This window comes from Thioclava sp. GXIMD4215, assembly GCF_045291555.1.
Classification (GTDB): domain Bacteria; phylum Pseudomonadota; class Alphaproteobacteria; order Rhodobacterales; family Rhodobacteraceae; genus Thioclava; species Thioclava litoralis.
Genome location: NZ_CP149515.1, coordinates 2,646,870 through 2,702,948 on the forward strand (window position 1 = coordinate 2,646,870; position 56,079 = coordinate 2,702,948).

A 56,079-nucleotide genomic window follows, 5' to 3' on the forward strand; every position below is an offset into this window, starting at 1 on the left:
CCATCCAGTCGCAGCCGCAGACCTATGGTTATGCTGCCGCCAAAGGGGGCGTTGTGGCGCTGACCCATGCGCTGGCGGTCGGCATGGGGCCGGATGTGCGGGTCAATGCCATCGCACCGGGCTGGATCGATACGGTGGGCGAGCCGCTGTCCGCGCGCGATCATCTGCAGCATCCGGCGGGCCGTGTGGGCACGCCCGACGATATCGCCGAGGCGGTGCTCTATCTGGCGGGGGCGGGGTTTGTGACAGGGCAGGTTCTGCCGGTCGATGGTGGTATGACGCGTCGGATGATCTATGAAGAATAACCCGCGTCTGGTTCTGGTGCTGGGGGACCAGTTGACGCTTGAGGGCGCGGCCTTGCGTGCCGCCGACAAGGCGCGCGATGTTGTCGTGATGGCCGAGGTCCGCGCCGAGACCGATTATGTCGGCCATCACAAGCAGAAGATCGCGCTGGTCTTTTCTGCTATGCGCCATTTTGCCGAAACCCTGCGGGCGGAGGGCTGGCAGGTCGCCTATACGGCGCTGGAGGATGCGGGCAATTCTGGCTCGATCACGGGCGAGCTTCTGCGCCGCGCCGAGGAGTTTGGCGCGAAATCGGCGGTGACGATTGCGCCCGGAGAATGGCGTTTGCGGCAGGCGCTGGAGGATGGCCCGATCCCTGTGGTGCAGCTGCCCGATGACCGCTTCCTCTGTTCCGAATCCGAATTCGCCGATTGGGCCAAGGGTCGCAAGTCCCTGCGGATGGAGTATTTCTACCGCGAGATGCGCCGCAAGACGGGCCTCTTGATGGAAGGCGATGCCCCCGAGGGCGGCAAGTGGAATTACGACGCCGAGAATCGCAAGCCCGCGCAGGCCGATCTGTTCCGGGTGAAGGCGCCGCAGTTTGCCTCCGATAAGACCACGCAGGAGGTGCTTGATCTGGTGGCGCGGGAGTTTGCGGATAACTTCGGCCGGCTGGAAGGCTTCAACTGGGCGGTGGATCGGGCAGGGGCGCTTGAGGCGCTGGATCATTTCATCGCGCATAATCTGGCGGATTTCGGCACCTATCAGGATGCGATGCTGGAAGATGACCCGCTGCTGTATCACTCGCTTCTGTCGCCCTATCTGAACCTCGGGCTGTTGGGGCCGCTGGAGGTCTGTCAGGCGGCGGCGCGCGCCTATGCGGGCGGCAAAGTGCCTCTCAATTCGGCGGAAGGCTTCATCCGGCAGATCATCGGCTGGCGCGAATATGTGCGGGGCATCTATTTCCACGAGGGTCCCGACTATACGTCGCGCAACCATCTGGACCAACACCGCAAGCTGCCTTGGGCCTATTGGGGCGGCGCAACCAAGATGAACTGCCTGTCCCATGCCGTGGCCCAGACCCGCGATCTGGCCTATGCCCATCATATCCAGCGGCTGATGGTCACCGGAAATTTCGCGCTTCTGGCAGGGGTGGACCCCGCGCAGGTGCAGGAATGGTATCTGGCGGTCTATATCGATGCGTTCGAATGGGTCGAGGCGCCCAATACCGCAGGCATGAGCCAGTTTGCCGATGGCGGCGTGATTGCCTCCAAACCCTATGTGTCCTCGGGCGCCTATGTCGACCGGATGTCGGATTATTGCGGGTCTTGCGCCTATTCGGTGAAGGCAAAAACGGGCGAGGGGGCTTGCCCGTTCAATCTGCTCTATTGGCACTTTCTCGACAGAAACCGAGAGAAATTTGCCAATAACCCCCGTATGGCTGTCATTTATCGATCATGGGACAAACGAAAGCCCGAAGATCGTGAAACGATCCTCGGGCAGGCGGAAGTCATGCTGAACAAGATCGCGCAGGACGCGTTTTAATCCAGACCTGCGATGATCGCGCGCAGGGTCTCGATGCCCACGCCTTTGTCAGACGATGTCAGGATGATCTCGGGGTGAGCCGCCGGATGTTTGGCCAAAGCGCCCGACACCTGTTGGAACAGGGCCTCATGATCTTTGGCGTTGATCTTATCGGCCTTGGTCAGCACCACTTGGAAGGTGACGGCGGATCTATCCAGAAGCGTCAGGATCTCTTCATCCACCGCTTTCACCCCATGACGCGAATCGATCAGCACGAAGACGCGGCGCAGGGTGGGGCGGCCCGCCAGATAGGCGCGCAGCAGCTCTTGCCATTTCTTCACGACCGGCACCGGCGCTTGCGCGAACCCATAGCCGGGAAGGTCGACCAGATAGGGGCCGTCCTGCGTGGTGAAGAAGTTGATTTCTTGCGTCCGGCCCGGCGTGTTCGAGGCGCGCGCAAGGTTCTTACGACCCGTTAGCGCGTTGATCAAAGACGATTTCCCGACGTTGGAACGCCCTGCAAAACAGACCTCGATCCGGTCGGCAGGTGGCATGCCCGACATTGCCACAACGCCCTTGAGAAACTCGACGGGGGCGGCAAACATCAACCGGCCACGCTCGGCCGCGAATTGCTCGGGGGCGGGGGCTTCCTTGAATTGGATTTGCATCAGATCACCTCGATTGTGCTGCCGGTCGCGATTTCACCGGATTTCGTGACACGCACGAAAACCCCTAGATTGGTATGCCCATACTGGTCTTTGAGCAGTTTGAGAAGATCCTGGTCGCGTTCTCCGGTTGCAGGATTGCCGTCGGGGGCACGGCAGCGGCCCACAGGCTCGACCACTTCCAGCTCTGCTTCGCCCATGCGCAGCCGTTGGCCGATCAGGGTTTGCTCATACATCGGGGCCCAGTCCGACACCCAGAGATTGGCGCGGAAACGACGCATATCCAGATCGCAGCCACAGGCCTCCGAGACCTCCCTGAGCGACGCGGTCCCGATCAGCGAGAGCACGGGCGTGCTCTGGTCGGTCAGCGGCTGGTCTTTGGCCTTGGCCAGAACGGTCGGGCGGGGACGGTGCTCGGGCCAGAGATCGGAGATCCACGCCAGAAACGCGGCCTGTCCTTCGGGTGTTTCCGGATTGAAACATATCTCTGGCTTTGCCGGATGGCGCAGGCAGAACTGGTTTTCAAGGGTCTCATGTGTGACGGCCATCAGATCGGGAGCGGAAACCCCGACGAGAAAGTTCATCTTCCGCGCCCAATCCGTCCGGCCCGCATGGGCCTCGATCTTTGAGCCTTCATGCAGCACGCCCCAGACCCTGTCCAAAGGCAGAGCGCGCCCCTCGGTGAGGGACGCGCTGCTGATGGCTTCCGCCCCGATCGATTTGATCGGATGGCGGAATATGTTGCTTAGAGTGCCGATCATTTGGCCTTTCCGCCGGACTTCTTCGCGAAGCTCGACTTGATATTGCCGAAGATATCGGGGCGTTTCCCGTGCATCGACATGATCGTGTACTGCTGGATGAAGGTGATCGTGTTGTTCGCGATCCAGTAGAGCACGAGGCCCGAGGCAAAGCTGCCCAGCATGAACATGAAGATCCACGGCATCCACGCGAAGATCATCGCTTGGCTCTTGTCGGCGGGGGCGGGGTTCAGCTTTTGCTGGAACCACATCGACACGCCCAAGAGGATCGGCAGGATGCCGAGGCTGAGGATGAAGAGGAAGTTACCCGGCTCTGGCGTGCCCCACGGCAGAAGGCCGAAGAGGTTCAGGATCGAGGTCGGATCGGGGGCCGAGAGGTCATGGATCCAGCCGATCCACGGCGCGTGATACAGCTCGATCGTGACATAGATCACCTTATAGAGCGAGAAGAAGATCGGGATCTGCAGCAGGATCGGCAGACAGCCCGCAGCGGGATTGACCTTGTTCTTCTTGTAAAGCTCCATCATGCCCTGCTGCAGCTTCTGGCGGTCTTCGCCTGCGCGCTCTTTCAGCGCTTCCATCTCGGGTTGCAGTTCCTTCATCTTCGCCATCGAGATGTAGGATTTGCGCGCCAGCGGGAAGACGATCAGCTTGATGATACAGGTCAGTGCGATAATCGCCCAGCCCATATTGCCGATCGCGGCATGCAGCCAGTGCAGCAGCCAGAAGATCGGTTTGGTCAGGAAGTAGAACCAGCCCCAGTCGATGGAGTCGATGAACTTCACGATCCCCAGATCGTCCTGATAATGCTTGATGACCTCATATTCCTTTGCGCCCGCAAAGAGATAGGTATCTGCCGACTGGGTGGCCCCGGCGGCAACCGTCATAACCGGCAAGCGGGTTTCGGTCTGGTAGATGTCCGACTGCTCGCCGGAATATTTCACGACCGAGGTGAAAGGACCGGTTTTCGGCGCAAGCGTCGTCATCCAGTATTTGTCGGTAAAGCCGGTCCAGCCGTTATCGGCGACCGAGATCAGCTCTGCCTGACCTTCACCGGCGCTCTGTTCGAGATCCTTGAACTTCTTGTATTTGATCTCTTCCAGCTTGCCATCGCTCATCCGCACGGCACCTTCATGCAGCACATAGGTCGATTTCGACGGCGGCAGACCGTGGCGGGCGATGATGCCATAGGGCGCCAGACGCACCTCCTGATCGGTGGTATTCTCGACCGATTGCTGGATGGTGAACAGGTAATCCTTGTCGACCGAGATCGTGCGGTGGAAGACAAGACCGGCTCCGTTATCCCATGTCAGGGTCACAGGCGTTTCGGGGGTCAGCTTGGCTCCGTCCGGAGCGGACCATACCGTGCGCGGGCCGGGCACCTTATCTGCGGAATAGCCGCCAGCGGGAAGCCAGCCATAGACCACGTAATAGGGTTTGGCAGCATTGGTGTCGTCGCCGCCAACCGGTGCAAGAAGACGCACATCGGGCGAATTCTTGTCGAGTGTTTCTTTATACTTTTCAAGCGAGAGATCGTCGAAGCGACCACCCAGCAGCGAGATCGAGCCCTTCAGGTCGGGGGTCTCGATGGCGATCCGCGGGATCTGGGCCAACTGGTCGCTGGTGGCGGTGGCCACGGCATTGGCATCCTGCGTCGCTTGCGCCAGTGCCTCCGGCGTGGGGGCGATGCTCGGTGCGGTGGCCGAGGCGGCCTGATCCGAGACGGTTTCACCACCCTCCGGATTTGTCGTCTGCTCCGGTGGGAAGAAGACTGTCCAGCCGATCAGCACGAGCGCAGAAAGCACGGCTGCGATGATGAGGTTCTTGTTCTGGTTTTCCATGGGCGATGGGATCCGTCTGCCTTTCGGGAAGTCGCTCCGGTTCAACAGAAGGGGGGGCAAAAGGTCAAGCCCTTTCCCCCCGTTCCGTGACTTCCAGACGGAATTCGTGATGACGACACCGGTTTTTAGCTGCCGCGTCGGGTATTCAGGCGCGGCGTCTGTTCCAGCTTGGCCATGTGACGACTGATCCAGTCATGGGTGTCTTCCAGCGGCATGGGGGTGGCAATGCCGCGGCCCTGCACATGGTTGCAGCCCAGTTGCGAGAGCATCGCATGTTCGCCGATCGAACTGACACCCTCGGCAATCGTCTGGATGCCCAGCCCCTCGGCCAGCGAAATGATGGCGGCGACAAGGCGTTGCTGTTCGGCGTCGTGATCCACATGGGCGACGAAGCTGCGATGGATGCGGATCCGGCCCGCGCAGGCATTGCGTACCGAATTGATCGAGGCGGGGCCATTGCCAAATCCGGCCAGTTCGATCTTGCACCCCATTTTGCGACAGGCGCTGAGTGTATGCGAGATCATGTCGTCATTGAGCTTCGAGACGATGTCCTGTTCTAGCACCAGACGGATCTGGTCGGCGGGCAGTTCGAAACGGTCGAATTCCCATTGCAGGCGTTCGGGCATTTTCGGATTGGTCAGTAGCTCTTCATTGATCGGCAGGGAGATGATGCCCACCAGTTCCTCGCGGGCATTCCATTCTTTCAGGGCATGGAACACCTGAAACATCATCACTTCGTAAAAGCGCGTGCGCAGATTGGCGGCGATGACGGCGGGCATGATATCGGTCTCACCCAGCACGCCTCGTTCGCGGTGCAGCCAGCGCGGCATGGCCTGCATGCCGGAGATCAGGCCGGTATCCGTGCAGATCTGCGGCTGGAAATAGGCAACGATCTCACCGTTCTCGAGCGCATCCCCGACCTCTGCCGACAAAGCCGTGCGGATTTCTGCCGTGCGACGGATCTCGTTCGAATAGGCACGGATTGCCGAAGGCCCGTTGCGCGAGGCTTCCTCTGCAGCGGTTTCGGCCGCTTCCAGGATCGACTCGGCATCGGATCCGGGACTACGGTTCATCTGGCAAAAGCCCAGATGGAATGTCGGTGACAGGCTGCGACCGGCAATCGACAGAGGTTCTTCGAGCGTGCTTTGCAGGCGCACCGAAAGCTGGATCATGCTTTCCAGATCCGGATTGGGCGTGGGTTTCAGCATCACCATGAAACGCGCGCCGCCAAGGCGGGCGATGTAATCCGAATCCCGCAAGACCGAGCGCAAACGCTCTGCTGAACGGCGCATCACATCGTCGAATTCACGGGTGCTGGTATTGGCAACCAGATTTTGCGATTCGTCCACGCAGATCACGAAGCAGGTCGACAGCCGGTTGCTCTGCCGCGCTTCAATCATGATCTTGTCCATCATCGGCAGGGCCAGTTCGCGGAGCGGCAGGCCGGTGGCCGGATCGAGCGTGTTCATCTCGATCTCCTCGCCGGGCGTGATGGGGCGGGTCATCCAGCCCACAGCCAGAGCGGTGACGCCAAGCAGGACCATCGCTTCAAGCCCGATCCAGTAGCCTGCGAGAAGGATAGCCGGAGCAAAGGCTATCATTTCCCGTCGCATGAGAATCGGGCCACCTTTGGGGGCGGACTTGCGATTCTGTTCCTTCGACATCACCATACCTCGTCAAACGGCGCATAAATTAATGGCCATAGTCTTAGGTCGGTTTTGTCAGTGTTCGGTTAATCGTGGTGGCGTAAATCGGGGATGTTATCGTTCAAATTTGAACCATCCTGCGGTTTGAGGGCCAATCCGGCAAAGTCGAAAAGCCCCGTGTCCAGCAGGTGGGAAGGGCGCGCATTCATCAACGACCGGAACATCACCTGACGCCGTCCGGGCCTGTTTTTCTCCCAGCTATCAAGGAGTTGCTTGACCTGCTGGCGTTGCAGCCCGTCCTGACTTCCGCAGAGGTCGCACGGGATGATCGGGTAATTCATATCGCGGGCGAATTTCTCGCAATCCTCTTCGGCGACAAAGGCCAGAGGGCGGTAGACGAAAAGATCGCCTTCCTCATTGACCAGTTTCGGCGGCATGGTCGCCAAGCGTCCACCATGAAATAGGTTCATGAAGAAGGTTTCCAGAATATCGTCGCGGTGGTGGCCCAGCACAACGGCCGAACAGCCTTCCTCGCGCGCGATGCGGTACAGGTTCCCGCGACGCAGGCGCGAGCACAGGGCGCAATAGGTCTTGCCCTGCGGCACCTTGTCCATCACCACGGAATAGGTGTCCTGATATTCGATCCGGTGCGGAACCCCCATTTTTTCAAGGAATTCCGGCAGAACAGTCGCGGGAAAGCCCGGCTGTCCCTGATCGAGGTTGCAGGCAAGGATCTCGACCGGCAGAAGCCCGCGCCATTGCAGCTCGTGCAGCACGGCCAGCAGGGTGTAACTGTCCTTGCCGCCCGACAGGCAGACCAGCCAGCGCGCGCCGCGTTCGATCATCCCGTACTGCTCGATCGCCTCGCGGGTCTGGCGCACGATACGCTTGCGCAGCTTCTTGAAGGCCGTCGTCGAGGGGGCGTCGGCAAAGAGCGGATGGATCGGGGCGTCGTCATCGTCCAGCATGGTCATGCTCCTTTGCACAATGGCATTTTGCGTCATGGTCGGGGTCAGCGCCCGGCACGGGGTCATAGCCGAAGCCGCCCCACGGATGGCAGCGCAGGATACGCCTGATGCCCAGATAGCTGCCCTTGAACGCGCCATGCAGGGCGAGGGCGTCCAGCATATAGGCGGAACAGGTCGGCTGATATCGGCAGCCATTACCGACCCACGGGCTGGCCACCAGCCGATAGGCCCGTACCGGCAGCGCCACGAGATGGGCCAGAGGGCTCATCCGTCCGAACCGGTCGTCGACGGGCCGGAGGCGGATCTGCCTTTGCCGCGGCGCGGGCCGCGCGGGATATCGGGCTTCGGGCCACGCGGCTTGGGCGGGCGGTAATCTTCGGCATGGACCCGTGCGAGGGCGCGGATCAGGTCGTCCTGCATCGCTTGGAAATCATGGGTTGCCGTGGCGTCTGCGCGCCCGATCAGCACATAATCCCAGCCGGGCTTGCCATGCACCGGCAGCACCAGTCGGGCAATCTCGCGCAGCCTGCGCTTGGCGCGGTTGCGTGCAACCGAATTGCCGACCTTTTTGGAGCAGGTAAATCCGACGCGCGCCAACAGGGGGGAGACGGGCTCCTCCGTACGCTCGCGCGCCTGAAGCAGGCCTGCGGCCATGCCCTGCCGCCGTGCGGACGCCGCACGCAGGAAATCCGCCCGTTTGCGCAGGATCGCCACAGGGGTAAGCGCATCGGCTGCGCATGAAGAAACCGCCGGAGCTGTGCCCGCGCGCTGACCTGAGGGGTCTGTCACGGAAGCGTCCGACGGTGTCATAGGATTAGCCTGTTACCAGTCGCTGCGGCTTATGCCGACAGCGACTTCCGGCCTTTTGCACGGCGTGCATTCAGGACCTTGCGGCCACCTTTGGTTGCCATGCGGGCACGGAACCCGTGGCGACGGGCGCGAACGAGGTTCGAGGGCTGAAAAGTGCGTTTCATCGCTTAACTCCGGGTTCTGATACGGTAGGGCAACACGACGCCAAACGGATTCGGCTGCCGCTCATATTCGAGGCCCGGTCTTTAGTCAGGATAGGACCACAAGTCAATTCACCCGGGGCAGTTTTTTGCCGATAGCAGCGAAGTTGATGACGAAATCACGAGATTTCGGGGCTTGGTCTCTTTTGTCTTTGGCAATCACGCCCTATTTATCGCAAGAAAGCAACAATATTTGCAGACGTTTCCTGGTGTAATCGTCGCGGAGTCACCCGAGACAGGTATGAAGATCAACTCGCTTTCTGGCCGATTTCTTATCCTGACGACGATCTTCGTTGTCCTGGCAGAGTTGTTGATTCTCTTGCCGGGGATTGCCACCTATCGAGAAAACTATCTTTTGACACGGCTGGAGCGCGCCCAGATCGCGTCCCTGTCGCTGCTGGCGACCGACCAGTCGACCATCGATCCGGATCTGGAAAACGAACTTCTGGCGAATGCGGGCGTCTATAACGTCGTTTTGCGCCGCGATGCGGTGCGGCAGCTGGTGCTGTCCTCGCCGCTGCCCGAGGCCATCTCGGGCACCTACGACATTCGTGATGCGTCGCATTGGACGCGGATCAGGGATGCGCTGAAGATTCTGATCGACCCCGAGAACCATATCATCCGCGTGGTGGGCGAGCCGGTGCAGCAGGGGGGGCAGGTGATCGAGATCACGCTCGATACGCGTCCGATCCGGATCGGAATGATCGAATATGGTCTGCGTCTTTTGACGTTGTCTGCTGTGATTTCGGGCATCACGGCGGTGCTTCTGTTCGCTTTGGTGCAGCGTTTGATGGTCGCCCCGATCAAGCGGCTGGTGGCGCATATGGCGTCTTACTCCGAGGCTCCCGAAGACAATCGCCGTATCATTGCCCCCAATGCCCGCATCCAAGAGCTTCGCGTGGCCGAGGATGCCTTGGCGGATATGCAGACCCAGCTGACCGCCGCCCTGCGCCAGAAAGAGCGGCTGGCCCAGCTTGGGCAGGCCGTGGCCAAGATCAGCCATGATTTGCGCAATATCCTGACGACGGCGCAGCTCTTTGCCGACCGTATGGAATTTTCCGAGGATCCGGTGGTAAAGCGCGCCGCGCCGAAGCTGATCAATTCCATCGGGCGGGCGGTCAATCTTTGCGAGACGACGCTGGCGTTCGGGAAGGCCGAAGAGCCGCCGCCTTCGCTGTCGCGCTTCATGCTGGCGCCGCTGGTGGCCGAGGTGGTGGAAAGCGAGCAGTCGCTGGAAGGGGCGGGGCTTGTCGATTTTATCGTGGATATCGCGCCGAATCTGACGATCCGGGCCGATCGCGAACAGCTCTACCGTGTGATCTCCAATCTTGTGCGCAATGCGCGGCAGGCGCTGGAGGCCACGGGCGAACATGGCACGATCGAGGTGGGAGCAGGGGAGACCCGTGACGAGTGGTGGATCCGCGTGCAGGATACCGGTCCGGGCCTGCCTGCGAAAACCCGCGAGCATCTGTTCCAGCCCTTTACGGGCGGCTCGCGAAAAGGCGGCACCGGTCTGGGGCTGGCGATTTCTGCCGAGCTGATTCGTGGTCATGGCGGGCGGCTGGAGCTGATGCGCAGCGACGAAACCGGAACACAATTCCTGCTGCATTTGCCGCAGGAGCTTTCCATGTAAGGCATTTGGGGCGTTCGTCGCGTAGGGAATCGCGGGCGGAATGAAAAACTTTCATTTTCCCTCTTGCGCCCCCCCGACATACCCAATAGATAGCCCCCCACGACGGACCCGTAGCTCAGCTGGATAGAGCACTTGACTACGAATCAAGGGGCCGGGCGTTCGAATCGCTCCGGGTCCGCCACTACTTCTGGCTCTGCCAGATACGACATAGCCTGATCATTCAGGTGCAGATATTGCGGACCCGTAGCTCAGCTGGATAGAGCACTTGACTACGAATCAAGGGGCCGGGCGTTCGAATCGCTCCGGGTCCGCCATTTCTGAAGTTGTCGAATGTCAGACGAAACTGGCTTTTCTTTCACATAGATGTCCACGAATGTGTTTGGGGCCTATGCTTGGTATGTTGGTCGATTGGTCGGGTTGGCCTAGGGTTGGGGCGATTGCAATGCCTACTTCCGAAAGACTCGCGTGGCAAAAAGTCGACCTGTAGATCCCGATGCCCATTTCGCGCCGCTGCCGCTGACCGTGCAGCACGAACGCTTTGAGCCGGCCTCGTCTCTGCTAACGCGGTTGGCCGCGCGAAATGGTGCACCCTCTGTCTACCAGTTCTGCGCCGACCTGGCCTTTCCTGTCGATCCTCTGTTCCGCGGCGAGCCTCTGGCAATCGCCCAGCTTGCGCAGCTTGCAGGCTGTGACGCGGCTGCGCTGGCGCGGGTCTCCATCCGTCATCTCGGCCATAGCCGCTTCCGCCTGCGCGATGAGATCGCGACGACGCATAGCTTGCAGCGCACGCGCATACGCATCTGCCCCGAATGCCTGCGCCAAGAGGTACCTTCGGCGGAGGAAGCGTGGCGGATGCCCCGCAGGCTGCCGTGGAAGTTTACCTCGGTACGAAGCTGTGCCGATCATGGCTGTCTGCTGGTGACATTGCCGCCCGAGAAATTCACGAAAGATGGGCGGGATTTTACGGCGCAGATCCGGAAACACTTCAACTGGGTTTTGTCGCAAGACATTGTTCCCGCAGCGACGGGCTCATTCGAGCGCTATCTTTTGCGACGTATTCTCAACGGGCGGGGCGATGCGTGGCTTGATGAGTTCGAGCTCAATATCGCAGCGCGCCTCTGTGAGGTTCTTGGTCTGCTGTTAGAGAAGGGGCCAGAGGCGACGCTCAGCGGCCATTGTGAGCACGAATGGGCACAGTATGGAGACGTAGGCTATCGGGTGCTCAAAGGGGGTGAGCTGGCCTTCTCAAGCTGCTTGCAAGAGCTGGCTGGGCAACATGCCGAGAAGCGCTTCTTCGGGCGTATTTACGGGCCGCTGGTGACATGGCTTCAGGGCAGGGGACTAGGAAATGAAGTCGAGCCGCTACGTGCTTTGATGCGGCGAGAAATCTTTGCTCGTTTCTCGATCCGCAAAGGCGTTCAGGTCTTTGGTGTGCCCTCTGAGGGTATAGCTGCGCGCAATGAGGCGCTTGTTCCGTCAATCCAGGGCTTCTCCCTTAAAGAGCAAGAACTGCTTGTCTGCAGGGCGCTGGCCTATAGGCAAGAAGATGGAACGGTCGTCGCTAAAAGCTTTGTCACCGAGACTATGCTTTCTGCCTTCGGGCGGGAACTAGGGGAGCATACCAAAGCAACTGAAGACCCGAGTGAAGCGGATGAGCTGGGCGCTGAGGCCCATCCGGTCGCTGGCGCGGCTGGATATTTGCGGATCACTGATAAGACCGTCCGCTATTTGGCGCATGCTGGATTACTAAGCCTCGCCTCTTCCAACAATGAGGCTCGCAGTGGCGCGCAGCAGATATCTCTCAAAAGCCTTGAGGCCTTCCGTCTAAGGTTCATGTCCCTCGGCGAACTCGCTGATCACACACGGAGCCCTGTAGGGGCGCTGTCCACTCGTTTGAGAAACGCAGGTGTAACCACGCTTCCTATGCCACCTGATCTAAGCCGCATCTATTGGCGCGCCGACTTGGTCATGTCTGGTTTGTTGGCCGAGCGCGAAGCGAAGATTAGTCGTTTTACTCTTTAGGCAATAGCGAAATACGTGGGCTTGTAGCTCTCGGCCCCCTGCGGTCATTCGCTAGGTTCTGTTCTGCTGCAGCGCAGCTTCTCCGAAGCCGCCATTCGTGACATTACGCCGAAAGTTTAGATAATGAAGGCCCGCAGTAGGCGACATAACACCCGTTTCGCGGTCATAGTTTGAGATGGTGATGTACATGCCGATCCGCATTTAGGGTGCATGATTGTAGTTTTGGATTAGAGGATGGCCTTGTAGTCGACGTTTAGCCTCATCTGTCCATGGTAACTCATTCATCGTGAGCAAAAAGCATAACGCTTCTAAAGATAGCAGCGCTCGATAAAAGTCGTTGAATGCTTCAGGTGTCTTCGCATCCACATGGCTGTGAGCGGCAGCCCCTCTCAAGGACTGAGATTTTTTAAGATCTTCTACGAATGTTGCAGAAGGTTTTTTAGTAAGACCGCTTCTTGGCAACTCAGATATTAAGCGTGAGAATCTTTGCTCATGAGTTTCTTTTTTTAAGGACGATAAGCATCCTGTCAGTCGTTTTAGAGGTATGTCGAGATGCAGCTCTTCAGATTTTTCTCTGGCATAGCTTGCGATGTTTTCGAGATTGCTATCATTGATCACTTTCTCAAATTTTGCGGTCGGTATGTTTTCAAGCCATCGACAAGCAGAAATTAAGCGTTCCGCGGATACTTCAGATCTTTGACGTAAACAATTCTGCATATGTAAATAGGCATTACGCCAGTCATCCGCTCTTTCGATCCAAGCCTTTAAGCAGCGTGCTGTGTTAGATAATTCCGTGTCGGAAACACCCCACGCTGGCGAACCGTGAAAATTGCCTTCGAAATCTGTGATGTCTTTGGGATTCTTAAGCCGCAATTCTCTATAAATACGGGCAGTCTTGCGTTGTTTCAGACGAGCGTCTAACTCAGCGCTAGAGTCAGGACTAATACATTGCTCATCCTCTATAATTAAGACGCCTAGGCATCCTGAAAAGAAGCAGTTAATATCATTTTGATAGGTAAGGTGATCTCCCATTTTCACGGGATTATCTAACTCAATATCAAATATGCATCCAGTACTAGTCCAGCCGCCGCCATAAGCATTACCCTTTGCCGTGTATCCAATTTTGACATTGAGGTTGCGCGTTTTGACGTCCAAAAGATTGAAGTGTTTTTCTTCGATGTCGCCACTGGCCAATGCAGAGAGTTTTTCAGAGTGTCTAAATAGAATGTCAGATTTAGGTAACCTGAATAGAATCCTTTTTATTTTCTGATCACTAGGCCATATTTCATCTCCAATTACTGCACAGTTCGACAGTATATTTTGACAATAATAAATCTGGTCATCCAGCCCAAAGACCCGCGGCGTTCCTAGATCAACATTATTGAAAAGGGATATTTTTTTCATCTTCTCAGATAGAAGAAATATCACTTCCTCAGCATTTAATTCGGGTTTTTCAGCAAAAGAATGAACGCGAACACGTATGTCTTTGTCCTCGTAACGAAAAGTGCATGCGTGTCCTTTTTCTGTATTTAAATCAATGCATTGGTAATGTTCATCTGGGTTGATTTCAAATTTATTGCTCAAGAAATCCCTCGTACGTTCATGCATCTACAAAATAAAAACATTGATTAAGTCATTTGACCATAGCACACCTGCCGCCGGTTGACCTGTGAGGCGCCCACAGGCGCAACCTTACCGCTACTCCGGCCTTGTCTATCTCTGATTCCATAACATCCATTCCGCTAAGAATTGCAATCTCGAAGAGAAATGCGGTTCGCTGTCGAAACCGCTTCAGCGTTCATGGGGCGATCGCCAGCAGAACCTCTTAGTTCTCATGTAAGGCTTTACATAGGTATGTCGTCGTTCTGGTCCACAGCCGACATCCTTTGATACTGAAGGTTCTTGATTTTGGTCCACTACGAATGGCGGCTCCCCGCCCATTGTGTTGAAAAACTCGGGCGGCTCCAACACAGCACGGAACTCCGGAACGCCTGTTCTAACTTGGAGCTAAGAAGCCGCGCCAGAGAGAAAAATCTGACCTCTACCAGAACGAAATTCTCGTCGGAGCCCTGTGATTGCTCGGTGAGGGAGTTTTTCAACACAATCCGCCCATATTCCCCGATGAAGGGTGTCGGGGGAGAAGCTCGCAGCCAGTATTTTCGCTGAGTTGTCGCCGTTTAATCAGCGGTACCGCGAGAGGGTTAGAGGCACAAGTAAATTAGCCTCATAGCGCCACATCTCACTTGAAGCATTTAGGATGCCTGAGAGCGCCCCAGCAAATGACGAGCGATCTTGATAAGGGGGAGTTCGCTAACAATTGCCAAAGCTGCAGTTGTGATTATCAGATACGACGCCAAGAATGCCCAATCAACTCCATGTATCTCAAGGCCAAACGGAAGATCAAATATCAGGGCGAGATGCTTCACCCCGACATAGGCTGTAGCGCTGGCGAATGCGTTGTCGCGCACTTTCAACAGCTTCTGCCCAGTTTTGCTATATCGCTCTCTTCGATTTCGTTGAAGCTCTTCTCTCTGCTTGGCCCAGAAATCCAATTCTGGCTCGGGTGATGGAGTAGGGAGGACCGTGGGGACAGGTTCGCGTGCTGGTGCAAACGTTACGCCCATGTGGCGGGCCAGTTCTTCTGCGGGCAACAGATCATGCTGAAACTTATAAAGCATCGCACACCGCACCGAGGCTGGCACGGGACGTTCGCCCTTTTCGTAGCGGTAGTAGTCTCGTGTCGATATGCCGAGCTCCGTACTGAGATGCTTTTTGGTCCAACCTCTCTCCAGTCGAAAGTTCAGCAGCTCGGTCGCTCCAACGTGCTTGATCGTCGAATCGTATGGGCTGTCTCCCTCTGCCATTTTGATTACCTCCGCTGCTGGTTTCTCTAGCCTACTCAGAAACCTTAGTGTGGGAACCGAAATTTATCTTGGAAATACAACGGTCGGACTTTTCGGTCCGATCGGACCAAAGAGTCCGCGTCTCTTTTTCCTTTGAAGTCAATTGATTGAGCGGTTGACCCAGAAAGATGGAGTTCCTTAGCTTGGAAGGGGGCTTGCCCAGATTTCATTCATGCAGAACCCGGAGGCGGCTCTATGCGCACCCCGACGAAGGAAGAATTAGACGCCCATGAACTGCTGAAAGCACAGCTGCGTATCCGGGGAACATCCCTTGCGCAGCTGGCCCGTGAGATTGGCGTGAATGACTCAGCGCTGACTTTGGTTGGAAAACGTATGTGCCGGTCTGCGCGCATCGAGAAAGCGCTTGCCGAAGCCGTGGGGCGGCCCGTCGAGGACCTGTTCCCCTGTCACAACAGGAGGGCCGATGATGATCTGTAACAATACGCGGTAAATGAAGAAGGGCCGTCGGAGTTGCAGCTCCGAGGGCCCTCTATGGAGATGTATCAAGTAGCAACCCGATACATCTCTTTCATGACCCATTTTCTGGATCCGGTCAAGCGCGCAGAGCTTTCTGCGCGGCGGGTCCTTGTGTCTCAATGAAAGAGGAGCTCGGCGTGGGCAGAGATTGATCTGTCGCGCGGGTAAGAATTCCGATGGATGGATTTGATTGCGGGGGGCCGTATGTGCCTCCGGAGCGCACGCGGGCGACGCGTATGTTTGCGGCGCGCTCAAAGTCGAGCGCGCGTGGTTTTTTACTGGCCAAACTGCATCGGAGTGCTGCATGGCGTCAGTTTATCTTCGAGAGCAATGAGGAGCGTAAATGCCTGCTCGTTAGCTTCTCGCAAAAGGAAGTGGTCGACATCTGGGACCAGCCGCCCCGCGTTCCCTTCCGTGATGCTGCGGGGAAGCTTCGGTATCACGTCTTTGATTACCTTCTTCTGTTTGAGACAGGCTTCAAGCTTGCTCTGGCCGTAAAGCCGAGCGCCTTGGTCGAACGTAACGGCTTCGATAAGGAGCTCGAGCTTATCAAAGCTCAGCTGCCGAAGCGGTTTGCGGATGATGCTCTGCTCGTGACCGAGAACAGCTACTCCGAGGCAGAGGTGCGGAATGCCGAGCTCCTTCATATGTTTCGTGGGATTGAGGACGCGGAAGCGGATGCTGTTGTCGCCGAGGCCTTGCGCGGGCTGAACGGATCGACATCGGTGCAGCAGGTCGTGGAGGCGACCGGGCTGAAGGGGCGGGCCTATCGCGCGGTCTTTCGGGCAATCTTTGACGGGGCAGTTGAGGCAGATCTGTCCCACCATGTCACCGAGCGCAGCATATTGACGCTGCCGGAGGTGCGATAATGGCGGTCCGATTACGCATATCCAAGGCCGAGGCGGTGATCCTCGGCAAGACCCTTCACATGGTCGATAATGTGAGCGAGACGCTTGTGGAGTTGCGCGCGTTAAATGCCAATTCCGAGCCTCTTTGCCTGAGCCATCAGGATCTTAAAACGATGCTGGACGATGATAAGGCACGGCTGGAATATGGCTATTTTTCCAACTCAAGAGCTGCGCGGCGGGCCTTGGCGGGAAGCATGCTTGTCAGCCGAATGCCTGCTGCCGAGCAGGCCCGCGTTTTTCGCAAACAGCTTTTCGTGGAAGAATTTGAGGCGGGGGAGGCCGCCAAGGAAGTCAGCCGCTCGCAAGCTTCCGTGTGTGCCTACATGCCCAAACTGGTCGAACGTGTCGAAGCGAGGCTGACGGAGCAGATCCGCCAAGGGCGCAACGCTGACGAACTGGCAAAGCTCTTCGCGCTGCGCGCGCCTTGTCGGACATCACTGATGAAATGGCTGAGGGATTGGCAGGAAACGCGCGATCCGATGTGCTTTGTCAAAAGGTCGCGTTTCAATAGCCAGAATGCCAAGCGGGTCTCTGCGCGGGCCGAGGCCATCATGCAGGAGACATTCAAGCTTTACCTGCATCCGAACCGGGTCAATGTGCCTTACGTGACCATGCAAGTGAACAGGGCCATTCGCGAGCTAAACAGGTCACTCGCCTTGAATGAAGACCTGCCGGAGCCAGAGGTTTCTGAAAGCACGGTCAGACGACGGATCTCCGAGTTGAACAAGTTCGAAGTCTGCGCTGCGAGAGAAGGGCTCACGGTCGCCAAGAATAAGTTTGGTCCTTACACCAAAGGTCTATTGGTCGAGGCGCCCCTGCAAGGCGTCGAGATGGACGAATGGCAGATAGATCTTCTGGCCTTTCTGGAAGGGGGTGGCATCGATGTCAGTCATCCGAGTTATGACAAGCTGAGAACCGGACGCTTCTGGATCTGCGTGGCCTTGGATCGTGCGACACGCGTCGTACTGGCCGTCAAAATGGCATTTAAACCTAATTCGGATATCGCCCTCGCGACCCTTTGGCTGGCGATGCGCAATAAGGCCGCGATCTCCAAGCAGCTTGGATGTCAGAAAGAGTGGAGCCAAGGCGGGCATATCTTTTCGGTTTTCGTCGATAACGGCAGCGCATTCGTCGATTCGAAATTCTCGGTAGCCTTGGCCGATCTTGGTGTGGGCTATGCGGTTTTACCCGCTGGGGTTCCAAAATTGCGCGCGCGTATCGAGCGGCTTTTTCGAACCTTTGGAACGCGGTTGATGCAGCGGCTGACAGGGAGAACATTCGGCAATCCGCAAGAGCGCGGTGATTATCCTGCTGATCAGAATATCGTCCATACAGCCGAGAGCATTGTCGAACTGCTCGTCAGTTTCGTTGTCGACGAATACCACCATACGCCGCATCGCGGCTTGGAATATGCGACGCCGGCGGACACTTGGCACCGCCTGATCGATCAATATGGCCATAGCCCCATTAAGTCCCCGCATGATCTGCGCCATATTCTGGGTATTCCCCTGCAACGCCAGCTGGGGCGGCATGGGGCTCTGGTCTGTGGCGTTAATTACCATAGCCAGGAACTTGCTGAGTATTTCATGCGCTATGGCGCGCAGAAAATGGACCTGCGGCTTGATCCCGAGGATATGGGGTTTCTGTCCATTTGGTATGACGATGCCTGGCACACCATCCCCGCCGGACTGAGCAAGCTGCAAGGCGTGTCTCTGGCGGTCTGGGACGCGACGATCCGCGATCTCCGGCGGACCAATAAGGCTGCCGCGCGCCTTCATATCGATGTGGTGGATGCAGCCCTCGAACGCTCAAACAAGAACGACGATGCCCAGCGGGCATGGCGGCAGATTGGCCCACTGACAGTATCGGCGCGCGACATCCGGCGTGCCGAGCAGGAGTGCTTTTTCGGATTGAGCTTTGGTGGTGAGGCCGAGGCGGAACAAATCACCCCTCACTCTGATCTGCCAAGCCTCAGCAATGCAATCTCGCAGGCGGCCTCGAAGACACCGGCGGCTTCCGCGCAACCCGCGCCGCCAGATCTAGCGCCGAGTACCGACAGCGGCCCGCGAAAACCCAAATTCAATTGGAGGTTCAGTGATGACAATGAATGACCCGAACGTGCGGCAGATTATTCAGGATATCCGGTCTGCCTATATCCCGACTGCGGCCTTCCGTCGCCTTGAGGAGTATTTCGATCAGCTGCTTGAACAACGCCGTGCCGATCTTGCGGACGGGATTGTGGCGGATTTGCGCGGCATCGCGCTGGTGGGCCGGTCTGGCGCTGGCAAAACGACGGCTATCAAGGAACTGAGGCGGCGATACCAGAGCCGGCTTCTTTTTGAGGGCCCGGAGGGCGAAAGTGAGCTGGTAAGTCTCAAGGTGCCGTCTCCGGCAACGATGAAGGTGGTCGGGACCGATATCTTGCATGCCTTGGGATATAAGCTGCAGCAGGATCGATCCTCGGCGGTTATCTGGAACCTCGTGAAGCGGCACTGCAAGCTGCGGAAAACGCTCTTCCTGCATCTCGATGAGGCGCAGGATTTGGCACAGCACCAGACGATCAAAGAGCGACAGGCGATTGTTAATACCCTGAAGTCTCTCATGGAGAACAGTCAATGGCCCGTAGGCTTGATGCTGACGGGCATGCCTGGCCTTAAAAGGATCATCAATCAGGACGCACAGTTGGCGCGGCGCATCTATCCCATCGAGATCGAGCGGTTGTCGCAATATTCGAGCCATGAGGAGGTGTTCAGTCTGGTCTCGGTCTACTGTGATCGGGCGCGGCTGCAGATGGGGGAGGATGTGATGTCGGATGAGTTCGCATCACGTCTTATGCATGCGGCAGATTATGAATTCGGCCTTCTGGCGCAGTTCATCGTTGAAGCTCAGACAAGGGTTCTTGGTCAGGACGGGATCAATGGCTGCCTGCGCAAGGAGCATTTCGCAGAAACTTACCGGATGCGTACTGACGCGCTTCCTGCGCTCAACCCATTTATCGCGGAAGATTTCCACCGCATCGACCCGCGTCAGAGCTTCAATGATGACGAGGAGGATGACGATGCTTGAGCGTCACCTTGCGCTGTCGGTCTCTCCGTTTGATGGCGAGACACCTGCCAGCATTGCGGCACGGCTTGCCTGTCGCAATGAGACCCCGCCGCGTGATCTTTGCTCGGATATGGGGTTGAGATGGCCCTATCTCTGCTCGGGCCATCCCGATCAGCTCTCGCTGCTGGCCGAAGTCTCGGGGGTAGACTTGGCCTATCTTCATCACTGGAATCCGGAACAGATCGGTATTGGACGCTATCGTATCGGACAGATGCGCAGCACAACGGGGGTGTTTCACCGCTGTCTTACGCGGGTCTGCCCGCTCTGTCTGGAGGAGGCTTTGGCACAGTTCGGCAGGTCAGGGGCGCATCAGCTTCTGGAATGGAATGTGCTCTGTCTGAAGGGATGTGAACGGCATGAGGTCGCCCTGCTCGAATTGCCTCGGGCGGCCACGTCGCATGAAACCTATGATGTGGTGACGCAACTGGGCCGTCATCAGGATGTTTTGCGATCCGCAGCCGATCACGCCGCTCCGCATTTTGCTACGGATTTCGAGACCTATGTACGGGGCCGGATCCGTGGGCAAGTGGAGGCCGATTGGATGAGCGGCTTGGAGCTTGGCCAATTGCATGGAGCTTGTCTCACCCTCGGTGCGGTGCTTGCAGGTGATCCCGCCGATAGTCTCTCAAAACTCGCGCCAGAAGCCGAAGACGACTATTGTCTTGAGGGTTTCAATGTCTTGTCTTCCGGCCCTATCGCGCTTGAGAATTGCCTTGAAGCGCTGCGGGGCAGGGGGGTGGGACGACGATCCTACCTGTCCTCCGATCTCGGACTTTTCTACAGCTGGTTGCAATCGGTCGATGATCAGCCGGAAATGCAGGACATCCTCGATTGCGTGCATCAATTCGCGACCCGCAGCTATACGATGACGCCCGGAAAAACTGTGCTCGGAAAAGCTGCCCCCGAGATCCAGCGGATTTCTTTCGAGACGGCGCGGCGGCAATCCGGGCTGGGGGTGGCGTTGATCCGGCGGCTCATTGCGCATGTCGATTTACTTTCCGAGGCGGAAATGGTCGCCCTTCGGGAAACGACACCGGCGCAATTGGCAAGGGCGGTCGCGTTCTGGCGGGGTTTGCACAACCTGACCACCACTGCACAGAGGCTCAATATCGCTCCAACGCAGGTGACGGTGATGATGGATCTGGGGCTGATCGGGCATATCAAATTCGGCACGGCGCTCCGCTACGCCTATGCTGCCGATGTCGACCAACTGCTTTCGCAGGTATCAGAACTGCCAGTGCTGCCGCATCTGCAGGGGTTTCAGTCTCTCCACCAGTTTGCGCGATCGCAGAGGATCAGCGTGGCGCATCTGGTTGCGCAATGGCGCTCGGGGTCGCTTGACGGTATTGCACGGGCGGCCGATGTCGCGGGACTGCGGGGGCTCTATGTGCCGGTCGGTCAACAAGTGCAGGAAGCGGTGCCAGCTTGTCGGGAAGGTAACCTGCCGCTTCTGGACGCGGCCAAGCGTCTTAAGATCAGCGCGGGCTCAGTTCGGTCGTTGAGAAACGCCGGTTATCTTCGGGGCGTGACAGAGCGAAACCCCGAGACCAATCATCTGCATCAGCTGATTAGCCGGACCAGTATCGCGGCCTTCGAACAAACCTATCTTACGCTTGGCCAACTGGCGGCAGATGTAAAAAAGGCACCCATTCATCTTGCGCGCCAACTGGATCGGGCAGGGGTGCCAACACTCGACTGTGGAGGGGGCCGCATCAGGGTCTATGACAGAGCGCTGGTAGGTGAGTTTTGACAGCTGAGCGCCTGTGGAATGCGGAATTCCTCGCTTTATTAGGGTTTCGGGGTTACCCTAGGCAGATATTTTCATGAGCGGCGCGACCATGACTGAAACAGAAGCGAAGAAGATCAGGGAAGATATTGCGCGGCTCAACTCCGTGACGGGGACGCTCATTGCCGAGACGATGCGGCTTCAGGCGCAAAACCGCTGGTATAGGGTTCCCGTTGGTGCGATCGCAGCGCTCGTTCTGATCGCGCTTGTAAAGTTCTTGATGTCGTAAATTCAGGGCGTACAGCCTAGCCATAGATTGGGTCTAATTCCCGCCCTGATTGCGTTCTGGACCGGAATGGATGTTATGGAACCGGAGAGAGACAGGCGCGAAATCAGGCTAAGGTTGCGCTCCGTAGCCGTCGAAAACCACAACACAGCTATAGGATTACCATGTTCAAATGGTCTCGGCACATCTCTGGCGGCAAATCCCAGAGCTCAAAAGTAACAGAAGAAATCGGAAAGCTCCTTTGGAAAGTCTTCCCGCCAGAGGCAAAGGCAATTGTTTTCTGGGCCCGTTTCGGCTCTGGGGGGCATGGATCGAGGTTGGATTGGCTCGACGACGCCGGAAACCGCATCGGGCCGATGGGTTCAAAAGCAACACCATTCGACGCCATGCGCGCAATCGAAACGCTTGCCCTGAACCTGCGGCGCACGCCACCTTTCGACCGCGATCCCTTCACGCATATGCGTGTCGAACTCACGGAAAAGGGCAAGATGAATATCAACTTCGCCCATATTCCGGAATGGGACAGCTGGATGGGCCTTTTCATGCGTGGAGTGAGCGAGCTCTCCGAAGAGGAAGCGCGTAACCCGGAGCTGAGCAACACTTGGGGGATCGACCTCGAGCATTGGCAAAAATGCCGTGCCCGGCGAGAACAGGAGCCTTACGAGAAGTGAGCGGCACGGCGATCATTGCAAACGTCAGCAATGCGGACCGAAGCCGCCTTTCGCCGCGTGACAGCAGTCTCTGGCCATCTGAAGCTCTGCGCAGCGGGGCGAAGTGGGCGTTCACAGCATTTGCAAATCGACGGGCACTTCATAGATTCCCCTCGCGGCGAGCACGGGCAGCGAACATGATATCGGGCGGAGGTTCGTGAGTTCCCATGCCAGCCAACCGTCTTCGTAGTAGCTGGCGCAAGCCGCTGCGATGTCTGTGCTGCGGAAGGGCCTCACAGAAGCAACCCTTACGACCGCAACCGCCTTCCCATCTTGATCCTCTTCGCCGTCAATGTGCAGAAAACGAGAATTTTCAACGATCAAGAGATCTTCGTCAGGCTGAAGATCTGGAACCCATCGCCTGACCTCTAGTGTTTTTTCGCCACACGCAATTCTGGCTCCGCCGGGGGCAACAATAGATAGGGCCTTCATACGTTTAGCCTTCAACTAATCTTTATCCCGGAGCTTTTACCTGCAATGTATTTGCCGAGCAATGACCGCAACGGGCTCGAAGCTGCCTCTGGCTTTCAAACGGGTATTATGTCGCCCAGTAGACTTGCGGCAGATACTGCGCCCGCTAGTTGATACGGCTATCTTGGGATTGGGTCAAAAATGCTTGAGGTTTGGGCCAGAACCGAATGACGCGTGCAGTTGAAAAGACTCACGAAAATTCCTCGATTGGGCTGCAAAGCGATGACATTCGACAGAAGTTGTCGAATGTCAGACGAAACTGGCTTTTCTTTCACATAAATGTCCACGAATGTGTTTTTGACCTATGCTTGGTGTATTGGTCGATTGAGCGGGCTGGCGTAGGATCAGGGCGAATCCAATGCCCAATCCCGAAAGACATGCGTGGCAAAAAGTCGATCTGTAGATCCTGAGGCGGACTTCGCGCCGCTGCCGCTGACCGTGCAGCACGAACGCTTTGAACCGGCCTCGTCTCTGCTAACGCGGTTGGCAGCACGCAATGGTGCACCCTCTGTCTACCAGTTCTGCGCCGACCTGGCCTTTCCTGTCGACCCTCTGTTCCGCGGAGAGCCTCTGGCAATCGCTCAGCTTGCGCAGCTTGCAGGCTGTGACGCTTCTACACTGGCACGGGTCTCCATCCGTCATCTCGGTCATAGCCGCTTTCGCCTGCGCGATGAGATCGCGACGACCCATAGCCTGCAGCGCACGCGCATACGCATCTGCCCCGTATGCCTGCGCCGAAGCTTCGGTATCACGTCTTTGATTACCTTCTTCTGTTTGAGACCGGCTTCAAGCTTGCTCTGGCCGTAAAGCCAAGCGCCTTGGTCGAACGTAACGGCTTCGATAAGGAGCTCGAGCTTATCAAAGCTCAACTGCCGAAGCGGTTTGCGGATGATGCTCTGCTCGTGACCGAGAACAGCTACTCCGAGGCAGAGGTGCGGAATGCCGAGCTCCTTCATATGTTTCGCGGGATTGAGGACGCGGAAGCGGATGCTGTTGTCGCCGAGGTCTTGCGCGGGCTGAACGGATCGACACCGGTGCAGCAGGTCGTGGAGGCGACCAGGCTGAAGGGGCGGGCTTATCGCGCGGTCTTTCGGGCGATCTTTGACGGGGCAGTTGAGGCAGATCTGTCGCAGCATATCACCGAGCGCAGCATATTGACGCTGTCGGAGGTGCGATAATGGCGGTCCGGTTACGCATCTTCAAGGCCGAGGCGGTGAGGCTCCCCTGCAAGGCGTCGAGATGGACGAATGGCAGATAGATCTTCTAGCCTTTCTTGAAGGGGGTGGCATCGATGTCAGTCATCCGAGTTTTGACAAGCTGAGAACCGGACGCTTCTGGATCTGCGTGGCCTTGGACCGTGCGACACGCGTCGTACTGGCCGTCAAAATGGCATTTAAACCTAATTCGGATATCGCCCTCGCAACATTTTGGCTGGCGATGCGCAATAAGGTCGCGATCTCTAAGCAGCTTGGATGTCAGAAAGAGTGGAGCCAAGCCGAAGATGACTACTGTCTTGAGGGTTTCAATGTTCTGTCTTCCGGCCCTATCGCGCTTGAGAATTGTCTTGAAGCGCTGCGGGGCAGGGGGGCGAGGCGACGCTCCTACCTGTCCTCCGATCTCGGACTTTTCTATAGCTGGCTGCAATCGGTCGATGATCAGCCGGAAATGCAGGACATCCTAGACTGCGTGCATCAATTCGCGACCCGCAGCTATACGATGATGCCCGGAAAAACTGTGCTCGGGAAAGCTGCCCCCGAGATCCAGCGGATCTCTTTCGAGACGGCGCGGCGGCAATCCGGACTGGGGGTGGCGCTGATCCGGCGGCTCATCGCGCATGTCGATTTACTATCCGAGGCGGAATTGGCCGCGCTTCGGGAAACGACACCAGCGCAACTGGCAAGGGCGATTACGTTCTGGCAGGGTTTGCACAACCTGACCACTACTGCACAAAGGCTCAATATCGCGCCAACGCAGGTGACGGCGATGATGGAGCTAGGTCTGATCGGGCATATCAAATTCGGAACGGCGCTCCGCTACGCCTATGCCGCAGATGTCGAGCAGCTCCTTGCAAGGGTGAGGTTTGGGCGAGAACCGAATGACACGTGCAGTTGAAAAGACTCACGAAATTTTCTCGATTGGGCTGCTATGTATCGACCCAGCGGAATCTGCTCAGGTTAAGCCGCTAATTTGAATGCCTCAGCAGGCGTGCGCATGGCAAGGGCCTGATGAGGGCGGCGGTTGTTGTAGAAAGCGATCCAGTCGGCGATGACACGCATTGCGTGTTGGATTGTCTCAAAACGGTGGCGCTGCACACATTGCTCCGTCAGCGTCCTGATGAAGCGTTCAACCATGCCGTTCTGTTGCGGGCAGTGCGGAGTTACGAACTCCTGCTTCAGCCCGTAACTACGGACAATTTTTGTGAAGTGGTGGCTGGTGAAGACCAAGCCGTAACACCTTCGGAACGCATCGGTCGGAGATGCTATGATCGCCTGCGCAGCCCCCAAATCGCGCAGCAGGTGATCATAGCCGACGCCAGGTCCCTACAGTGGTTTGTACGAACCACACCACGAGGGAGACCGACTATGACCACGATGAGTATTACACACACGAAGACTGTTTTGGCCGCAATCGACATCGCCAAGTCGCGCCGCAGAAGATTGACGGTTCTCAATCGGCTGGAAGATTTTGACCGTCTCATACAGGCTCTGACAGGATACGGTCTACCTGTCCGGGTCGCATTCGAGGCTACCGGATGCGTACTGACGCGCTTCCTGCGCTCAACCCGTTTGTCGCGGAAGATTCCCCCAATCTCCACCAGCAAAGAACTGCGTCTCATGTCACGATTGCATACCGTTGTATGGGTGCAAGATCTTTATGCTTGAGGCCGCTTTCATACGATGCCTTGTCTCTCGGTCTGGTTTGCGGGCGAGGCGTTCGCTTCCGTGCATTGGAAAAGCGGCGCCTCTTCTCGAGAGACTGCCGAAGTCACAGGGGCCACATGTTCAATTCGGGCTGGGTCCGGTGGCATCCACAGACCCTTGTACCGCCATTCCTCAATGCCGGGACGGGAGAGGGCTGTCCGGCGTGGCGGGCGGGTTATGTTTACGAGATGCGGTCCGCGTCGAGAAGGGTGCGGAATTCACTTAGATATTCTTTTCGGTTCTGTGCCAGCCACTGCACGATCTCGGGCGTGGCCAGCAGCTTGCGCAGATATCCGCGGACGAGGGTCAGATGCAGGGTGTCCATGCCGAAACTGTCTTCGAATGTCCGGATTTTCGTTTGCAGATTAAGCAGTTCGCGTTCCATATGGGCAAGCGCCGTTGCCGTGATGGCCTGCCCGTCGGAGCCCGCAGGCTTGCGGCGGCGCTGGGCCAGATGATGGTCAGGCGTCGCTGCAAGCAGGGCCTTGGCGAATCCCGAGCTGAAATTGTTTTGCCCCAGCATCAGTTCAGCCGCCTCGATCTGGCGAAGGGGCACCATCTTGCGCAGGATATCGAAACTTGCCATCGGACAGGACGCGGCACGTAGCAGCTCGGCCGCCTCTGTGCAGATCCCCTCAAGCAGGCGGGAACGGCGCAGGATCGACTTGATATCCAGCCCCAGTGCTGTGGCAATGGCCGCCTCGGGGACACCGCGCGCGATGGCCCGTTTGATCATCTTATGCTCCTGTATCGGGGGCAGACGATTGATGCGCTTGTTATAGGTATAGGTTTCGTCATCGGTGCTGATCAGGCATTCAACGCGGGTCTGTCCCAGATCTTTCAGGGCTTCGATACGCAGGGCACCGTCCAGCAGGAAAAAGCGGTTTCCATCCTTGGGGTGACGCGCCACAACGGGGGCCTCGACTAGCCCTACAGCCTTCACAGACCCCAGAATCTGTTTGTATTTGCTGCTCTCCTTGGTCTCGGGCCGCAGCGGCTTCAGGGTCAGTATCTGGTCCAGACGCAGCAGAAGGGTCTCCGGCTCGAAGCCGAGTTTGACGGTCGGAGGGGGTAGGGTGTCTGTCATGGTGCGGAGGCCGGTTGCAGCCGCTCGGCCAGCGCCTTGGGCAGGTCATGCAGGCCCTTCTGGCGCAAAAGCGCATGGAAGGCCGTTTCGGACAGGAGGTCGCGCAGGGCCTGCATCACGAAAAGCAGCCGCGCCTGTGTCATGTCGGATTTGCGCACCAGAACCCGCTGGCGGTCCGCCTCGCGCTGGTAGAGTTTCAGCAGGTCGCTCTGGGTAAGCCGCCTTTTGCGGCTTTTCGCGTCAGGGGCGGGGCCGGCCCCCGGCGATTTGGCGGCGTTTGTCTGGGCGCTGCGTTGGGCAAGGAGACGACGGATCTGCGCAAGTTTCTTCCCCTTGAGATGCCCCTCGGCATAGGCATCCATCAGGAGGTTCTGCACATTGTCCCCTTCGGCCTGCGCGATTTCGGCGGCCAGCGTGACCGGAATGAGCCCGGTCTCGACTGCGGCCACAAGACGGTCTTCGCCTTTCGCCAGCATGGCGCAGACCAGATGTACCCAGCTCGGGGCGCAGCCGATTTTGGCCGCGATCACCGCCTCGGACATGCCCCGCTGCCGCAGCGCGCCGATTTCGTTCATCAGCTCGATGGGGCGGTGCTGGCGGCGCGCGATATTCTCGACGAGGCTCATGATCATGCATTCGGCGTCACCGGCTTCGATAATGACCGCAGGGATCGTTGTCTGGCCCAGCATCCGGAACGCCTCCAGACGACCCTCGCCGCAGACCAGCTCGAAGCGGTCGCTTTGCGTCGCGGCACGCCGTAGCGTGATGGGACGCTTCAACCCGATCATATCGATATTCTCGACGATCTCCTGATGGATCTGGCGGTTTCTGGCCCGCGGGTTCATGACCTCGATCTGTGCGATCGGGATGATCTGCACGCGCTGTGCGGGGGCGGTGTCCATCAGGCGATCTCCTCTAGGGGCTGTCTTCGGGCAAGCTGGAAGAGCGGGGCGGGCGTGTCGCTGCGAAAAGCCTCCAGAGCGAGGCCGTTTTCTTCCTCAAGCCGGAGCTGGGCAGTACCGATCTCGATCAGGGGAAGCAGGAAGTAATCCAGAGCGCGGCGGTTGCGTGGATCCATCCGGATCACAAGGGTCAGATCGGGTATCCGGCTGGTGTCAAACCGTATCCGCCAACGCAACCGGCCACTGGGCAGGGCATGGCAGCGCGCGATCACCAGTGACAGCGTCAGTTCATGGTTCAGGCGCAGCTCTCCGGCGGCGGTTTCATGGATCTGCCCACCGGCGTCGCGGATGCCCTGGACGATCGCGTCGACGAGCGCGGGATACATCGCGCGCAGGCGTTTGTTGATCTCGATATAGCGATAATCCCTGCGCGGGTGATAGCCGACAAGGCGATAGGCCCTGAGCAGGCTGCCGAACCGGCTGGCATAGGCATGGCTGGAGGGCAGCCCTTCGGCCTCGTCAATGATCAGGCCGGACAGCGCGCCTTGTGCCGTAAGCAACCGCTCCAGCGCCTGTAGCATGTCCTGATCGGACAGACGCGCGCTGCGCGCGGCGATCCGGTGCGCGGCAGCCGCAAACTGGGAGGGCTCAACAAGCGCGGGAAAACTGTTCGGGGCACGGACCCACTGCTGTGGATCGTTACGGATGCGGGTTTTCTTCAGCTTGAACGACACGCGGTTCCAGACATTCGTGCCGATATATTTCTCGTTGATCAACAGTTGGTGGATGGTCCCGCGTGTCCATGCCCGCCCCAGATCCGTCTTGAGGCCCTGACGGTTGAGGGCGGTGGCGATATCGGTCTCGCTCAGGCCGTTTTCAACGAAATCGCGATAGATGCGGCGCACCGTTTCGACCTCTTCCGCAGGGCCGGGCACAAGGATGACACGGTCGGTCTGGAGGCACTTATGCTCGCCGCGCGCCAAAGGGCCCTTGGGCAGGCCGTGCTGGTCGATCAGCAGACGGCGCAGGCCGAATCCGGCTGGGCCACCTTGCCGGAACCCCTTTTCGATCAGGCGGCATTGTCCGGTGAAGACCTTGTTGGACAATTCGCGGCTATATTCGCCCGCCATCGCGCGTTTAACGCTTTTGACAATGGTGGCGATGGGTCCGCCGTCATTCTCGAAGGGCTCGGCGCAGTAGTGGATGGACACGCCGGACCGACGGCAGATATATTCGTAATAGGCGCTTTCATCCGCATCCTGAAAGCGTCCCCAGCGGCTGACATCATAAACCAGCAGGGCCGTGAAATCCGCCTGACCGGTGGTGATGGTCTCGATCAGGGCTTTCAGCGCGTCCCGTCCTTCAAGGCGCAGGCCGCTTTTGCCCGCATCCGTATAGCTGCGCACGATGTCCATCCCGCGCCGCGCTGCATAGGCCTGAAGCGCCTCGCTCTGGTTTTCTGTCGAATACCGCTGATGGTCCGTGGACATGCGGACATATTGCGCCGCGCGGATCAGAGGGGCAGCGGATGCTGGGCTGTCGCACGGCTGGGGCATGCCTTGTCTCCTTGCGCATTGCCAAGACCGTCTTGGGGATGCGCCGATGATAGTGCGAAACCCTTTTGCTTTTGTGACAGGCGGTCGGGCCGGCAGGGGCGGCCGGTTATTCGTGGCTGGCACTGGGCTGGGACTGGGCTGGCGCTGGGGCTGGAGTAGGGCTGGGACGGATGGCAGGCACGGGCGTGCCGTCACGCGGCGGGTGGGGCGATGTCTTCCGTCTTGCGGCGCAGGCCACCTGCCGCTTGCAGGATCCGCAGCAGGCGGCGTCTGTCTCCGGCAATCAATGCGGTGACAAGGCCTGCAAGGCATCCCCGTGCCTTGAGATGGGGCACAAGGGAGGCATGGCTTTGGGTGGGAAACAGCAGGTGGTCGCAAGAGCTGTGTAGACCGAAGCCACGCGCCTGCACAAGGTCGTCTTCCAGACCATGCGCCAGCACCGTGTGACATGTCGCAGGGGGCTGCGGAGCGACCGGCCAGCGCGGCTCTTTCAGTGGCGCAATCCAGTCCAGCCAGTGGGCGCAGCCGGTTGCGGCCTGTTGGAGCGAGCTTTGCGGGCCGAAGGCCAGCACGGCCTGCACCGGCAGGATCTGCGTCGCGATCAGCGCGCAATAGGCCCCCATCGACAGCCCCATCGCCGTGACATGCCGCACCGGTCCCTGTGTCTGCGCATAGGCAAAGGCATCGCGCAGGCTGGTGGAGAATTCGGGCGCGTTGCCCCATCTGCGATGGTGGTCCATGACAAACAGCGCAGGGCGGGGGGTGCCTTGCGCCCTGTGTCCTGTGGCGCTGGCCACAAATTCCGGCGGGGGCAGGCGGGAGGGATCATGCCCGATCGAGGAGAAGGAGATCACCAGATCGGCCCCTTGCCCCGCGCAATAGTCGATCGCAAGGCCGTCCCTTTCGAGAATGCGGTGCAGCTTGGGCGGGCGGGGCGACACTATGGGCACGGGAGCTCTCCTTCGGATGGTCCCAATAGCGTCCGGCGGGCCGTATCCGCAAGCCTTCGCCGGATTTGGCCTTCGACGAATTTGGTCAAGTGGTCACGGGGGGCTGCGCCATATGGCCGTGCAGATAGGACGCATGGTTCGGCCAATGCACCAAGGCCGCCTCGGAAGGACGGCCTTGGCTGATACCGGCAGTGCTGCGCAGAGCTCAGCGTGCGGGGCAGGCGGCCGTATAGGAGCGGCCATAGCGGTCCGTATAGCGGCAGGTTTTGGCATCGGGATTGGTGCGTTGGGCCACGACCTCACCGGCAATCAGGCCTACGGCTGCCCCTGCTGCTGCCCCCGAGATTGCATTCGTGTCGTTGTTATCCGCGATATTCGCCCCGAGGGCCGCACCGGTCAGCGCGCCAGCCGTGCGGGTCTGGTTGGCGGTCTGGCAGGCCGCAAGGGCAGCAACCATCGGCAGGACAAGAAGAACTTTTTTCATCATGGGCTCCAATTACAGATACATAGCGGGGCCGGTTCGGGACCCGTCATCAAAGGCCTAACGCCCGTGCGTCCGAACAAGTTCCCGCGTTTGTTATCGTGGCGCACTTGTCCGCTGTTACGAATGCTTCATCTATGTGTCACTGGAACTTCGTATCCGCTTGGCACCAAAGACGATAAGAGATGTATGAGGATCAGGGTATGACCGAAAGCTTCGCCCCGCCTGTCCGGCAACGGCGCGTCAGAACGCTTTTCGTATCGGATTTGCATCTTGGGGCTTGGGGCAGTCAGGCGGGACGGTTTCTTGAATTCCTGAAGAAAACCGATGCCGAAACCATCTATCTGGTCGGCGATATTCTCGACATCTGGCATGGCGGCACGCCGTTCTGGTCGCCGGCACATGATGCGGTGATGGACGAGCTGCGCCGCCGCATCCGTGCCGGTGTGCGGGTGGTCTATCTGCCCGGCAATCATGATGCGGAGTTGCGCAAACGGCTGGGCCGCCGCTTTCAGGGCATGGAACTGGTGGACGAGCTGGTCCACCGTGCCGCCGACGGGCGGCAGTTTCTTGTGCTGCACGGCGATCAATGCGATTCGCGGCTGTTCCGGTTCCATTTCATGACGCGGCTCGGGTCGCGTTGTGATGCGGGGCTGCGGCAGGTGGATGCATGGGCGCGGCGGGTTCTGCTGCGGTCGTTCCATCGCCTCCCCGAGCGCAATCTCGTCGAGATGATGATCGCCGGAACCAATATGCTGATGACGGCGGGCAATAAGTTCGAGGCGCGCCTGATCGAGCTGGCCCGTTCGCGCAGGGTGGATGGCGTCATTTGCGGCCATTTCCACAAGCCGGCCTTGCGCACCATCGAAGGAGTGGTTTACGCCAACTGTGGGGATTGGATTGACAGCCATACCGCCATGATTGAGACCGAAGACGGGCGGCTCGAACTGCTTGAACTGCGCCCCGCTGCGCAGCGCAAGGGCCGCAAGCTTCCGCAGGGGGCCGAGGTACAGGCGTGACGACATTGGACTTTTTGCTGCTTGCCCTTGTGGCGGTGCTGCTGGGCGTAGAGCTTGTGACGGTGGCGCTTTGTCTGTGGCGCTATCGAAGCACAGAGGTTTCGGCCCCTGTGTCGCAGCCGAAATTCACCCTTCTGCGTCCGGTTTGCGGGCTGGACCGTTTTGACGCAGAAACGCTGGAAAGCAGCTTTTTGCTGGACTATCCCGATTACGAGGTGATTTTCTGTGCCGCGCAGCAGGAGGACCCCGCCGTGGCTGTCTTGCGGGGGCTGGTGGCGAAATATCCCCATGTTCCGGCACAGATCCTGATCGGCGATGACCGGATTACCGGCAATCCCAAGCTCAACAATCTTGAGAAGGGCGTGCAGCGCGCCGTTGGAGAGTGGCTGGCGATGGCGGATGCCAACCTGCTGCTGCCTGCCGATTATTTCACCCGTATTCTCGAGGTGGTGCAGGCCGATACCGGCCTTGTGACCAGCCCGCCCATCGGCACGCGTGCGGAAAATCTCTGGGGCGCGGTCGAGGCGGCCTTCCTCAACAGTTTTCAGGCGCGCTGGCAGATTTCGGCGGATATGCTGGGCAACGGTTTCGCGCAGGGCAAGACCTTGTGCTGGCGGCGCGATGTTCTGGCTGCGGCAGGCGGGCTGGTGGCCTTGGGGCAGGATCTGGCCGAAGATGTGGCCTCGACCAAGGCGGTGCGGGCGCAGGGCCTGAAGGTGCGTCTTGTGCGCCACCCCTTCACCCAGCCTGTGGGGCGGCGCAGCTTCCGCGCGGTCTGGGACCGCCAGCTGCGATGGGCGCGGGTGCGCCGTGACGGGTTTCTGGCCATTTTTGCCGCCGAGATCCTGTTGGGCCCGTGGCTTCCGGCGCTGCTTGTGCTTGGCATGGGGCAGGGGGCGCTGGTGCCTGTCCTCTGGGGGCTGTGGTATCTTGCGGAATGGGGGCTGGCGCGCGTTGCAGGCTGGCCGCACGGCCCGCGCGACGTGGCGGCGATGGTGCTGCGCGATATCCTGATGCCCGCGCTATGGGCGGTCACATGGACGCGGCGCGGCTTTGAATGGCGCGGTTCTGCCATGGATCGCGGTGGTTCCCTAACGCCGCCGAAAGCCGTAAAGTAAAGATCATGTTCGGACTGGATCAAATCATTTCCCTGCTGGCCGCTCACGGGCTGGTTCTTGTTGGCGCACTCTCTATTCTCGAAGGGCCGATTGTGACGGTGCTGGCCTCATGGCTGGCCTCTAATGGTCTGTTCGATCTGCTGCCGCTGTTTTTCGTGCTGCTGGCGGGTGATCTTATCGGCGATCTGGGGTTTTACTATCTTGGGCGGCGCGGGCTGGGGATTATCCCTGCGAAATGGCGCCATCGTCTCGGGCTGGATGGCAAGCGCCTGCGCAAGATGCTGCGCCATTTCCGCGCCAAGGGCGGGCGCACGCTTCTGGTTGGCAAGATCACCCATTCCGCAGGGGCCGCAATTCTGGTGGCCGCGGGCATCTCGCGGATGCCGGTGCTGCCGTTCCTGCTGTATAATCTGCTGGCATCCATTCCCAAAACCCTTGCCCTGATGGCTTTGGGCTATTTCATGGGCTCGGCCTATACCCGCATTGATGGCTGGATCTCGAAAGGTTCCATCATTCTGCTGGGGGTGCTGATCCTTGCCGGCATCGGCTGGTATATCCATCACAAGAGGCAATCGTCATGTCCGCAGGACTAAGCGTCAGTTGTGTGATCCCCGCCTATAACGAGGCACCGCGCATTCGCAATGTGCTCGAGGCGGTGCTCTGCCATCCGGCGGTGGAGGAGGTCATCGTGGTGGATGACGGGTCGACGGATGGCACGCCCGAAATCGTGGGCGCGCTGCCATCGGTCCAGCTGGTCCGACAGACGCAGAACGGTGGTAAAACGGCGGCGGTCGCACGTGGGATCCGTGAGGCGCGGGGCAGCCATGTCATGCTGCTCGATAGCGATCTTCTGGGGCTTACGGGGCTGCATGTCTCGCAATTACTCGACCCCGTGCGCTCGGGGGCGGCCGATGTGGCGATCAGCCTGCGGCGCAATGCGCCTGCGCTGTGGCATATGATCGGGCTGGATTACATTTCGGGCGAGCGGGTATTGCCGCGCGCGTGGCTGCTGGACGGGCTGGAGGCGCTGCCGCATTTCGGGCTGGAGGTGCATATGAACCGCCTGCTGATCCGCAAAGGGGCCCGTCTGGCGGTGGTCGAATGGCCCGATGTCGACAGCCCCTATAAACATGCCAAACTGGGCAGTTGGGCGGCGGGTCTGCGCGCCGATGCCGCCATGCTGGCCGATATGTTCCGCGTGGTCTCGCCGCTGGAGGCGGGGGGGCAGATCTGGTCGATGCGCAAGATGCGTGTCGCACCGCGCCAGCTTGCAGGGCATCCGCCGCAGCCCTGACAGGGGGGCAGAGAGGGCCAGTCACGCGTAAAAAAGGCCGCCTTCTGGCGGCCTTTTCCGTTCAGCCCCTGCCTCGGGGCGGTTTTCAGGCCTGACCGCTGGCTTCCAGCGTATCGGCAAAGGTGCGCAGGCCCGTTTTAGGCGCTTGCACCAGAACAGCCATATTGCCCGGTTTATGCTGGTTATGCAGCATTTTGGTATGGGCTTGCGGGATTTCTTCCCACGGGAAAACTTCCGACATGCAGGGGTCCAGACGCCGCTCGATCATCAGACGGTTGGCCGAGGCTGCCTGTTTGAGGTTTGCAAAATGCGACCCTTGCAGGCGCTTCTGGTGCATCCACATATAGCGCACGTCGAAGGTGCAGTTGAACCCCGAGGTGCCCGCGCAAATCACCACCATGCCGCCTTTTTTCACCACGAGGGTGGAGACGGGGAAGGTGCTTTCGCCCGGGTGTTCGAAGACCATATCGACATTCACACCCTTGCCGGTGATGTCCCAGATCGCCTTGCCGAACTTGCGGGCCTCCTTGAGCCAGTCGTTATATTCGGGGCTGTTCACGGTGGGCAGTTGGCCCCAGCATTTGAATTCCTTGCGGTTGATCACGCCCTTGGCCCCCTGAGCCATGACGAATTCCCGCTTGGATTCATCCGAGATCACCCCGATCGCATTGGCACCTGCCGTATTGGCCAGCTGGATCGCATAGGACCCGAGGCCACCAGACGCGCCCCAGACCAGCACGTTCTGGCCCGGCTTCAGCTCGTGCGGGTGATGCCCGAACAGCATCCGGTAGGCGGTGGCCAGCGTCAGCGTGTAGCAGGCGCTTTCTTCCCAGGTCAGATGCTGCGGACGCGGCATCAACTGCTGCGCCTGCACACGGGTGAATTGCGCGAAAGAGCCGTCATGGGTCTCGTAGCCCCAGATCCGCTGGCTGGGCGAGAACATCGGGTCGCCGCCGTTGCATTCCTCGTCATTGCCATCATCCTGGTTACAGTGGATCACGACCTCGTCGCCCACTTTCCAGTTTTTGACCTTGTCGCCCACGGCCCAGACGATGCCTGCGGCATCGGAGCCCGCGATATGATAGGGGGCCTTGTGCACGTCGAAGGGGCTGATCGGAACGCCGAGGCCCGCCCAGACGCCGTTATAGTTGACGCCCGCCGCCATCACCAGAACCAGAACCTCGTTGCTGTCGATGGCCCAGGTATCCACGACCTCTTTCTGGAACGACTCCTCGGGGGCACCATGCCGCTCCCGACGGATTGCCCATGCGTACATTTTCGGCGGAACAAAGCCCAAGGGCGGGATTTCCCCGATCTCGTAGAGCTCTTTCTCTTCTGCCGTATAGGGCACCATGTTGCTCTCGCTGTCCAATGCCATCCCCATCTTCCTCCTCCTAAGATGCCGCGCCGCAGAATCACGCGGCTATAGGGTATGATTACAATCGGTCGCGCAACAATGCAACCATTGTGATTTATTTTTTGTAATTATGTGTCGCGTTGAATTTTCAAGCATTCGTCTTCCTGCGGGCAGAAGATCTGTCTTCTGCGCGGAAGATTTTATCATAATGTGCAGGCGGGCCTTGCAGGGCTGACTTTTCCTGAAAGTCTTATATCATGATTTGCGGCGGGCGCGGTAACTTTCCGGTAAAATGCAAGAAGAGCTTAACCGTCAGTATGCATCCTGTGATTGCGTGGCGAAGGCGCGGCAGTCACAAGAAATCTCTGCGATGCAGAATTTTCTTGTTATTATAATATTGCGTGTTGTATTTATTTTTGAGAATTATGTTGCCGTTCCGTGGATTCGTGGAGGGGAGGCCACCCATGACCGAGACCGTATCGAAATCTGATCTGCCCATAACTGCTCAGCCCGCGTGCGATAAGCCGTGGCTGTTTCGGACCTATGCTGGCCACTCGACCGCCAAAAAGTCGAACGAACTGTATCGCACCAACCTGTCCAAGGGGCAGACGGGGCTTTCGGTGGCCTTCGACCTGCCGACCCAGACGGGCTATGACAGCGACCATATTCTGGCGCGCGGCGAGGTCGGCAAGGTCGGCGTGCCGGTCTGCCACTTAGGCGATATGCGCGCGCTGTTTGACGAAATCCCGCTAGAGCAGATGAATACCTCGATGACGATCAATGCCACCGCGCCTTGGTTGCTGTCTTTGTATATCGCGGTGGCCGAAGAGCAGGGGGCCGATGTCTCGCGGTTGCAGGGCACCGTGCAGAATGATCTGGTGAAGGAATATCTCTCGCGCGGGACCTATATCTGCCCGCCGAAGCCCAGCCTTGCGATGATCACCGATGTGGCGGCCTATACCCGCGAGCATCTGCCCAAATGGAACCCGATGAATGTCTGTTCCTACCACCTGCAAGAGGCAGGGGCGACACCGGAACAAGAGCTGGCCTTCGCTTTGGCCACAGCCATTGCCGTGCTGGACGACCTGAAAAACAAGGTGCCCGAAGCGGCCTTCCCCGCGATGGTCGGGCGGATTTCCTTCTTTGTGAATGCCGGCATCCGCTTTGTGACCGAGCTATGCAAGATGCGCGCCTTCACCGAGCTTTGGGACGAGATCTGCCGCGACCGCTATGGCATCGAAGAGGCGAAATACCGCCGCTTCCGCTATGGGGTGCAGGTCAACAGCCTTGGTCTGACCGAGCAGCAGCCGGAAAACAACGTCTATCGCATCCTGATCGAGATGCTGGCCGTGACCCTGTCGAAGAATGCGCGCGCCCGTGCGGTGCAGCTTCCCGCGTGGAACGAGGCTTTGGGCCTGCCGCGTCCGTGGGACCAGCAATGGTCGCTCAGGATGCAGCAGATCATGGCCTACGAGACCGATCTTCTGGAATATGGCGATCTGTTTGACGGCAACCCCGCAGTGGCCGCCAAGGTCGAGGCGCTGAAGGAAGGCGCGCGTTCGGAGCTGGCGCAGATCGATACGATGGGCGGGGCGATTGCCTCTATCGACTATATGAAATCCCGTCTGGTCGAGGCCAATGCCGCGCGGATCGGCCGCATCGAGGCGGAAGAGACCATCGTGGTGGGGGTGAACCGCTGGCAACAGGGCGAATCCTCGCCGCTGACGGCGGGCGATGGCGGCATCATGGTTGTTGATCCGGCGGTTGAGGCTGATCAGGTGGCGCGTCTCAACGAATGGCGCAGCAGCCGCGATGACGCTCGGGTGAGTGCAGCGCTTGAGGCTCTGCGCCAAGCCGCCTCCAAAGGGGAAAATGTCATGCCTGCCTCGATCGAGGCCGCCAAGGCCGGTGTCACCACAGGCGAATGGGCGGGCGTCATGCGCGCCGTTCATGGCGAATACCGTGGCCCGACGGGGGTGGCTGCCAACCCCTCCAACCGGACCGAGGGGCTCGATGATATCCGCGACGCGGTGGATCAGGCTTCGCGCAAACTCGGGCGGCGGCTCAAGTTTGTCGTGGGTAAGCCGGGTCTGGATGGGCATTCCAATGGTGCCGAACAGATTGCCTTCCGCGCCCGCGATTGTGGCATGGATATCACCTATGAGGGCATCCGCCTGACGCCGGAACAGATCGTGTCCCGCGCGCTGGAAGAAAGCGCGCATGTGGTGGGCGTCTCGATCCTGTCGGGCAGCCATATCCCTCTGGTCGAGGAGCTGATGGAGCGGATGCGGGCTGCAGGGCTTGCCGATGTGCCGGTGCTCGTGGGCGGGATCATCCCCGATGACGATGCGCAGCGGCTGCTGGGCTATGGCGTTGCGCGGGTCTATACGCCCAAGGACTTCGAGCTCAATCGCATCATGATGGATATCGTGGGCCTTGCCGCCCCCGATGATGCGGCGGCATGACCCGATGCCGCTGTGACTCCGGATTGGGGTGAATAAATGCTGGCGGGAGGCTTTCGCTCTTCCGCCAGACAGCGCGCTTCTTTATGGTCGCGCGCATGACTGATACGCCCGCAATCCAGTTTTCCGAAGATCAGGCCGAGGCCTGGGATGCCGTAGCCGAGGCCCTGCGTAAGGCAGGGGTCGATGTGGATGACGGCATGGTCATGCCCGAAACCAGCACCGCTCAAGTGCATTCGGTGATCGGCAAGGCGGGGTCGGGTAAAACCATGCTGTTGTCTGCGCTGTATAAGGCGCTGGAAGAAGCGGGCGTCGAGGTCGTCTCGGGCGATTACGAGGGCAAGAAGAAGAAAGAACGCCGCACGCTGGCGATCCTTGCGCCGACCAATAAGGCGGCCTCGGTGCTACGGTCGCGCGGGGTGCCTGCGACAACGATCCACCGCATCCTTTACACCCCCGTCTATGACCCCGAATACGAGCGGATTGCCGAATGGCTGAGCGGGCAGGGCGAGCGCCCGAACCTTGAGATCCTGAAGGTCGACGGGCTGACGGAAGAGATGCTCGACCGTGCCAAGGCGTTTTTCGACCTGCATAAATCCGTGCCGGCGGCGCTGGCCTCGGCAGGGCTGCGGGGGTCCGATTTCATTCAGGGCTGGAAACGGCGCGAGGACCCGCTGGATATCGGCTTTGTCGATGAGGCCTCGATGCTGGACGAACGCCAGTTCGACGACCTGCGCGAGATTTTCCCGACGCTGGTCCTGTTTGGCGATCCGGCGCAGTTGGCGCCTGTGAACCAGTCGGGGCAGATGAGCTTTGAAAAGCTGCCTGACGAGCGTAAACATGTGCTCCACCGCATCCACCGCCAGACGCAGGATAACCCGATCCTCGATCTGGCCCATGCGCTGGCCGATGAGGCGCTGACCTTCGACCGGTTCGAGCGGATGATTGAGGATCGCGCGGCCAATGATGACCGCGTGGTGTGGGCAGGGCGGGTCGAGGCCGACCTGATGGCGCGCTCTCCGGTGCTGGTCTGGCGCAATGCCACGCGCATCCGGCTGATCCATGCCTTCCGCGGGGCGTTCAGCGCGCCGGTGGACGAGCTTCTGCCCGGCGAGCCGCTGATCTGCGACGGGATCGAACTGCCCGCCAAGCATCGCAAGCGCCGGATCGATCTGGAGGCGCGCGGGCTGATCAAGGGCGCGCAGGTGATCTATCTGGGGCCGGGCAAGAAGCCCGGTTTCTCGCGGCTGCATGTGATCGGGTCCGAAGACCCGCGCCTGTCTGCGGCCTCGATTGTCAAGATCGAGCTGCCGGATGAAGAAGAGCCCTTCATCCCCTTTGCCGCCCGCATGGGGGCCACCTTTTTGCATGGGGCGGCGGTTACCATCCATAAGGCGCAAGGCTCGCAATGGCGCGATGTGCAGGTTTTCGCGCCCGACATCTATGCCGCCGCAAGGGCAGGGCGGGTCGAGGCGGGGATTGCGCTGTGGAAACGTCTGGCCTATGTGGCGATCACCCGCGCCGAGCATCGCCTGCTATGGGTGACGCGGGCGCGGCTGGCGCGGCCCAGCGGTCCGCTTGGGGTGGAGGATCTGCCAAAAGGCGCGGCGCAGGCGCTCAAGCTGGAAATGCAGGACCAGCCCGAGGGCTGATCGCGCGGGGCAGTGGATCTCAGCTGAGAAAGCGCCGGAACAGCGCATTGGCCGCCCAGCCCGCAAACACCGCAAGCGCCAGCGACATGATGCCGTAAAGTGGCGGATAGGTCTGTGACAGCATGAAAAGCCAGCGTTCCAGCCCGACTTTGCGCACCGTGACAGGGGCGGAATATTCGTCGATCACGCGGTATTTGCGCACCAAGAAGATGCGGACCGTGTAATCGCCTTCGATCAGGTTGGCAGGCAGCGAGAAATCGGCGCGGAAGAGCGTGTCATCCAGCAGCTTCACATCGCCCGGATTGTCCTTGTAAAGGCCGTGGCTCACACGGATGCGCTGCAACGCCTCGGCATAGGGGGCGGCATTGGCCCGCTCTGTGGCGTTGGTGTAGTTGCGCAAGGCCTGCGGGATGGTGATGCGGTAGATCTCGTCGACCTCATGGGCAAGGAAATCCCGTTCGGGGCGGGTGGTGGCCACGGCATAGTAGCTGGGGGCCGACGGGATCTCGACCGAGCCGGTATTGATCCAGATCCCCATCTGCCGCGACTTGCGGCGCACCGTCACGGGGCCTTGCGGCCCTTCGAGCGTCACGATGACATCCAGCGGGCCCTCCGGTTCGGGGGCATAGCGTTTGACCGCGCCGAAGATCAGGATTTCGGACCCGTCAAAGGAGGCCGTGATCCCGATGCTCTCGCGCGAGAGCCCCGCCACGACTTTTTCCGCTGCCTGTGCCGGCAGGGCCAAGAGAACGAACAGACAGGCAAGGAGGCGCAGGATCATCCTTTGGCCCCCAGACTGATCGAGTAAAGCTCGCTTGGCTGGACCACCAGATCATAGCCAAGCTTGAGCGCCACAAGAAGCACCAGAGAGGCCAGCAGGATGCGCAGTTGTTCGGCTTTGAGCCGCCCCCCGAGGATCGAGCCGATCTGTGCCCCGATCACGCCGCCCAAGATCAGCATGATGGCCAGCATCACATCCACCGACTGGTTGGTAATGGCATGCATCATCGTGGTGAAGGCCGAGGTGAACAGGATCTGGAACAGCGAGGTGCCGATCACCACTTTGGTGGGCATGCCCAGCAGATAGATCATTGCGGGCACCATGATGAACCCGCCGCCCACACCCATGACCGCGCCCAGAACCCCCACACAGAACCCGACCAGAATGGGCGGGATCACCGAGATATAAAGACCCGAGGCACGGAATTTCATCTTGAGCGGCAGCCTGTGGACCCAGCCGTGGCTGTGACGTTTGCTGCGCTTGGCGGCGGGTCGGCGGCTGCGCCCCAACGCCCGCAGGCTTTCGAGAAACATCAGCAGGCCCACGCCGCCAAGGAAGACGACATAGCATAGCTGCACGGCGAGATCGATCTGGCCCAAGGCCTGCAGGTAGTTGAAGATCGAGATCCCCGCGACCGAACCGGCAAGCCCGCCCACCAGCAGGATGAACCCCATAGGCACATCGACCGCCTTGCGTTTGAGCTGGCTCAGCACCCCCGAAACCGAAGAGGCCACAACCTGATTAGCGCCCGTGGCCACGGCAACGGTGGGCGGAATGCCGATGAAGAACAGAAGCGGGGTGATCAGAAAACCGCCCCCCACCCCGAACAGCCCCGACAGGATGCCGACCACCCCGCCGATGCCGAAGAGGACGAAAAAATTGACCGAGACTTCGGCGATGGGCAGGTAAATTTGCATGGGCTTCCGCGCGCTGTCAGTAACTTAATGTGAGCGCCTTGGCGTGGGCTGTCAAACCCCAACTCAGGCGGGCGTCATCGGGCTTGCAGATATCGTCGCAGGATCTTTTCAAGCTTTTCCGCCCCTAGCGGTGCCATTGCCTTGGTCTGGGCATGGCTGATCTGTTCGTCGGCTTTCATGCCCGCGCCCATATTGGTGATCACCGAAATCGCGGCCACTCTCAGCCCGAGAAACCGCGCAAGGATGACCTCGGGCACGGTGGACATGCCCACCGCATCGGCGCCAAGAATGCGGGCGGCGCGGATTTCGGCGGGGGTCTCGAAAGACGGCCCCGAGAACCAGCAGTAAACGCCCGTGGGCAATTCGATCCCCTCGGCCTTGGCCGCCGCCATCAGCCCGTCGCGCATCTGGGCGTCATGGGCGTCGGTCATCGGGACAAAACGCGCGTCCGTTGGCTCGCCGATCAGCGGGTTATGGCCCGCGAAATTGATGTGGTCTTCCAGCATCATCAGCCCCCCCGGCGGGATGTCGGGGCGCAGCGAGCCTGCCGCATTGGTCAGGATCAGCCGCTCGCAGCCCAGTTCGCGCAGGATCTCTAGCGGCAGGCGCATCTCGGCGGGGTTGCCATGTTCATAGTAATGCACGCGGCCCCCGAAGACGGCGACGCGCACCCCTTCAAGGTCTCCGATCACCAGCTTCGGGTTATGGCCCGAGACGCCTGCATGCGGAAAGCCGGGCAGGTCGGAATAGGGGATCGCCACACCGTCGATCTCTTCGGCCAGATGGCCCAGACCCGACCCCAGCACCAGCCCGAAAGCAGGCGGCGTATCGCCCGCCCGCTTTCGGATGACTTGGGCCAGTTCAGCGCTCTTTGACATAGGGTTGGCCTCCGGCCTTCGGGGGATGGGGTTTGCCGACGACGCCCGCCAGCACGATCACGGTCAGGATATAGGGCAGCGCATCCAGAAGCGCCCCCGGAACCGACATATGCAGCGTATTCTGCAGCACATCGGGACGCAGCGCCAGTGCCTGCAGGAAACCGAAAAGCAGGGTCGCCCAAAGCGCCGACCACGGTTTCCAATTCGCGAAGATCAGCGCCGCAAGGGCGATATAGCCACGCCCTGCGACCATCTCGCGGCCAAAGCCTGCCTGAAGACCGGTGGCCATATAGGCCCCTGCCAGCCCGCAAAGAAGTCCGGTGATAGTTACCGCGCCATAGCGCAGACCAATGACGGAAATTCCTGCGGTATCAACGGATTCGGGGTTTTCGCCCACCGCCCGCAGCCGCAGCCCGAAGCGGGTGCGGTAGAGCACCCACCATGTCACAGGCACCGCCAGCAGCGCCACATAGACCAGAATGGAATGGCCCGAGAGCACATCCGAATAAAGCGGCCCGATGATGGGGACCTTGCGGAGGGCGGCCTCGAAGGGCAGGTGGAGTTCGTTGAAGCGTGCAGTGCCTGTAAGGGCGGGTGTGCGCCCGCCTTGGTGGAAGAGCGATTGGGCAATCAGCACAGTCATCCCCGAGGCAAGGAAGTTGAGCGCGACGCCCGAAATCAGCTGATTGCCACGGAAGGTGATCGAGGCCAGCCCATGCAGGAGCGAAAACAGGATCGAGGCGGCAATGCCTGCCAGACAGCCCAGCCAGACATTGCCCGTCAGATAGGCCACAGCGCCCGAGGTCATGGCGGCCATCAGCATCTTGCCCTCTAGCCCGATGTCGAACACGCCGGAGCGTTCGGAATAAAGCCCTGCCAGACATGCCAGAAGCAGCGGCGTCGCCAGCCGCAGGGTGGAATCGAGAATGGCGATGAGGGTCGCATAATCCATTACTTGACCCCCTGTGTGGCGCGGAAGAGCGGTGCCAGCATCATCCGTACCATCCCGTCCAGCGCGCCGATGAACAGCACGACCAGACCCTGAATCAGCAGCCGCAGCTCGATCGGGATCGAGGTCCAAAGCCCCATCTCGGCCCCGCCTTGGTACAGAAAGCCAAAGAGAAACGCCGCCAGAAACACGCCCAGCGGATGGTTGCGGCCCATAAGCGCGACCGCAATCCCGATAAAGCCCGCCCCTTCGGCAGAGTTCTGCAACAGACGCTCGGCCTCGCCCATGACGTTGTTGATGGACATCAGCCCCGCCAGCGCGCCGGAAATCAGCATCGACCCCAGAATGATCTTTGTGCGCGAGATCCCGGCATAGCTTGCCGCCTTTTCGTTCAGGCCGAAAGCGCGGATTTCATAGCCGAATTTCGTCTTCCACAGCAGCACCCAGACCAGCACACAGGCCGCCAGAGCCACGAAGAAGGTGACATTGGCCGGAACCGAGGGGCTGAACAGCCCCGAAAGCCCCGGAATATCGTGGAAGGTCGGCAGGCTGGCACCCTTGGGAAAGCGCGCGGTTGCCGGATCCATCTGGCCCGCGGGGCGCAGGACGGTGACCAGCAGATATTGCAGCAGGCTATAGGCGATATAGTTGAACATGATCGTGGTGATCACGATATGGCTGCCGCGTTTGGCCGCAAGCCAGCCCGGAATGGCGGCCCATGCGGCCCCGAAAAGTGCCGCCCCCACCATCGCCGCAGGCAGCGCCAGCCACCATGCAGGCCAAGGCAGCGCAAGACAGACCAGCGCCACGCCCAGCCCGCCCAGCTGCGCCTGACCTTCGGCACCGATATTGAACTGGCTGGCATGATAGGCGACCGTCACGGCAAGGCCGGTGAAGATGAAACTGGTGGTGTAATACAGCGTATAGCCCCAGCCATAGGCGCTGCCCAAAGCGCCGTCGAACATCACCGAGATGACCTCGACCGGATTGCCGCCAATCGCCAGTACCACGATAGCCGAAATGATCGCAGCCAGCAGGATCGAGATCAGCGGCACAAGAACCACATCGGCCCATGTCGGTAGTTTCGTCATTCGCCTTCTCCGCCGTCATCATCGGCTTCACTGTCTTCATGGGCCAGATCTTCATGGGCGTCAGGGCTCGGGTCGCGCATCCCCGCCATCAGCAGCCCGAGGTCTTTTTCATCGGTGCTGGCAGGGTCGCGGAAGCCCATGATCTCGCCATCGAACATCACCGCGATCCGGTCCGACAAAGACCTGATCTCGTCAAGCTCGACCGAGACCAACAGGATCGCCGCGCCCGCATCGCGCAGCTCGATGATGCGCTTGTGGATAAACTCGATCGCGCCGATATCCACGCCCCGCGTCGGTTGCCCGATCAGAAGAAGGGCGGGGTTGCGCTCGATCTCGCGGGCCAGCACGATCTTCTGCTGGTTGCCGCCCGAGAAATTCTTGGCGGCCAAGGACGGGATCGGCGGGCGGACGTCGAAACGCTCCATCGCGCCTTCGGTCGCCTTCACGATGCCCGCGTTATCCATCAGAAGCGCGTTCTTCTGGTATTCGGGCGCCCCGTGATAGCCGAAGATGAAATTCTCCCACGCGGGGAAATCAAGGATCAGCCCGTGGTGATGGCGGTCTTCGGGCACATGGGCGATCCCGTCGCGGCGGCGGCTTTGCGCATCCGCGCGGCCCGTCAGATCCAGCACTTTGCCATTAACCTTAATCTGGCCCTTGGCCACCTGATAGCCGCCCAGAACCTCCAATAGCTCGGTCTGGCCATTGCCCGCCACACCGGCAATCCCCAGAATCTCGCCCGCGCGGATTTCCAGATCAACGCCTTTCAGACGGGCGACACCCGCCTCGTCCGTCACCCGAAGGTCGCGGACCTCAAGGATCGGTTTGCCGGGCTGGGCCTTGGTTTTTTCGACATTCAGCAGAACCTTGCGGCCCACCATCAGCTCGGCCAGCTCGGTGGGCGAGGTCTCGGAGGTTTTCACCGTCGCCGTCATCTCGCCGCGCCGCATCACCGAGACGGTATCGGTCGCCATCATGATCTCGCGCAACTTATGGGTGATCAGCAGGATCGTCTTGCCCTCGGCACGCAGCGTATCAAGGATGCGGAACAGATGGTCGGCCTCGGCAGGGGTCAGCACGCCGGTCGGCTCGTCGAGGATCAGGATCTCGGCCTGACGGTAGAGCGCCTTGAGGATCTCGACCCGCTGCTGGTGACCCACGCTCAGGTTCTCGACCAGCTCGTCGGGGTCCACATCCATCTCGTAGTCTTCGGCCAGCCGCTTCAGCTCGCGCCGCGCCTTGGCGATAGAGGGGCGCAGCAGGCGGCCATCCTCGGCCCCAAGGATCACATTCTCGACTACGGTGAAATTCGGCACCAGCTTGAAATGCTGGAACACCATGCCGATGCCCGCGCGGATTGCGGCCTGACTGTCGGGGATGGCGGTCTCGCGCCCGTTGATCACGATCTCGCCACGGTCGGCCTTGTAGAAGCCGTAGAGGATCGACATCAGCGTGGATTTGCCCGCGCCGTTCTCGCCGATGATGCCGTGGATCGTGCCGGGCATGACCTTGATGGAGATGTCCTTATTCGCCTGCACAGGCCCGAAGGCCTTGGAGATTCCGCGCAGTTCGATTGCGGGCACAGCACCGCCCTGCGGGGACGCAATCGCGGCAGGGGCCTGCCGCGTTGCATTCTGGGTCGGACCGCTCATCGCGTTACTCGACCGGACAGGTGCTATCCGTGGTGAAATCATGCACCGCGATTTCGCCGGAGGCGATCTTTTTGGCCGCGTCATCCACCGGCGCGCGCATTTCGGCGGTGACCAGATCGGCGTTATTGTCGTCCATCGCATAGCCCACGCCATCCTCGGCCAGACCCAGCACGACGGTGCCGGTCTGCATATCGGGGCCAGCCTTGAACATATCGTAGACAGCATTGTCGACGCGCTTGACCATCGAGGTCAGCACCTGACCCGGATGCAGCATGTTCTGGTTGCTATCGACGCCGATCGACAGGATTTTCTCGTCCGCGGCGGCTTGCAGGATGCCGATACCGGTCGCGCCTGCGGCCGCATAGATCACATCCGCGCCTTGGGCGATCTGCGCCTTGGCCAGCTCCGCCCCCTTCACAGGGTCATTCCATGCCGCAGGCGTCGTTCCTGTCATGGCCTGCACGACCTTGATTTCGGGTTTGGCGGCCTTGGCCCCTTGCACATAGCCACAGGCGAATTTGCGGATCAGCGGGATGTCCATGCCGCCGATAAAGCCGATTGTATCCGATTTCGAGGCCTCCGCCGCCAGCATCCCCACCAGATAGGAGCCTTGTTCTTCCTTGAACACGACCGAGCGCACATTGGGGAGGTCAACCACCGAGTCGATGATCGCGAATTTCGTGTCGGGGTAATCGGGGGCGACGGTTTGCAGCGTATCCGCGAAGGCAAAGCCCGTGGTGACAATCGGGTTCGCACCGGATTCGGCCAGACGGCGCAGCGCCTGTTCGCGTTGCGCTTCGGATTGCATCTCCAGTTCTTTGTAGCTGCCGCCGGTTTCATCGACCCAGCGCTTTGCGCCATTATAGGCCGCCTCGTTGAAGCTCTTGTCGAATTTTCCGCCCAGATCATAGATTAGCGCCGGATCGGCAAAGCTGCCACCTGCGGTCAGCGCGAGGGCTGTCGTGGCGCCGAAGATGGATTTCATAAGGCTCATGGCTGACTCCCGGTCAAATGTCTGACCGGCCCCTAAGGGCCGGGAAAGGGGTGGAAACCACCCGCTCCCGTGATCAATTCAGACCGGACTCGACTGGAACCGTCAAGCAGGATTTCCCGCCGATAAGGGGCGCTATGGCATTTTTCGAATGTTTGGTCAGAAAATATCCGGTCCGTAGTCGCGCATCATCAGCACGGCATCGCTGCGGCGACCATCGGGATGGCGGTAGTAATTGTCGCGGATACAGCTGTCTTGCCAACCGCTTGCCAGATAGAGCGCATGGGCGGCGTGATTGTCCAGCGCGACTTCCAGATGGGCGATCTCGGCCTTGCGCGCCACCATCTCGGTATCGAAGCGCGCCATCAGGCGGCGGGCAATGCCCTGTCTGCGCGCTGCGGGGGCCACCGCAATGGTGGTCAGCTCTGCCTCGCCTGCGATCACACGGCCAATCAGGAAGCCCTGCTCTTCATGCAGGAGAAAATAGAATTTTTTGGCCAGCGTCTCGGCGAATTCTTCCGCCCGCCACGGGCGCGGGGTCGTGAAACATTGTTTATGGATCGCGGCCATCTGGGCGGGCGTCATCTGGGGCTACCTTAATCGAGGATCTTGGGCGGCGCATCCGAAGGCGGTGCGGCATCGGCGGCGCGGATATACAGGGGCGCGGGGCGCTCATGCTCGGGCAGGGTGGCCAGTTTGCGCGCCGCAATACGGGCGATACGTTCCGGTATCTGCGCCATCTCGCAGGGCTGTGCCTGCGCAATCCCCAGAAGGGCCGCAATCTTTTCGGCATGCGCACCGAGCACCCGTTGGGCCCCCAGTACGGCGAGGCCGGTGTCGGGGTTGGCCGGATCGAAATGCACGGGTTTGGCCGCAGGCGCGCCCTGATCGAAGAGTTGCAGATAGGCCTGATCGCGCGGGGCCGCGACCGAGACCAGCTCGCGCAGCGGCGTCTGGCCTTCGCGCAGGATCTCGAAATTCGACACGCCGATCGCGGGGATCTTGCGCGCCAGAGCCAGCCCGCGCGCCGCCGAGACCGAAATGCGGATACCGGTGAAATTCCCCGGACCGATGCCAACGCCCAAGGCGTCCAGATCGGCCCAGCTTGCGCCGTGATCTGCCAGCAGTTCTTCGAGGATTGGCATCAGGCGTTCGGCCTGACCGCGCGACATCTCTTCGATGCGCGCGCCCAATAGGGTGTCGCCGCGCAGCAAAGCGGCCGCGCAATGCGCGGCCGATGTGTCGAAAGACAGGATCAAAGGCTCAGCCGGCAACGGGGCGGACCTCGGTCACTTCGGGGATGTAATGGCGCAGCAGATTCTCGATGCCCATCTTCAGGGTCAGCGTCGAGGAGGGGCAGCCCGCGCAGGCACCCTGCATATGCAGATAGACCACACCGCGCTCAAAGCCGTGGAAGGTGATGTCGCCGCCATCCTGCGCCACAGCCGGACGCACGCGGGTGTCCAGCAGGTCTTTGATCTGCGCGACAATCGCCCCGTCTTCGGCATCGCCCGTATGTTCGGCATGGCCACCCGAAGAGGCGCCTTCGCTCTCCATCACCGGCGCGCCGGATTGGAAATGCTCCATGATCGAGCCAAGGATCGCGGGTTTTGCATGATCCCAATCGGTCGCATCATCTTTGGTGACGGTGACGAAATCCGACCCGAAGAAGACGCCGGTCACACCGGAAACCATGAAAATGCGCTTTGCCAGAGGCGATTTCGCCGCCGCCTCGGCAGAGGGGAAATCCGCCGTTCCCATCTCCAGCACGGTCTGGCCGGGCAGGAATTTCAGGGTTGCGGGGTTCGGTGTCGTCTCGGTCTGGATGAACATGGGCGTGCTCCTTCGCTTGGGCACCTGATATGCGCCCTGATCGGCCAAATGTCAATGTTTAGAACGGTTCTAATCTGCGGGACTATATGCGCGGATGAACCCTTCGGGCAGAGGGGCTTCTGCCGCCCGTCAAACCGGTCGTCGTCGGCTATGACGCCATAATCATCGGGGCGCGACGGCTGCGGTGTCTGCCCGAGGTCCGGCAGGGCCGCCTTCAGGTGCTGATACAGCTTCGGGCAGGGAGAGGCTTCGGGTGCTATCTCCGCCTCGGGCGAGGCAAGAATGTCAATCTCGAAGGGACAATGGCTCGAAGGGACAATGCCATCGAAGCATTTGCGCAGGCCGATAGCGCCGCTGCGAAGAACAGCGCGTTCGCCTTCATCGGCGGTTATTCTACAACGCTTCGGGTGAGCGCGGGCGTGAAAGCATAAGCCGGCACGCCTCGGCTGGTTTGCCCGTCAAACCACGTAAAGCTGTAGTTCGGGCAATGGGCGCAGGACATCAGCTCTTCCAGAGACATCTGTGCGGGGGCATTGGCGCGATCTGCCTGTGTGGGATGTTTCCATGCCTGCATCATCCGCGCATAGAGCCCGGGCTCCTGATGCGACCTCAGCGCGCCGCGATTGTTGTTGTAGCTGTGCTTGGCCTCGGAATAGACCACGCTGCCGTCTTCATAATAGGTGGTGCGCTGCAGCGGGTAGAGGTTGTCTCCAGCGACCGACATCTCGAAATAAGGCATGTCTTCGGGGGGCAGTTCGACAGTGCTGCAACCCGCAGCCAGAACCGCCAGCCCGAGGGCCAGCGCGGTTGTAAAATGTTTCATATGAATCTTTGCGGTTCAGGTAATCTGTTCGAGCTTCTCTTTCGACATATCGCCCGGAACAATGGTCAGCGGGAAGGGCAGGGAGCCCGAATTCTTGACCATCTGCGTCACCAGCGGGCCGGGGCCGCCCTTGCCTGCCCCCGCGCCCAGCACGAGCACGCCGATCTCGGGATCTTCCTCGACCAGCTTGAAGATCTCTTTCACCGGCTCGCCCTCGCGGATTACCAGTTCGGGATTCACCCCCTGACGGTCGCGCATCCATTTGGCGAAGACCTCGAAATGGGCCTCGATCCGTTCGCGGGCTTCCTCGCGCATCAGCTCTGCGACGCCCATCCAGTGCTGGTATTCCTCGGGGGGGATGACCGAGATAATGGTCACGCCGCCGCCGGTATGGCTGGCGCGCATGGCCGCGAAGCGCATCGCGTTCAGGCATTCGCGGGTGTCATCAAGAACGACAAGGAATTTGCGCATGAAGGCTCCGAAAGGTTGGGCCGAAAGCTCTCGGGCTTGGCCGGTAAAGCAGGCGGGTGCATGATTGCCCGCCTGCCCTGTCTTTGCAACGGCTTTGCAACCGCCAGTGTCAGAGCGGGCAGCTTGTGGCCCAATCCATATAGATTTCGCGCGCCTTGCGGGTCAGCGGGCCATAGTCATAGGTCACATCGTCGAAGGCCTTCACATATTGCACCTTCGAGAAGTTGCCCGTCAGGAAGACCTCATCGGCGCGACGGAAGTCCTCTAGCGTGAGAACGGCCTCATTCACGGTATAGCCCGCCTCGCGCAGGTTTTTCATATGGCGTTTGCGGGTCAGCCCTGCAAGGAAAGTGCCATTGGCGACGGGGGTGAAGAATTCGCCGTCCTTGACCATCCAGACATTGGCCGAAGCCGTCTCGGCCACATTGCCAAGCGCATCCTGCACCAGCGCATTGCCAAAGCCCTTACGCTGGGCCTCGACCAGCATCCGCGCGTTATTGGGATAGAGGCAGCCCGCTTTCGCATTGCAGACGTTATCGGCCAGCACGGGGCGGCGGAACTGCGTGGTGGTCAGCGTGGTGGCGGCATCCTCGCCGGGCATCGGCACCTCTTCGAGGCTGATCGCGAAGCCCGTGGAATTGGGGGCAGGGGCGACGCCCAGCTCGGACCCGTTCACCGCCCAATACATCGGGCGGATATAGACGGCGGTGTTGCGCCCATAAGGCTTGAGCCCTTCGCGCACGATGTCGACCATCTCGTCCGCATCCATCGTGGGCGTGATCATCAGCGCCTCGGCCGAGCGGTTCAGGCGGGCGCAATGCGCATCCAGATCGGGGACCAGCCCGTTAAACAGCCGCGCGCCGTCAAAGACGTTGGACCCCTGCCACAGACCGTGATCGGCGGCCCGCATCACCATCGCGTCGCCATCCTGCCATGCGCCTTCAAACCAAGTGCGGATATTCTTCCCGAATGCCATGTCTCTATGTCTCCAAACTTCGGGCCCAAGCAATCACCCCGCGCGGGAAAGGTCCAGAGCGGGCGGGCGTAAAATTTGTCTGCCGATCCGTCATGTATCTGTCTTGCGCCTCTGTCCGGGGCAGAGGCCCCAGACAGATACCCCAGACCGATACATGACCGGACGGTTTGCGGGCGTTTAGAGGTTCGAGACGCGATAGGCCGAGGAGACCGTCGTATTGAACAGGCCGAACAGCGTCTGGGCCTTGACGACGGGGCTTTCGGTGGCCAGCACGACATCTTGCGGCTGCAGATAGAAGTTCTGCGCCGAGAAGAGGCCGTCGGTCGTGGTCAGATCGATCGAGAAGATCACCCGCGTATGGGTCGGACCATTGGGGCCGACAGCCGTTGACGGATATTCGCGCAGGATCAGGATGCCCTTGGGGTCGGCGCGGCTGTCATTGACCCCGCCTGCAAGGGTGATGGCCTCGAGGGCTGTCACCTTGTCGCGCGGGAAGGGCACGATTTCCTCGCGGCCTGCCGCCCCGAGCGACAGGAAGTAGCGCGGATCTTCGGTGATGATCAGCTTGTCGCCGCGACGGATGCCGGTATCGAGCGTCGGATCATCCGTCAGCCGCTTCATCGAGATCTCGTAGACCGTCTTGCCGCGCATCAGCCGCACTTGCGGGTTTTTCAGCGCGGTCGATACGCCGCCCCCTTCGGTGATCGCGCTCAGCACGGTCATCGGGCGTTGGGACAGGTCGATCGAGCGGGGCGAGGCAACGCCGCTGACCAGATCGGCGGTATTGCGCATCCCCGGCTGGCGCGAGAGCTGGACCTGCGCGGCAGGCAGCAGGGCGGTCAGCGCATCCTGCACCCGCTGGCGCGCGGTTTCGATGGACAGGCCGGCCACATGCACCGGTCCGGCATAGGGGACGAAGAGCGTGCCGTCATCATTGATCTGTGTGGCCTGAAGCGCCACCGAAGGCGCGCCTTCCGAGGTCAGCAGCTTGTTGTCGCCGTTTTCCCAGACGGCCAGCCCGACCATGTCGCCCGCGCTCAACGTGCCGGCCTGTGCGCTGGCACCGCCGCGCAGCCATGCCCGTGGCGGCAGCGCATGGGCACCGGCAGGCCAGCTCTGGATCTGCGCCAGATGGGCGCGGTCAATGGCATAATGGGCAAATTGCGCGTTCGCGCTGTCTTCGTTCTTCAGGATTTCCGAACGCATCGCAGCGCCTCTTGGGAGCGAGCAGGCACCAAGGGCAAAGAGGGCTGTAACCATGATTACAGCGCGACGACTTTTCGAACTCATACAGTTCCCCCGTTTCGCATCGTCTTGGCGGATGCTAAGGCTTTGGCAGACTTCAATCGCTAGAGGCGAGCATGGCCTTTAATGGCCTTTCTGAAAGGGATTTACAAGTTGGCACTGACACGAGCCCCGCTTTCTCAACGCCCGCTCCGGCTTTTGGCCATCGGTGCGACAGGCCGACTGGGTCGGGTGCTGGTTCCGGTCTGGCGGCGGACGGAATTCGGGCAGGCTGCGGCGGTCGAGCTGGTGGTGCAGGCCCGTCGTGAAGGGCGGGGCGGCGATGTGGTCTTTGACCCGCTGGCCGAGCCGGACGCCCTGCAACGGGCGGTCGGGGCTGCCGATGTGGTGCTGGGGCTGGCCGGTGTGACGGCAGGATCTGCCGAGGATATGGCGCTGAATGTCACCTTGGCGCAGGCTTTTTGTGCGGCGGCCCAGCAGGCGGGAAAGCCTGTCATTCTGGCCTCGTCGGCTTCGGTCTATGGGCGCCCGTCCACCGAGGCGCCGCTGGCCGGACGGCCTTTTCCGGAGGCCGCGCCACTGGCTCCGATCTCGGAATACGGGCGCGCCAAGCAGGCGATGGAACGGATGGCGCAGGACTATCCGGCCTGCTGTTGCCTGCGTATCGGCAATGTTGCAGGGGCGGACGCGCTGTTGGGGCATGCCGCGCCGGAAGGCGGTCGGGTGCTGGATGTCTTCGCAGAAGGGGAGGCCCTGCACGGGCCTTTGCGCAGCTATATCGGCCCCGTGACGCTGGCGCAGGCCATTTTGCGGCTGGCGCGTTTCATGGCGGCAGGGGCCTCCGTGCCGCAGGTGATCAATCTGGCCGAGGCGGGCGTGGTCGATATGGCGGCCCTGCTGGCCGCAGCCGGGATTTCCTATCAGACCCGTCCGGCCCCCGACACGGCGATCGCGCGGGTCGAGCTGGATGTGTCGCGGGCTCTGGCTTTGGGGCTGGTCCCCGAGCGGCCCGTGCGTGCCGACCGTCTGGTGGGCGAGGTGATCCAACTGCGCGGAGAACTGTCATGACCTTTGGCAAACGTCTTTTCGATCTGGGGCTGGCGCTGTGTCTGGCACCCATCCTGCTGACCCTGATCCTTGTGGTGCTGGTGACGCTGGCTTTCACCGAGGGGCGCCCCTATTTCTACGTTGCCGAGCGGATGAAAACCCCCACGCAGAGTTTCCGGCTGTGGAAATTCCGCACCATGAGCGTGGTCGCCGCCGATAGCGGGGTCTCGGGCGGGAACAAGGCGGCGCGGGTGACGCGCATCGGGCGTATCCTGCGCAAGACCCGTGGCGACGAGTTGCCGCAACTGTGGAATATCCTGAAGGGCGATCTCAGTTTCGTCGGGCCACGTGCGCCCTTGCGGGAATATGTGGAGCGGTTCCCCGAACTCTATGGCGAGGTTCTCAAATCGCGCCCCGGTGCGACGGGGCTGGCCTCGCTCTATTATCATCGTCACGAAGAATGGCTGCTGGCGCAATGTGATACGCCGGAACAGACCGACCGTGTCTATTGCGAGACCTGCATTCCGGCCAAAGCCAGGCTCGATCTGATGTATCAGCGCCATCAATCTGTCTGTTTTGATGCAAAACTGGTATGGGACACCATCAAAAAAGTGTTGAGCTAACCTCTGCGTGTCTTACATTGTTGTGCAAAGGCAGGGCTATTGGTAGAAATTACCACAAAGCGACCCTGAGACAAGCATGGCTTCTTTCACTCGGCGCCTCGTGGCGCTGGACCAAAAGACTAAATTCTGCATTCTGGCAGTGATCGACCTGCTGATGGTCCCGCTGACCTTCTGGGTCGCGCTGCTGCTGCGCTTTGGTGTCGATCAGGCGGCCGTGACCTTCAAGCTGACGCTGATCTATCTGCCTTTCCTGCTGATGGTCAGTGTGGGGCTTGGCTCTGTGCTGGGCATGTTCAACCGCAAGCTCAAGGATTATGACGGCGAGGCGGTGCTGCGCAGCCTCGCCATTTCTGCCGCACTCGGGGTCAGTTCCTATCTGCTGTCGCTGATTTCCCATGCCGATAGCGGGTTGCGGCTGCATATCCTCTTTGCCATCACCCATTTTATCGGCACGCTGGGGATGCGGCAGGGGCTGTATTATCTGCTGGTGCAGATCTACCGCCAATCCAATGTGGTCAGTCGCATCGCCATCTACGGGGCCGGGCGCACCGGCATGGCGCTTGCGCATGAGCTGCGCAACCGTCCCGGCATGATGGTCTATGCGTTTCTTGACGATAATGGCACGCTGGACGGGATGAACCTCAATGGTGTGCCGATCTTTTCGGGGGTGCATGCCGACCGCGTGCTGGACCGTTACAAGATCAACAAGGTCATTCTGGCGATGCCGTCGGTGTCGGTGCAGAAGCAGACCTTTATCTCCAAGCGTCTGGCGCGGTTCGGGGTTGATGTCGAGACCCTGCCGGCATTCGCCCGTCTGAGTGGCGAGACCAACCTTCTGAACAAGCTGATGCCCGCCGGGACGGCGGCGCTTTTGCCGCGCGAGAATCTGGAAAAGAAGATCAGCAACAGCCATACCGCCTATCGGGGGCGCACCGTGATGATTTCCGGCGCGGGCGGGTCGATCGGGATCGAACTCTGCCGTCAGGTGATGACCAGCCGCCCCGCCAAGCTGGTGCTGTTCGAGCTATCGGAATACGCGCTTTATCTGGCCGAGGCCGAGATGCGGGTTCTGGGCGAGGCGATCGGCTGCGAGATCGTGCCGGTGCTGGGGTCCGTCTGTGATTCCGTGCATGTGACCGAGACGCTGTCGCGCTATGGGGTGGAGGTCGTGCTGCATGCTGCCGCCTACAAGCATGTGCCGCTGGTGGAAGGCAATGCGCGGGTCGGGATCTCGAATAACGCGCTGGGGACGGCGGTGCTGGCACGGGCCGCGCGCGATTGCGGGGTGCGGCGTTTTGTTCTGGTCTCTACCGACAAGGCGGTGCGGCCCAGCAACCTGATGGGGGCATCCAAGCGGTTTGCCGAGCTGACGGTGCAGGATCTGGCCGGACGGTCGCAGGGCACGATCTATTCCATCGTGCGCTTCGGCAATGTGATGGGGTCGTCTGGCTCGGTCATTCCGCTGTTCAAGGAGCAGATCGCACGGGGCGGGCCGGTGACGGTGACCGACCCGCGTATGACACGGTATTTCATGACCATCCCCGAGGCGGCCCGTCTGGTGCTGGCGGCGGGGGCCTTTGCCGAAGGGGGCGAGGTCTATGTGCTGGATATGGGCCGCCCGATGAAGATTGTCGATCTGGCGGGCAAGCTGATCAATGCGGCGGGGTTCAGCGTGCGCAGCGAGGACAATCCCGAAGGCGATATCGAGATCACCTTTACCGGCCTGCGTCCGGGCGAAAAGCTGCATGAGGAGCTGATGGTGCGCAAAGGTGCGCAGACCACCGACCACCCCAAGATTATCCGTGTGCGCGAGGATATGCTCTCGGAGCTGGAAATGGCCGCCGCCCTGCGCGATTTGCGCGATGCGGTGGATATGGGCGATACGGCGGCTGTGCTGGAGGTGATCCTGAAGGCGGTGCCCGATTATGTTCCGCGCAGCCTGCCCGAGGATGCGCTACAGCTCCGCCTGGCACGCCAGCTTCGCGACAAGCGTCAGGAGCGCTCGGGCGATACGCCGGCGGAGTAATCGCCGGATGCGACCGAGCGCGAACCGGACTGGCGTGATAGC

55 protein-coding genes, 2 tRNA genes and 1 pseudogene (1 of these 58 cut by a window edge) are annotated in these 56,079 nt (G+C 60.1%); 26 read left to right on the top strand and 32 right to left on the bottom strand.

Annotation, left to right across the window (positions count from 1 at the left end; genetic code table 11):
- On the top strand, positions 1–305 hold the final stretch of the coding sequence (locus WDB86_RS13235; protein WP_339108037.1) for an SDR family oxidoreductase. The gene continues 400 nt to the left of window position 1, outside the view; 305 of the gene's 705 nt are visible here — the last part of the coding sequence; its start codon lies off the left edge, out of view; the stop codon is at positions 303–305.
- Positions 295–1,827: a cryptochrome/photolyase family protein gene (locus WDB86_RS13240; RefSeq protein WP_406736119.1), complete on the top strand. Its 1,533-nt coding sequence runs from the start codon at positions 295–297 to the stop codon at positions 1,825–1,827. The genes WDB86_RS13235 and WDB86_RS13240 overlap by 11 nt, the downstream gene beginning before the upstream one ends.
- On the opposite strand, the gene yihA is transcribed toward WDB86_RS13240, so the two are convergent.
- From yihA to rpmH, 8 genes are all read right to left on the bottom strand, one after another.
- Positions 1,824–2,474 carry a ribosome biogenesis GTP-binding protein YihA/YsxC gene (gene yihA, locus WDB86_RS13245; RefSeq protein ID WP_339108035.1) on the bottom strand — a complete coding sequence of 217 codons (651 nt, stop codon included), beginning with the start codon at positions 2,472–2,474 and terminating at the stop codon, positions 1,824–1,826. The genes WDB86_RS13240 and yihA overlap by 4 nt on opposite strands.
- Complete coding sequence (locus WDB86_RS13250; protein WP_339108034.1) at positions 2,474–3,232, bottom strand: MOSC domain-containing protein; 759 nt, start codon at positions 3,230–3,232, stop codon at positions 2,474–2,476. Before WDB86_RS13250 ends, yihA begins: the two co-directional genes overlap by 1 nt.
- Positions 3,229–5,070 (bottom strand): membrane protein insertase YidC, encoded by a 1,842-nt coding sequence (gene yidC, locus WDB86_RS13255; protein ID WP_406736120.1) that lies wholly within the window; start codon positions 5,068–5,070, stop codon positions 3,229–3,231. The genes WDB86_RS13250 and yidC overlap by 4 nt, the downstream gene beginning before the upstream one ends.
- Positions 5,071–5,195: 125 nt before the next feature.
- Positions 5,196–6,683 carry an EAL domain-containing protein gene (locus tag WDB86_RS13260; RefSeq protein ID WP_406736121.1) on the bottom strand — a complete coding sequence of 496 codons (1,488 nt, stop codon included), beginning with the start codon at positions 6,681–6,683 and terminating at the stop codon, positions 5,196–5,198.
- Between the two features lie 119 nt (positions 6,684–6,802).
- Positions 6,803–7,684, bottom strand: coding sequence for a tRNA 2-thiocytidine(32) synthetase TtcA (gene ttcA / locus WDB86_RS13265; RefSeq protein WP_339108031.1), 882 nt, complete (start codon positions 7,682–7,684; stop codon positions 6,803–6,805).
- Positions 7,671–7,952, bottom strand: a complete 282-nt coding sequence (gene yidD / locus WDB86_RS13270; RefSeq protein WP_339108030.1) for a membrane protein insertion efficiency factor YidD — start codon at positions 7,950–7,952, stop codon at positions 7,671–7,673. Before yidD ends, ttcA begins: the two co-directional genes overlap by 14 nt.
- Complete coding sequence (gene rnpA, locus WDB86_RS13275; protein WP_406736122.1) at positions 7,949–8,473, bottom strand: ribonuclease P protein component; 525 nt, start codon at positions 8,471–8,473, stop codon at positions 7,949–7,951. The genes yidD and rnpA overlap by 4 nt, the downstream gene beginning before the upstream one ends.
- 50 nt (positions 8,474–8,523) lie before the next feature.
- Entirely contained in the window at positions 8,524–8,658 is a 135-nt protein-coding gene (gene rpmH / locus WDB86_RS13280) for a 50S ribosomal protein L34 (RefSeq protein ID WP_339108028.1), read from the bottom strand.
- Between the two features lie 277 nt (positions 8,659–8,935).
- Here rpmH and WDB86_RS13285 point away from each other — a divergent pair, with 277 nt between their 5' ends.
- From WDB86_RS13285 to WDB86_RS13300, 4 genes are all read left to right on the top strand, one after another.
- A complete protein-coding gene (locus WDB86_RS13285) occupies positions 8,936–10,327 on the top strand; it encodes a HAMP domain-containing sensor histidine kinase (RefSeq protein ID WP_339108027.1) in 1,392 nt (463 codons plus the stop codon).
- Between the two features lie 104 nt (positions 10,328–10,431).
- Positions 10,432–10,508: transfer RNA gene (locus WDB86_RS13290), tRNA-Arg, on the top strand.
- Between the two features lie 56 nt (positions 10,509–10,564).
- Positions 10,565–10,641: transfer RNA gene (locus WDB86_RS13295), tRNA-Arg, on the top strand.
- A gap of 151 nt (positions 10,642–10,792) precedes the next feature.
- A complete protein-coding gene (locus tag WDB86_RS13300) occupies positions 10,793–12,349 on the top strand; it encodes a TniQ family protein (RefSeq protein ID WP_406736123.1) in 1,557 nt (518 codons plus the stop codon).
- A 201-nt stretch (positions 12,350–12,550) separates the two neighbouring features.
- Here WDB86_RS13300 and WDB86_RS13305 read toward each other — a convergent pair whose 3' ends face one another.
- Positions 12,551–13,933 (bottom strand): hypothetical protein, encoded by a 1,383-nt coding sequence (locus WDB86_RS13305; RefSeq protein WP_406736124.1) that lies wholly within the window; start codon positions 13,931–13,933, stop codon positions 12,551–12,553.
- Between the two features lie 668 nt (positions 13,934–14,601).
- Positions 14,602–15,213 (bottom strand): helix-turn-helix domain-containing protein, encoded by a 612-nt coding sequence (locus WDB86_RS13310; RefSeq protein ID WP_406736125.1) that lies wholly within the window; start codon positions 15,211–15,213, stop codon positions 14,602–14,604.
- A 234-nt stretch (positions 15,214–15,447) separates the two neighbouring features.
- Here WDB86_RS13310 and WDB86_RS13315 point away from each other — a divergent pair, with 234 nt between their 5' ends.
- The 7 genes from WDB86_RS13315 (at position 15,448) to WDB86_RS13345 (ending at position 22,425) form a co-directional block, all read left to right on the top strand.
- Positions 15,448–15,690: a transcriptional regulator gene (locus WDB86_RS13315; protein WP_406736126.1), complete on the top strand. Its 243-nt coding sequence runs from the start codon at positions 15,448–15,450 to the stop codon at positions 15,688–15,690.
- Between the two features lie 275 nt (positions 15,691–15,965).
- A complete protein-coding gene (locus WDB86_RS13320; RefSeq protein ID WP_406736127.1) occupies positions 15,966–16,598 on the top strand; it encodes a hypothetical protein in 633 nt (210 codons plus the stop codon).
- Positions 16,598–18,748 carry a hypothetical protein gene (locus WDB86_RS13325; RefSeq protein ID WP_406736128.1) on the top strand — a complete coding sequence of 717 codons (2,151 nt, stop codon included), beginning with the start codon at positions 16,598–16,600 and terminating at the stop codon, positions 18,746–18,748. The genes WDB86_RS13320 and WDB86_RS13325 overlap by 1 nt, the downstream gene beginning before the upstream one ends.
- A complete protein-coding gene (locus tag WDB86_RS13330; protein WP_406736129.1) occupies positions 18,735–19,703 on the top strand; it encodes a TniB family NTP-binding protein in 969 nt (322 codons plus the stop codon). The genes WDB86_RS13325 and WDB86_RS13330 overlap by 14 nt, the downstream gene beginning before the upstream one ends.
- A complete protein-coding gene (locus WDB86_RS13335; RefSeq protein ID WP_406737051.1) occupies positions 19,696–21,492 on the top strand; it encodes a TniQ family protein in 1,797 nt (598 codons plus the stop codon). Before WDB86_RS13330 ends, WDB86_RS13335 begins: the two co-directional genes overlap by 8 nt.
- A gap of 73 nt (positions 21,493–21,565) precedes the next feature.
- Entirely contained in the window at positions 21,566–21,757 is a 192-nt protein-coding gene (locus tag WDB86_RS13340) for a hypothetical protein (protein ID WP_406736130.1), read from the top strand.
- A gap of 161 nt (positions 21,758–21,918) precedes the next feature.
- Positions 21,919–22,425 (top strand): hypothetical protein, encoded by a 507-nt coding sequence (locus WDB86_RS13345; RefSeq protein ID WP_406736131.1) that lies wholly within the window; start codon positions 21,919–21,921, stop codon positions 22,423–22,425.
- Between the two features lie 111 nt (positions 22,426–22,536).
- Here the strand turns inward: WDB86_RS13345 and WDB86_RS13350 are convergent, their stop codons facing one another.
- Complete coding sequence (locus WDB86_RS13350) at positions 22,537–22,896, bottom strand: ASCH domain-containing protein (RefSeq protein WP_406736132.1); 360 nt, start codon at positions 22,894–22,896, stop codon at positions 22,537–22,539.
- 477 nt (positions 22,897–23,373) lie between these two features.
- On the opposite strand from WDB86_RS13350, the gene WDB86_RS13355 reads away from it, so the two are divergent.
- From WDB86_RS13355 to WDB86_RS13365, 3 genes are all read left to right on the top strand, one after another.
- On the top strand, positions 23,374–23,742 hold the full coding sequence (locus tag WDB86_RS13355; protein WP_406737052.1) for a TniQ family protein: 369 nt from the start codon (positions 23,374–23,376) through the stop codon (positions 23,740–23,742).
- A complete protein-coding gene (locus tag WDB86_RS13360) occupies positions 23,661–24,113 on the top strand; it encodes a hypothetical protein (RefSeq protein ID WP_406736133.1) in 453 nt (150 codons plus the stop codon). Before WDB86_RS13355 ends, WDB86_RS13360 begins: the two co-directional genes overlap by 82 nt.
- Before the next feature lie 61 nt (positions 24,114–24,174).
- On the top strand, positions 24,175–25,047 hold the full coding sequence (locus tag WDB86_RS13365) for a hypothetical protein (RefSeq protein ID WP_406736134.1): 873 nt from the start codon (positions 24,175–24,177) through the stop codon (positions 25,045–25,047).
- A 62-nt stretch (positions 25,048–25,109) separates the two neighbouring features.
- Here the strand turns inward: WDB86_RS13365 and WDB86_RS13370 are convergent, their stop codons facing one another.
- Positions 25,110–25,379 carry a transposase gene (locus WDB86_RS13370; protein ID WP_406736135.1) on the bottom strand — a complete coding sequence of 90 codons (270 nt, stop codon included), beginning with the start codon at positions 25,377–25,379 and terminating at the stop codon, positions 25,110–25,112.
- 138 nt (positions 25,380–25,517) lie between these two features.
- On the opposite strand from WDB86_RS13370, the pseudogene WDB86_RS13375 reads away from it, so the two are divergent.
- Positions 25,518–25,688: pseudogene (locus WDB86_RS13375) on the top strand (IS110 family transposase); the annotation flags it as partial.
- A 349-nt stretch (positions 25,689–26,037) separates the two neighbouring features.
- Here WDB86_RS13375 and WDB86_RS13380 read toward each other — a convergent pair.
- From WDB86_RS13380 to WDB86_RS13400, 5 genes are all read right to left on the bottom strand, one after another.
- A complete protein-coding gene (locus WDB86_RS13380; RefSeq protein WP_406736136.1) occupies positions 26,038–26,943 on the bottom strand; it encodes a plasmid partitioning protein RepB C-terminal domain-containing protein in 906 nt (301 codons plus the stop codon).
- The gene (locus tag WDB86_RS13385; RefSeq protein ID WP_406736137.1) at positions 26,940–27,845 is read right to left on the bottom strand and encodes a plasmid partitioning protein RepB C-terminal domain-containing protein; all 906 of its coding nucleotides are present in this window, start codon (positions 27,843–27,845) and stop codon (positions 26,940–26,942) included. Before WDB86_RS13385 ends, WDB86_RS13380 begins: the two co-directional genes overlap by 4 nt.
- A complete protein-coding gene (locus tag WDB86_RS13390) occupies positions 27,845–29,335 on the bottom strand; it encodes a recombinase family protein (RefSeq protein ID WP_406737053.1) in 1,491 nt (496 codons plus the stop codon). Before WDB86_RS13390 ends, WDB86_RS13385 begins: the two co-directional genes overlap by 1 nt.
- Positions 29,336–29,592: 257 nt before the next feature.
- Complete coding sequence (locus tag WDB86_RS13395) at positions 29,593–30,351, bottom strand: hypothetical protein (RefSeq protein WP_406736138.1); 759 nt, start codon at positions 30,349–30,351, stop codon at positions 29,593–29,595.
- A 205-nt stretch (positions 30,352–30,556) separates the two neighbouring features.
- Positions 30,557–30,835, bottom strand: a complete 279-nt coding sequence (locus WDB86_RS13400) for a YMGG-like glycine zipper-containing protein (protein WP_339108011.1) — start codon at positions 30,833–30,835, stop codon at positions 30,557–30,559.
- Positions 30,836–31,035: 200 nt separating this feature from the next.
- On the opposite strand from WDB86_RS13400, the gene WDB86_RS13405 reads away from it, so the two are divergent.
- Genes WDB86_RS13405 through WDB86_RS13420 form a run of 4 tightly spaced genes read left to right on the top strand, consistent with a single transcriptional unit; the run spans position 31,036 to position 34,263 of the window.
- Positions 31,036–31,851, top strand: a complete 816-nt coding sequence (locus tag WDB86_RS13405; protein WP_406736139.1) for a UDP-2,3-diacylglucosamine diphosphatase — start codon at positions 31,036–31,038, stop codon at positions 31,849–31,851.
- The gene (locus WDB86_RS13410) at positions 31,848–32,969 is read left to right on the top strand and encodes a ceramide glucosyltransferase (RefSeq protein ID WP_406736140.1); all 1,122 of its coding nucleotides are present in this window, start codon (positions 31,848–31,850) and stop codon (positions 32,967–32,969) included. The genes WDB86_RS13405 and WDB86_RS13410 overlap by 4 nt, the downstream gene beginning before the upstream one ends.
- A gap of 5 nt (positions 32,970–32,974) precedes the next feature.
- Positions 32,975–33,562 (top strand): VTT domain-containing protein, encoded by a 588-nt coding sequence (locus WDB86_RS13415; protein WP_339108008.1) that lies wholly within the window; start codon positions 32,975–32,977, stop codon positions 33,560–33,562.
- Entirely contained in the window at positions 33,547–34,263 is a 717-nt protein-coding gene (locus tag WDB86_RS13420) for a glycosyltransferase family 2 protein (protein WP_339108006.1), read from the top strand. The genes WDB86_RS13415 and WDB86_RS13420 overlap by 16 nt, the downstream gene beginning before the upstream one ends.
- 85 nt (positions 34,264–34,348) lie before the next feature.
- On the opposite strand, the gene ccrA is transcribed toward WDB86_RS13420, so the two are convergent.
- Positions 34,349–35,641 (bottom strand): crotonyl-CoA carboxylase/reductase, encoded by a 1,293-nt coding sequence (ccrA, locus tag WDB86_RS13425; protein WP_339109536.1) that lies wholly within the window; start codon positions 35,639–35,641, stop codon positions 34,349–34,351.
- Between the two features lie 443 nt (positions 35,642–36,084).
- Between ccrA and WDB86_RS13430 the strand changes: the two genes are divergently transcribed.
- A complete protein-coding gene (locus WDB86_RS13430; protein WP_406736141.1) occupies positions 36,085–38,085 on the top strand; it encodes a methylmalonyl-CoA mutase family protein in 2,001 nt (666 codons plus the stop codon).
- Between the two features lie 95 nt (positions 38,086–38,180).
- Entirely contained in the window at positions 38,181–39,734 is a 1,554-nt protein-coding gene (locus tag WDB86_RS13435; protein ID WP_406736142.1) for an ATP-dependent RecD-like DNA helicase, read from the top strand.
- 19 nt (positions 39,735–39,753) lie between these two features.
- On the opposite strand, the gene WDB86_RS13440 is transcribed toward WDB86_RS13435, so the two are convergent.
- The 14 genes from WDB86_RS13440 to WDB86_RS13505 all read right to left on the bottom strand — a co-directional run bounded on the left by WDB86_RS13440 (position 39,754) and on the right by WDB86_RS13505 (position 52,302).
- Positions 39,754–40,515, bottom strand: coding sequence for a TIGR02186 family protein (locus WDB86_RS13440; RefSeq protein ID WP_406721201.1), 762 nt, complete (start codon positions 40,513–40,515; stop codon positions 39,754–39,756).
- Positions 40,512–41,432, bottom strand: a complete 921-nt coding sequence (locus WDB86_RS13445) for a sulfite exporter TauE/SafE family protein (protein ID WP_406721200.1) — start codon at positions 41,430–41,432, stop codon at positions 40,512–40,514. Before WDB86_RS13445 ends, WDB86_RS13440 begins: the two co-directional genes overlap by 4 nt.
- Before the next feature lie 74 nt (positions 41,433–41,506).
- A complete protein-coding gene (locus WDB86_RS13450; protein WP_406721199.1) occupies positions 41,507–42,310 on the bottom strand; it encodes a purine-nucleoside phosphorylase in 804 nt (267 codons plus the stop codon).
- Complete coding sequence (locus WDB86_RS13455; protein WP_406736143.1) at positions 42,294–43,262, bottom strand: ABC transporter permease; 969 nt, start codon at positions 43,260–43,262, stop codon at positions 42,294–42,296. The genes WDB86_RS13450 and WDB86_RS13455 overlap by 17 nt, the downstream gene beginning before the upstream one ends.
- Positions 43,262–44,350 carry an ABC transporter permease gene (locus WDB86_RS13460; RefSeq protein ID WP_406736144.1) on the bottom strand — a complete coding sequence of 363 codons (1,089 nt, stop codon included), beginning with the start codon at positions 44,348–44,350 and terminating at the stop codon, positions 43,262–43,264. Before WDB86_RS13460 ends, WDB86_RS13455 begins: the two co-directional genes overlap by 1 nt.
- Complete coding sequence (locus tag WDB86_RS13465) at positions 44,347–46,002, bottom strand: ABC transporter ATP-binding protein (RefSeq protein WP_406736145.1); 1,656 nt, start codon at positions 46,000–46,002, stop codon at positions 44,347–44,349. The genes WDB86_RS13460 and WDB86_RS13465 overlap by 4 nt, the downstream gene beginning before the upstream one ends.
- 4 nt (positions 46,003–46,006) lie before the next feature.
- Positions 46,007–46,996: a BMP family ABC transporter substrate-binding protein gene (locus tag WDB86_RS13470; RefSeq protein WP_339107997.1), complete on the bottom strand. Its 990-nt coding sequence runs from the start codon at positions 46,994–46,996 to the stop codon at positions 46,007–46,009.
- Positions 46,997–47,152: 156 nt separating this feature from the next.
- Positions 47,153–47,578 (bottom strand): GNAT family N-acetyltransferase, encoded by a 426-nt coding sequence (locus tag WDB86_RS13475; RefSeq protein ID WP_406736146.1) that lies wholly within the window; start codon positions 47,576–47,578, stop codon positions 47,153–47,155.
- Between the two features lie 11 nt (positions 47,579–47,589).
- Positions 47,590–48,267, bottom strand: coding sequence for a tRNA (adenosine(37)-N6)-threonylcarbamoyltransferase complex dimerization subunit type 1 TsaB (gene tsaB, locus WDB86_RS13480; RefSeq protein ID WP_339107995.1), 678 nt, complete (start codon positions 48,265–48,267; stop codon positions 47,590–47,592).
- Complete coding sequence (locus WDB86_RS13485) at positions 48,257–48,826, bottom strand: NifU family protein (protein ID WP_406736147.1); 570 nt, start codon at positions 48,824–48,826, stop codon at positions 48,257–48,259. The genes tsaB and WDB86_RS13485 overlap by 11 nt, the downstream gene beginning before the upstream one ends.
- A gap of 388 nt (positions 48,827–49,214) precedes the next feature.
- Positions 49,215–49,649, bottom strand: a complete 435-nt coding sequence (locus WDB86_RS13490; RefSeq protein WP_406736148.1) for a hypothetical protein — start codon at positions 49,647–49,649, stop codon at positions 49,215–49,217.
- A 15-nt stretch (positions 49,650–49,664) separates the two neighbouring features.
- A complete protein-coding gene (locus WDB86_RS13495) occupies positions 49,665–50,120 on the bottom strand; it encodes a universal stress protein (RefSeq protein ID WP_339107992.1) in 456 nt (151 codons plus the stop codon).
- 109 nt (positions 50,121–50,229) lie between these two features.
- Positions 50,230–51,096 carry a branched-chain amino acid aminotransferase gene (locus tag WDB86_RS13500; RefSeq protein ID WP_406736149.1) on the bottom strand — a complete coding sequence of 289 codons (867 nt, stop codon included), beginning with the start codon at positions 51,094–51,096 and terminating at the stop codon, positions 50,230–50,232.
- A 177-nt stretch (positions 51,097–51,273) separates the two neighbouring features.
- Positions 51,274–52,302 (bottom strand): polysaccharide biosynthesis/export family protein, encoded by a 1,029-nt coding sequence (locus WDB86_RS13505; protein WP_339107990.1) that lies wholly within the window; start codon positions 52,300–52,302, stop codon positions 51,274–51,276.
- 192 nt (positions 52,303–52,494) lie between these two features.
- On the opposite strand from WDB86_RS13505, the gene WDB86_RS13510 reads away from it, so the two are divergent.
- From WDB86_RS13510 to WDB86_RS13520, 3 genes are all read left to right on the top strand, one after another.
- Positions 52,495–53,409, top strand: coding sequence for an NAD(P)-dependent oxidoreductase (locus WDB86_RS13510; protein ID WP_339107989.1), 915 nt, complete (start codon positions 52,495–52,497; stop codon positions 53,407–53,409).
- Positions 53,406–54,011 carry a sugar transferase gene (locus WDB86_RS13515; RefSeq protein WP_339107988.1) on the top strand — a complete coding sequence of 202 codons (606 nt, stop codon included), beginning with the start codon at positions 53,406–53,408 and terminating at the stop codon, positions 54,009–54,011. The genes WDB86_RS13510 and WDB86_RS13515 overlap by 4 nt, the downstream gene beginning before the upstream one ends.
- 76 nt (positions 54,012–54,087) lie before the next feature.
- Positions 54,088–56,037, top strand: coding sequence for a nucleoside-diphosphate sugar epimerase/dehydratase (locus WDB86_RS13520; protein WP_339107987.1), 1,950 nt, complete (start codon positions 54,088–54,090; stop codon positions 56,035–56,037).
- Positions 56,038–56,079: the final 42 nt, after the last annotated feature.

Bases quoted from the DNA above. Each gene is read 5' to 3' on its own strand.
- WDB86_RS13485 (WP_406736147.1), bottom strand. From the start codon at position 48,826: ATGTTCATCCAGACCGAGACGACACCGAACCCCGCAACCCTGAAATTC.
- WDB86_RS13335 (WP_406737051.1), top strand. From the start codon at position 19,696: ATGCTTGAGCGTCACCTTGCGCTGTCGGTCTCTCCGTTTGATGGCGAG.
- yihA (WP_339108035.1), bottom strand. From the start codon at position 2,474: ATGCAAATCCAATTCAAGGAAGCCCCCGCCCCCGAGCAATTCGCGGCC.
- WDB86_RS13365 (WP_406736134.1), top strand. From the start codon at position 24,175: ATGGACGAATGGCAGATAGATCTTCTAGCCTTTCTTGAAGGGGGTGGC.
- WDB86_RS13405 (WP_406736139.1), top strand. From the start codon at position 31,036: ATGACCGAAAGCTTCGCCCCGCCTGTCCGGCAACGGCGCGTCAGAACG.
- WDB86_RS13380 (WP_406736136.1), bottom strand. From the start codon at position 26,943: ATGACAGACACCCTACCCCCTCCGACCGTCAAACTCGGCTTCGAGCCG.
- WDB86_RS13500 (WP_406736149.1), bottom strand. From the start codon at position 51,096: ATGGCATTCGGGAAGAATATCCGCACTTGGTTTGAAGGCGCATGGCAG.
- WDB86_RS13490 (WP_406736148.1), bottom strand. From the start codon at position 49,649: ATGAAACATTTTACAACCGCGCTGGCCCTCGGGCTGGCGGTTCTGGCT.
- WDB86_RS13515 (WP_339107988.1), top strand. From the start codon at position 53,406: ATGACCTTTGGCAAACGTCTTTTCGATCTGGGGCTGGCGCTGTGTCTG.
- WDB86_RS13350 (WP_406736132.1), bottom strand. From the start codon at position 22,896: ATGAAGGCCCTATCTATTGTTGCCCCCGGCGGAGCCAGAATTGCGTGT.
- WDB86_RS13345 (WP_406736131.1), top strand. From the start codon at position 21,919: ATGTTCAAATGGTCTCGGCACATCTCTGGCGGCAAATCCCAGAGCTCA.
- WDB86_RS13325 (WP_406736128.1), top strand. From the start codon at position 16,598: ATGGCGGTCCGATTACGCATATCCAAGGCCGAGGCGGTGATCCTCGGC.
- yidD (WP_339108030.1), bottom strand. From the start codon at position 7,952: ATGAGCCCTCTGGCCCATCTCGTGGCGCTGCCGGTACGGGCCTATCGG.
- WDB86_RS13285 (WP_339108027.1), top strand. From the start codon at position 8,936: ATGAAGATCAACTCGCTTTCTGGCCGATTTCTTATCCTGACGACGATC.
- WDB86_RS13520 (WP_339107987.1), top strand. From the start codon at position 54,088: ATGGCTTCTTTCACTCGGCGCCTCGTGGCGCTGGACCAAAAGACTAAA.
- WDB86_RS13320 (WP_406736127.1), top strand. From the start codon at position 15,966: ATGTTTGCGGCGCGCTCAAAGTCGAGCGCGCGTGGTTTTTTACTGGCC.
- WDB86_RS13315 (WP_406736126.1), top strand. From the start codon at position 15,448: ATGCGCACCCCGACGAAGGAAGAATTAGACGCCCATGAACTGCTGAAA.
- WDB86_RS13470 (WP_339107997.1), bottom strand. From the start codon at position 46,996: ATGAGCCTTATGAAATCCATCTTCGGCGCCACGACAGCCCTCGCGCTG.
- WDB86_RS13330 (WP_406736129.1), top strand. From the start codon at position 18,735: ATGACAATGAATGACCCGAACGTGCGGCAGATTATTCAGGATATCCGG.
- WDB86_RS13435 (WP_406736142.1), top strand. From the start codon at position 38,181: ATGACTGATACGCCCGCAATCCAGTTTTCCGAAGATCAGGCCGAGGCC.
- WDB86_RS13415 (WP_339108008.1), top strand. From the start codon at position 32,975: ATGTTCGGACTGGATCAAATCATTTCCCTGCTGGCCGCTCACGGGCTG.
- WDB86_RS13475 (WP_406736146.1), bottom strand. From the start codon at position 47,578: ATGACGCCCGCCCAGATGGCCGCGATCCATAAACAATGTTTCACGACC.
- WDB86_RS13260 (WP_406736121.1), bottom strand. From the start codon at position 6,683: ATGCGACGGGAAATGATAGCCTTTGCTCCGGCTATCCTTCTCGCAGGC.
- WDB86_RS13445 (WP_406721200.1), bottom strand. From the start codon at position 41,432: ATGCAAATTTACCTGCCCATCGCCGAAGTCTCGGTCAATTTTTTCGTC.
- WDB86_RS13420 (WP_339108006.1), top strand. From the start codon at position 33,547: ATGTCCGCAGGACTAAGCGTCAGTTGTGTGATCCCCGCCTATAACGAG.
- ttcA (WP_339108031.1), bottom strand. From the start codon at position 7,684: ATGCTGGACGATGACGACGCCCCGATCCATCCGCTCTTTGCCGACGCC.
- WDB86_RS13505 (WP_339107990.1), bottom strand. From the start codon at position 52,302: ATGCGTTCGGAAATCCTGAAGAACGAAGACAGCGCGAACGCGCAATTT.
- WDB86_RS13430 (WP_406736141.1), top strand. From the start codon at position 36,085: ATGACCGAGACCGTATCGAAATCTGATCTGCCCATAACTGCTCAGCCC.
- WDB86_RS13495 (WP_339107992.1), bottom strand. From the start codon at position 50,120: ATGCGCAAATTCCTTGTCGTTCTTGATGACACCCGCGAATGCCTGAAC.
- WDB86_RS13460 (WP_406736144.1), bottom strand. From the start codon at position 44,350: ATGACGAAACTACCGACATGGGCCGATGTGGTTCTTGTGCCGCTGATC.
- WDB86_RS13440 (WP_406721201.1), bottom strand. From the start codon at position 40,515: ATGATCCTGCGCCTCCTTGCCTGTCTGTTCGTTCTCTTGGCCCTGCCG.
- WDB86_RS13240 (WP_406736119.1), top strand. From the start codon at position 295: ATGAAGAATAACCCGCGTCTGGTTCTGGTGCTGGGGGACCAGTTGACG.
- WDB86_RS13250 (WP_339108034.1), bottom strand. From the start codon at position 3,232: ATGATCGGCACTCTAAGCAACATATTCCGCCATCCGATCAAATCGATC.
- WDB86_RS13310 (WP_406736125.1), bottom strand. From the start codon at position 15,213: ATGGCAGAGGGAGACAGCCCATACGATTCGACGATCAAGCACGTTGGA.
- WDB86_RS13340 (WP_406736130.1), top strand. From the start codon at position 21,566: ATGAGCGGCGCGACCATGACTGAAACAGAAGCGAAGAAGATCAGGGAA.
- WDB86_RS13450 (WP_406721199.1), bottom strand. From the start codon at position 42,310: ATGTCAAAGAGCGCTGAACTGGCCCAAGTCATCCGAAAGCGGGCGGGC.
- WDB86_RS13360 (WP_406736133.1), top strand. From the start codon at position 23,661: ATGCCTGCGCCGAAGCTTCGGTATCACGTCTTTGATTACCTTCTTCTG.
- yidC (WP_406736120.1), bottom strand. From the start codon at position 5,070: ATGGAAAACCAGAACAAGAACCTCATCATCGCAGCCGTGCTTTCTGCG.
- WDB86_RS13400 (WP_339108011.1), bottom strand. From the start codon at position 30,835: ATGAAAAAAGTTCTTCTTGTCCTGCCGATGGTTGCTGCCCTTGCGGCC.
- rpmH (WP_339108028.1), bottom strand. From the start codon at position 8,658: ATGAAACGCACTTTTCAGCCCTCGAACCTCGTTCGCGCCCGTCGCCAC.
- WDB86_RS13455 (WP_406736143.1), bottom strand. From the start codon at position 43,262: ATGGATTATGCGACCCTCATCGCCATTCTCGATTCCACCCTGCGGCTG.
- WDB86_RS13385 (WP_406736137.1), bottom strand. From the start codon at position 27,845: ATGGACACCGCCCCCGCACAGCGCGTGCAGATCATCCCGATCGCACAG.
- WDB86_RS13390 (WP_406737053.1), bottom strand. From the start codon at position 29,335: ATGTCCACGGACCATCAGCGGTATTCGACAGAAAACCAGAGCGAGGCG.
- ccrA (WP_339109536.1), bottom strand. From the start codon at position 35,641: ATGGCATTGGACAGCGAGAGCAACATGGTGCCCTATACGGCAGAAGAG.
- WDB86_RS13465 (WP_406736145.1), bottom strand. From the start codon at position 46,002: ATGAGCGGTCCGACCCAGAATGCAACGCGGCAGGCCCCTGCCGCGATT.